The organism is Nocardia sp. NBC_01327 (assembly GCF_035958815.1).
Taxonomy (GTDB): domain Bacteria; phylum Actinomycetota; class Actinomycetes; order Mycobacteriales; family Mycobacteriaceae; genus Nocardia.
Window position 1 is genome coordinate 3,513,625 of record NZ_CP108383.1, and the last position, 55,368, is coordinate 3,568,992.

60 protein-coding genes, 7 tRNA genes and 1 pseudogene (2 of these 68 cut by a window edge) are annotated in these 55,368 nt (G+C 63.9%); 26 read left to right on the plus strand and 42 right to left on the minus strand.

The window, feature by feature from the left end; translation table 11 throughout:
• A protein-coding gene (locus tag OG326_RS15620) for a GtrA family protein (protein ID WP_327146497.1) crosses the window boundary here: on the plus strand, positions 1-132 show its end. It extends 297 nt beyond the left edge of the window; 132 of the gene's 429 nt are visible here — the last part of the coding sequence; its start codon lies off the left edge, out of view; it ends in the stop codon at positions 130-132.
• A gap of 98 nt (positions 133-230) precedes the next feature.
• Here OG326_RS15620 and OG326_RS15625 read toward each other — a convergent pair whose 3' ends face one another.
• The 8 genes from OG326_RS15625 to OG326_RS15660 all read right to left on the minus strand — a co-directional run bounded on the left by OG326_RS15625 (position 231) and on the right by OG326_RS15660 (position 6,858).
• Positions 231-530: a hypothetical protein gene (locus tag OG326_RS15625; RefSeq protein WP_327146498.1), complete on the minus strand. Its 300-nt coding sequence runs from the start codon at positions 528-530 to the stop codon at positions 231-233.
• Between the two features lie 187 nt (positions 531-717).
• A tRNA-Gly gene (locus OG326_RS15630) sits at positions 718-789 on the minus strand.
• 110 nt (positions 790-899) lie between these two features.
• Complete coding sequence (locus OG326_RS15635; protein WP_327145357.1) at positions 900-1,730, minus strand: hypothetical protein; 831 nt, start codon at positions 1,728-1,730, stop codon at positions 900-902.
• A complete protein-coding gene (locus OG326_RS15640) occupies positions 1,727-3,409 on the minus strand; it encodes a cutinase family protein (protein WP_327145358.1) in 1,683 nt (560 codons plus the stop codon). The genes OG326_RS15635 and OG326_RS15640 overlap by 4 nt, the downstream gene beginning before the upstream one ends.
• Before the next feature lie 17 nt (positions 3,410-3,426).
• Positions 3,427-4,056 (minus strand): hypothetical protein, encoded by a 630-nt coding sequence (locus tag OG326_RS15645; protein WP_327145359.1) that lies wholly within the window; start codon positions 4,054-4,056, stop codon positions 3,427-3,429.
• Positions 4,053-4,913 carry a hypothetical protein gene (locus OG326_RS15650; RefSeq protein ID WP_327145360.1) on the minus strand — a complete coding sequence of 287 codons (861 nt, stop codon included), beginning with the start codon at positions 4,911-4,913 and terminating at the stop codon, positions 4,053-4,055. Before OG326_RS15650 ends, OG326_RS15645 begins: the two co-directional genes overlap by 4 nt.
• A gap of 3 nt (positions 4,914-4,916) precedes the next feature.
• Positions 4,917-5,738, minus strand: coding sequence for a hypothetical protein (locus tag OG326_RS15655; protein WP_327145361.1), 822 nt, complete (start codon positions 5,736-5,738; stop codon positions 4,917-4,919).
• 10 nt (positions 5,739-5,748) lie between these two features.
• Positions 5,749-6,858, minus strand: a complete 1,110-nt coding sequence (locus tag OG326_RS15660) for a hypothetical protein (protein ID WP_327145362.1) — start codon at positions 6,856-6,858, stop codon at positions 5,749-5,751.
• A 331-nt stretch (positions 6,859-7,189) separates the two neighbouring features.
• On the opposite strand from OG326_RS15660, the gene OG326_RS15665 reads away from it, so the two are divergent.
• Positions 7,190-7,828, plus strand: a complete 639-nt coding sequence (locus OG326_RS15665; protein WP_327145363.1) for a hypothetical protein — start codon at positions 7,190-7,192, stop codon at positions 7,826-7,828.
• Between the two features lie 772 nt (positions 7,829-8,600).
• Here OG326_RS15665 and OG326_RS15670 read toward each other — a convergent pair.
• Both OG326_RS15670 and OG326_RS15675 read right to left on the minus strand, forming a co-directional pair.
• Positions 8,601-8,795 carry a DUF397 domain-containing protein gene (locus OG326_RS15670; RefSeq protein WP_327145364.1) on the minus strand — a complete coding sequence of 65 codons (195 nt, stop codon included), beginning with the start codon at positions 8,793-8,795 and terminating at the stop codon, positions 8,601-8,603.
• The gene (locus OG326_RS15675; protein ID WP_327145365.1) at positions 8,792-9,691 is read right to left on the minus strand and encodes a helix-turn-helix domain-containing protein; all 900 of its coding nucleotides are present in this window, start codon (positions 9,689-9,691) and stop codon (positions 8,792-8,794) included. The genes OG326_RS15670 and OG326_RS15675 overlap by 4 nt, the downstream gene beginning before the upstream one ends.
• Before the next feature lie 196 nt (positions 9,692-9,887).
• Here OG326_RS15675 and OG326_RS15680 point away from each other — a divergent pair, with 196 nt between their 5' ends.
• From OG326_RS15680 to OG326_RS15695, 4 genes are all read left to right on the plus strand, one after another.
• Entirely contained in the window at positions 9,888-10,115 is a 228-nt protein-coding gene (locus OG326_RS15680; RefSeq protein WP_327145366.1) for a hypothetical protein, read from the plus strand.
• The gene (locus OG326_RS15685) at positions 10,112-10,327 is read left to right on the plus strand and encodes a winged helix-turn-helix domain-containing protein (protein ID WP_327145367.1); all 216 of its coding nucleotides are present in this window, start codon (positions 10,112-10,114) and stop codon (positions 10,325-10,327) included. Before OG326_RS15680 ends, OG326_RS15685 begins: the two co-directional genes overlap by 4 nt.
• 65 nt (positions 10,328-10,392) lie before the next feature.
• Complete coding sequence (locus tag OG326_RS15690) at positions 10,393-10,863, plus strand: nuclear transport factor 2 family protein (protein ID WP_327145368.1); 471 nt, start codon at positions 10,393-10,395, stop codon at positions 10,861-10,863.
• Between the two features lie 17 nt (positions 10,864-10,880).
• Complete coding sequence (locus tag OG326_RS15695; RefSeq protein ID WP_327145369.1) at positions 10,881-11,489, plus strand: MerR family transcriptional regulator; 609 nt, start codon at positions 10,881-10,883, stop codon at positions 11,487-11,489.
• Positions 11,490-11,593: 104 nt separating this feature from the next.
• Here the strand turns inward: OG326_RS15695 and OG326_RS15700 are convergent, their stop codons facing one another.
• Positions 11,594-12,838 (minus strand): alpha/beta hydrolase family protein, encoded by a 1,245-nt coding sequence (locus OG326_RS15700; protein WP_327145370.1) that lies wholly within the window; start codon positions 12,836-12,838, stop codon positions 11,594-11,596.
• A gap of 478 nt (positions 12,839-13,316) precedes the next feature.
• On the minus strand, positions 13,317-14,159 hold the full coding sequence (locus tag OG326_RS15705; RefSeq protein WP_327145371.1) for a hypothetical protein: 843 nt from the start codon (positions 14,157-14,159) through the stop codon (positions 13,317-13,319).
• Between the two features lie 432 nt (positions 14,160-14,591).
• Between OG326_RS15705 and OG326_RS15710 the strand changes: the two genes are divergently transcribed.
• Both OG326_RS15710 and OG326_RS15715 read left to right on the plus strand, forming a co-directional pair.
• Positions 14,592-14,837: a hypothetical protein gene (locus OG326_RS15710; protein WP_327145372.1), complete on the plus strand. Its 246-nt coding sequence runs from the start codon at positions 14,592-14,594 to the stop codon at positions 14,835-14,837.
• Positions 14,838-14,974: 137 nt separating this feature from the next.
• Positions 14,975-15,748, plus strand: coding sequence for an enoyl-CoA hydratase (locus OG326_RS15715; RefSeq protein WP_327145373.1), 774 nt, complete (start codon positions 14,975-14,977; stop codon positions 15,746-15,748).
• A 139-nt stretch (positions 15,749-15,887) separates the two neighbouring features.
• Here OG326_RS15715 and OG326_RS15720 read toward each other — a convergent pair.
• Both OG326_RS15720 and OG326_RS15725 read right to left on the minus strand, forming a co-directional pair.
• A tRNA-Val gene (locus OG326_RS15720) sits at positions 15,888-15,962 on the minus strand.
• A 14-nt stretch (positions 15,963-15,976) separates the two neighbouring features.
• Positions 15,977-16,048 (minus strand) — tRNA-Gly (locus tag OG326_RS15725).
• A 257-nt stretch (positions 16,049-16,305) separates the two neighbouring features.
• On the opposite strand from OG326_RS15725, the gene OG326_RS15730 reads away from it, so the two are divergent.
• Positions 16,306-17,493: a glycosyltransferase gene (locus OG326_RS15730; RefSeq protein ID WP_327145374.1), complete on the plus strand. Its 1,188-nt coding sequence runs from the start codon at positions 16,306-16,308 to the stop codon at positions 17,491-17,493.
• On the opposite strand, the gene OG326_RS15735 is transcribed toward OG326_RS15730, so the two are convergent.
• From OG326_RS15735 to OG326_RS15755, 5 genes are all read right to left on the minus strand, one after another.
• Complete coding sequence (locus tag OG326_RS15735) at positions 17,494-18,189, minus strand: hypothetical protein (protein ID WP_327145375.1); 696 nt, start codon at positions 18,187-18,189, stop codon at positions 17,494-17,496.
• A gap of 86 nt (positions 18,190-18,275) precedes the next feature.
• The gene (locus OG326_RS15740) at positions 18,276-19,037 is read right to left on the minus strand and encodes an isocitrate lyase/PEP mutase family protein (protein WP_327145376.1); all 762 of its coding nucleotides are present in this window, start codon (positions 19,035-19,037) and stop codon (positions 18,276-18,278) included.
• Between the two features lie 48 nt (positions 19,038-19,085).
• On the minus strand, positions 19,086-20,522 hold the full coding sequence (locus tag OG326_RS15745; RefSeq protein WP_327145377.1) for an MFS transporter: 1,437 nt from the start codon (positions 20,520-20,522) through the stop codon (positions 19,086-19,088).
• A 46-nt stretch (positions 20,523-20,568) separates the two neighbouring features.
• On the minus strand, positions 20,569-21,627 hold the full coding sequence (locus OG326_RS15750; RefSeq protein WP_327145378.1) for a sigma-70 family RNA polymerase sigma factor: 1,059 nt from the start codon (positions 21,625-21,627) through the stop codon (positions 20,569-20,571).
• A 93-nt stretch (positions 21,628-21,720) separates the two neighbouring features.
• Positions 21,721-22,842 carry a serine hydrolase domain-containing protein gene (locus OG326_RS15755; RefSeq protein ID WP_327145379.1) on the minus strand — a complete coding sequence of 374 codons (1,122 nt, stop codon included), beginning with the start codon at positions 22,840-22,842 and terminating at the stop codon, positions 21,721-21,723.
• A gap of 164 nt (positions 22,843-23,006) precedes the next feature.
• Here OG326_RS15755 and OG326_RS15760 point away from each other — a divergent pair, with 164 nt between their 5' ends.
• Positions 23,007-24,227, plus strand: coding sequence for a sensor histidine kinase (locus OG326_RS15760; RefSeq protein ID WP_327145380.1), 1,221 nt, complete (start codon positions 23,007-23,009; stop codon positions 24,225-24,227).
• Complete coding sequence (locus OG326_RS15765; RefSeq protein ID WP_327145381.1) at positions 24,224-24,904, plus strand: response regulator transcription factor; 681 nt, start codon at positions 24,224-24,226, stop codon at positions 24,902-24,904. The genes OG326_RS15760 and OG326_RS15765 overlap by 4 nt, the downstream gene beginning before the upstream one ends.
• Positions 24,905-24,918: 14 nt before the next feature.
• Here OG326_RS15765 and OG326_RS15770 read toward each other — a convergent pair whose 3' ends face one another.
• The 9 genes from OG326_RS15770 to OG326_RS15810 form a co-directional block, all read right to left on the minus strand.
• Positions 24,919-25,224, minus strand: coding sequence for a hypothetical protein (locus tag OG326_RS15770; protein WP_327145382.1), 306 nt, complete (start codon positions 25,222-25,224; stop codon positions 24,919-24,921).
• 113 nt (positions 25,225-25,337) lie between these two features.
• A complete protein-coding gene (locus OG326_RS15775; protein ID WP_327145383.1) occupies positions 25,338-25,937 on the minus strand; it encodes a chorismate mutase in 600 nt (199 codons plus the stop codon).
• 80 nt (positions 25,938-26,017) lie between these two features.
• The gene (locus OG326_RS15780; RefSeq protein ID WP_327145384.1) at positions 26,018-26,521 is read right to left on the minus strand and encodes a carboxymuconolactone decarboxylase family protein; all 504 of its coding nucleotides are present in this window, start codon (positions 26,519-26,521) and stop codon (positions 26,018-26,020) included.
• A gap of 33 nt (positions 26,522-26,554) precedes the next feature.
• Entirely contained in the window at positions 26,555-27,091 is a 537-nt protein-coding gene (locus OG326_RS15785; RefSeq protein ID WP_327145385.1) for a VOC family protein, read from the minus strand.
• Positions 27,088-27,741, minus strand: a complete 654-nt coding sequence (locus OG326_RS15790; protein WP_327145386.1) for a TetR/AcrR family transcriptional regulator — start codon at positions 27,739-27,741, stop codon at positions 27,088-27,090. Before OG326_RS15790 ends, OG326_RS15785 begins: the two co-directional genes overlap by 4 nt.
• 37 nt (positions 27,742-27,778) lie before the next feature.
• On the minus strand, positions 27,779-28,567 hold the full coding sequence (locus OG326_RS15795; protein ID WP_327145387.1) for an MBL fold metallo-hydrolase: 789 nt from the start codon (positions 28,565-28,567) through the stop codon (positions 27,779-27,781).
• A gap of 151 nt (positions 28,568-28,718) precedes the next feature.
• Positions 28,719-28,793: transfer RNA gene (locus OG326_RS15800), tRNA-Val, on the minus strand.
• Between the two features lie 21 nt (positions 28,794-28,814).
• Positions 28,815-28,885, minus strand: a tRNA-Cys gene (locus tag OG326_RS15805).
• A 23-nt stretch (positions 28,886-28,908) separates the two neighbouring features.
• Positions 28,909-28,980: transfer RNA gene (locus OG326_RS15810), tRNA-Gly, on the minus strand.
• A 411-nt stretch (positions 28,981-29,391) separates the two neighbouring features.
• On the opposite strand from OG326_RS15810, the gene OG326_RS15815 reads away from it, so the two are divergent.
• Positions 29,392-29,463: transfer RNA gene (locus OG326_RS15815), tRNA-Val, on the plus strand.
• A gap of 190 nt (positions 29,464-29,653) precedes the next feature.
• Here the strand turns inward: OG326_RS15815 and OG326_RS15820 are convergent.
• The gene (locus tag OG326_RS15820; RefSeq protein ID WP_327145388.1) at positions 29,654-30,232 is read right to left on the minus strand and encodes a GNAT family N-acetyltransferase; all 579 of its coding nucleotides are present in this window, start codon (positions 30,230-30,232) and stop codon (positions 29,654-29,656) included.
• Positions 30,229-31,566 carry a helix-turn-helix domain-containing protein gene (locus OG326_RS15825; protein WP_327145389.1) on the minus strand — a complete coding sequence of 446 codons (1,338 nt, stop codon included), beginning with the start codon at positions 31,564-31,566 and terminating at the stop codon, positions 30,229-30,231. Before OG326_RS15825 ends, OG326_RS15820 begins: the two co-directional genes overlap by 4 nt.
• A 181-nt stretch (positions 31,567-31,747) precedes the next feature.
• On the opposite strand from OG326_RS15825, the gene OG326_RS15830 reads away from it, so the two are divergent.
• Both OG326_RS15830 and OG326_RS15835 read left to right on the plus strand, forming a co-directional pair.
• Entirely contained in the window at positions 31,748-32,059 is a 312-nt protein-coding gene (locus OG326_RS15830; RefSeq protein WP_327145390.1) for a hypothetical protein, read from the plus strand.
• 11 nt (positions 32,060-32,070) lie between these two features.
• Positions 32,071-32,319, plus strand: a complete 249-nt coding sequence (locus OG326_RS15835) for a hypothetical protein (RefSeq protein ID WP_327145391.1) — start codon at positions 32,071-32,073, stop codon at positions 32,317-32,319.
• Between the two features lie 718 nt (positions 32,320-33,037).
• On the opposite strand, the gene OG326_RS15840 is transcribed toward OG326_RS15835, so the two are convergent.
• The 3 genes from OG326_RS15840 to OG326_RS15850 all read right to left on the minus strand — a co-directional run bounded on the left by OG326_RS15840 (position 33,038) and on the right by OG326_RS15850 (position 36,866).
• On the minus strand, positions 33,038-35,152 hold the full coding sequence (locus OG326_RS15840) for an AarF/UbiB family protein (RefSeq protein ID WP_327145392.1): 2,115 nt from the start codon (positions 35,150-35,152) through the stop codon (positions 33,038-33,040).
• A 6-nt stretch (positions 35,153-35,158) separates the two neighbouring features.
• Positions 35,159-35,821, minus strand: a complete 663-nt coding sequence (locus OG326_RS15845) for a hypothetical protein (RefSeq protein WP_327145393.1) — start codon at positions 35,819-35,821, stop codon at positions 35,159-35,161.
• A 208-nt stretch (positions 35,822-36,029) separates the two neighbouring features.
• Complete coding sequence (locus OG326_RS15850; RefSeq protein ID WP_327145394.1) at positions 36,030-36,866, minus strand: vWA domain-containing protein; 837 nt, start codon at positions 36,864-36,866, stop codon at positions 36,030-36,032.
• A gap of 122 nt (positions 36,867-36,988) precedes the next feature.
• On the opposite strand from OG326_RS15850, the gene OG326_RS15855 reads away from it, so the two are divergent.
• Together OG326_RS15855 and OG326_RS15860 are read left to right on the plus strand one after the other, a co-directional pair.
• Positions 36,989-37,864: a DUF4231 domain-containing protein gene (locus OG326_RS15855; RefSeq protein WP_327145395.1), complete on the plus strand. Its 876-nt coding sequence runs from the start codon at positions 36,989-36,991 to the stop codon at positions 37,862-37,864.
• A gap of 340 nt (positions 37,865-38,204) precedes the next feature.
• A complete protein-coding gene (locus OG326_RS15860) occupies positions 38,205-38,894 on the plus strand; it encodes an IS3 family transposase (RefSeq protein ID WP_442790965.1) in 690 nt (229 codons plus the stop codon).
• Between the two features lie 677 nt (positions 38,895-39,571).
• Here OG326_RS15860 and OG326_RS15865 read toward each other — a convergent pair.
• Positions 39,572-40,459, minus strand: a complete 888-nt coding sequence (locus OG326_RS15865; RefSeq protein WP_327145396.1) for an NmrA/HSCARG family protein — start codon at positions 40,457-40,459, stop codon at positions 39,572-39,574.
• A gap of 61 nt (positions 40,460-40,520) precedes the next feature.
• On the opposite strand from OG326_RS15865, the gene OG326_RS15870 reads away from it, so the two are divergent.
• Positions 40,521-41,399 (plus strand): helix-turn-helix transcriptional regulator, encoded by an 879-nt coding sequence (locus OG326_RS15870; protein ID WP_327145397.1) that lies wholly within the window; start codon positions 40,521-40,523, stop codon positions 41,397-41,399.
• A gap of 224 nt (positions 41,400-41,623) precedes the next feature.
• Positions 41,624-42,193, plus strand: coding sequence for a universal stress protein (locus OG326_RS15875; RefSeq protein ID WP_327145398.1), 570 nt, complete (start codon positions 41,624-41,626; stop codon positions 42,191-42,193).
• Between the two features lie 159 nt (positions 42,194-42,352).
• On the opposite strand, the gene OG326_RS15880 is transcribed toward OG326_RS15875, so the two are convergent.
• The 5 genes and pseudogenes from OG326_RS15880 to OG326_RS15895 all read right to left on the minus strand — a co-directional run bounded on the left by OG326_RS15880 (position 42,353) and on the right by OG326_RS15895 (position 47,860).
• A complete protein-coding gene (locus OG326_RS15880; protein WP_327145399.1) occupies positions 42,353-43,171 on the minus strand; it encodes a DUF4333 domain-containing protein in 819 nt (272 codons plus the stop codon).
• Positions 43,172-43,225: 54 nt separating this feature from the next.
• Entirely contained in the window at positions 43,226-43,669 is a 444-nt protein-coding gene (locus OG326_RS15885) for a DoxX family protein (RefSeq protein ID WP_327145400.1), read from the minus strand.
• A gap of 36 nt (positions 43,670-43,705) precedes the next feature.
• Positions 43,706-44,689, minus strand: a complete 984-nt coding sequence (locus OG326_RS43035) for an MSCRAMM family protein (protein ID WP_442791035.1) — start codon at positions 44,687-44,689, stop codon at positions 43,706-43,708.
• A pseudogene (locus tag OG326_RS15890) lies at positions 44,684-46,960 on the minus strand (MMPL family transporter); the annotation flags it as partial. The gene OG326_RS43035 and the pseudogene OG326_RS15890, both read right to left, overlap by 6 nt.
• A gap of 219 nt (positions 46,961-47,179) precedes the next feature.
• Positions 47,180-47,860 carry a hypothetical protein gene (locus OG326_RS15895; protein WP_327145402.1) on the minus strand — a complete coding sequence of 227 codons (681 nt, stop codon included), beginning with the start codon at positions 47,858-47,860 and terminating at the stop codon, positions 47,180-47,182.
• Positions 47,861-47,956: 96 nt separating this feature from the next.
• Here OG326_RS15895 and OG326_RS15900 point away from each other — a divergent pair, with 96 nt between their 5' ends.
• The 4 genes from OG326_RS15900 (at position 47,957) to OG326_RS15915 (ending at position 51,273) form a co-directional block, all read left to right on the plus strand.
• Positions 47,957-48,412, plus strand: coding sequence for a YybH family protein (locus tag OG326_RS15900; RefSeq protein WP_327145403.1), 456 nt, complete (start codon positions 47,957-47,959; stop codon positions 48,410-48,412).
• A gap of 25 nt (positions 48,413-48,437) precedes the next feature.
• On the plus strand, positions 48,438-49,376 hold the full coding sequence (locus OG326_RS15905) for a hypothetical protein (RefSeq protein ID WP_327145404.1): 939 nt from the start codon (positions 48,438-48,440) through the stop codon (positions 49,374-49,376).
• Positions 49,377-49,763: 387 nt separating this feature from the next.
• The gene (locus tag OG326_RS15910) at positions 49,764-50,582 is read left to right on the plus strand and encodes an SDR family NAD(P)-dependent oxidoreductase (RefSeq protein WP_327145405.1); all 819 of its coding nucleotides are present in this window, start codon (positions 49,764-49,766) and stop codon (positions 50,580-50,582) included.
• Positions 50,583-50,850: 268 nt separating this feature from the next.
• Positions 50,851-51,273, plus strand: a complete 423-nt coding sequence (locus OG326_RS15915) for a hypothetical protein (RefSeq protein WP_327145406.1) — start codon at positions 50,851-50,853, stop codon at positions 51,271-51,273.
• 243 nt (positions 51,274-51,516) lie between these two features.
• Here OG326_RS15915 and OG326_RS15920 read toward each other — a convergent pair whose 3' ends face one another.
• On the minus strand, positions 51,517-51,747 hold the full coding sequence (locus OG326_RS15920; RefSeq protein ID WP_327145407.1) for a hypothetical protein: 231 nt from the start codon (positions 51,745-51,747) through the stop codon (positions 51,517-51,519).
• A gap of 207 nt (positions 51,748-51,954) precedes the next feature.
• Here OG326_RS15920 and OG326_RS15925 point away from each other — a divergent pair, with 207 nt between their 5' ends.
• The 4 genes from OG326_RS15925 to OG326_RS15940 are packed head-to-tail and all read left to right on the plus strand — an operon-like array spanning position 51,955 to position 53,840.
• Positions 51,955-52,905, plus strand: a complete 951-nt coding sequence (locus OG326_RS15925; RefSeq protein WP_327145408.1) for a hypothetical protein — start codon at positions 51,955-51,957, stop codon at positions 52,903-52,905.
• Between the two features lies 1 nt (position 52,906).
• Positions 52,907-53,137, plus strand: coding sequence for a hypothetical protein (locus OG326_RS15930; protein WP_327145409.1), 231 nt, complete (start codon positions 52,907-52,909; stop codon positions 53,135-53,137).
• 2 nt (positions 53,138-53,139) lie between these two features.
• Positions 53,140-53,442: a hypothetical protein gene (locus OG326_RS15935; RefSeq protein ID WP_327145410.1), complete on the plus strand. Its 303-nt coding sequence runs from the start codon at positions 53,140-53,142 to the stop codon at positions 53,440-53,442.
• A 26-nt stretch (positions 53,443-53,468) separates the two neighbouring features.
• Positions 53,469-53,840, plus strand: coding sequence for a YbaB/EbfC family nucleoid-associated protein (locus tag OG326_RS15940; RefSeq protein ID WP_327145411.1), 372 nt, complete (start codon positions 53,469-53,471; stop codon positions 53,838-53,840).
• Positions 53,841-53,869: 29 nt separating this feature from the next.
• Here OG326_RS15940 and OG326_RS15945 read toward each other — a convergent pair whose 3' ends face one another.
• Both OG326_RS15945 and OG326_RS15950 read right to left on the minus strand, forming a co-directional pair.
• Positions 53,870-55,108, minus strand: coding sequence for a thiolase family protein (locus tag OG326_RS15945; protein ID WP_327145412.1), 1,239 nt, complete (start codon positions 55,106-55,108; stop codon positions 53,870-53,872).
• A gap of 101 nt (positions 55,109-55,209) precedes the next feature.
• Positions 55,210-55,368, minus strand: the end of a protein-coding gene (locus OG326_RS15950) for an MFS transporter (protein WP_327145413.1). 1,062 nt of this gene lie beyond the right edge of the window; 159 of the gene's 1,221 nt are visible here — the last part of the coding sequence; its start codon lies beyond the right edge, outside the window; it ends in the stop codon at positions 55,210-55,212.

The following is a 55,368-nucleotide window of genomic DNA, read 5'->3' on the forward strand; positions in this document are numbered from 1 at the left end:
ACGGCCGCGCTGGCCGGTCTCGAATTCTGGGCCCCGGGCCTGGGCGAGATGGCACAGGCGACCGCCATGATCGTCGTCATGGCGGTGGTCGGCGGCCTGCGCTTCCTGGCACTGCGCGGCTTCGTCTTCTGACCCGGCGTCGTCCGACGTGGTCGGCGCCGAGTCAGCATTCCGCGAAAGCTGTTCCAGCCGAGAACAGTTGGACAGCTCGAGCGGTGAGTGTCAGAAACTCAGCCGATGGCCGCGTTCATAATGGTGCCGGCACTGGTGGCGATAATGCCGCCGATCATGGCGCCCGCAACCATCTTCGGCGAGGCGAGCCCGCTGCCGGACCACTTCTCCCAGGCGAAGCGACCGCCCGCGTAGGTGATGCCCATAACGCCGGAGAGCAGCACGAACCAGGTGAAATACCGGACGAGCTTCATGAGCTTGTCGGCCACCGGCGGTGTCTCGGGCGTCGGATTGCTGATCTGAGCCAGCACGGGACTGCTCAGATGAACGAGCACAGTGTCGTGGAAGGCGCTGAGCATGGGAGTCACCCGCACAACGTTACCCCGAAAACCGGGCGACATGCGCGGGAATGTGCGTGAGATCTACTGCGCGGGAGGGACTTTCGTCTGGTATACGAGGAATCTTCGCGCCGGAGGCGAGTGCGGATCATCGAATTGATGCAGACAGAACTTGCGTCCCGGGAGAGACGAACTTTCGTTCGTATTGAGCGGATGACGAGATTCGAACTCGCGACCCTCACCTTGGCAAGGTGATGCGCTACCACTGCGCTACATCCGCTTGCGCGTCCTTCGGAGCCTTGCGGCGCTGTCCGGCGTGCGAGAAAAGACATTAGCCGACGCGCTGCCCAACCACCAAACCGCCCCCTTTCCGTGCTCCGAACCGCGGTCCTACCGCGGTGTGGTGTTCTCCGGCAGCGGCACGATCGACGACACGAGCGTGCGATCCCCGGTGGTGGATGTGAGCACCAATTGCGGTGGCCAGACCTTGCGCGAGCTGTCCGGATGCGTCTCGCTGACCACCATGATCTGCTGCCCGGCGAACGGCCCGGGCATGATCTGCACGCAGTAGGTGGTCCCGGCCGGAATCGAGTCGATGCCCGCCTGGATATCGGCCACCGAGGGCGCGGTGGCATCGGGAGCGAACATCTCGTGCACCCGTTGGCCATTGCGTTCCACATAGTAGCGATTCTGCAGCGCCAGGATGACATCGGGTGCGGTGCGGGTACTGCCGGGACCGTTGCCGCGGATGGTGGTGCCGTTCATCTCGTTCGGGCACAGCGCGGGATTGTCGGCTGCCGCGGGCGCGGTCGCCGATGAGGTGGTCGTCACCGGGGGAGCGGCGAGGGTCGGCATCGGCCGTTTGTCGTCGGCCGGACTCACCTTGGCGATCTGCACCGCCACGGCGGCGGTCACCACGAGCACCGCCAGCACCCCCAATAGTGGTACCGCCCAAGCGGGATACGCTCTCGGCCGCGGTTTGGACGGCAGCATCGCGCGCCGATGCCGGGCCCCCAGATGCGGCCGCAAGCCGGGTTCGTAACCCTCCGGCTCGTCCTCGTCGTAGTAGTCGTCGTACCCCGAATCCTCCTCGTACCGGGCAGGTTCCGGTGCGGGCGCGCTGGCGATCCAGTCCGCCCAATTGCCGGTGTGCTCGTCCTCGTCCTCGGCCGGCCCCAGCGGTCCGTCGGTGCGTCCGGTCGAGGTGTCGTAGGTGGTCATGGCGTCCCCTGCGGTGAGAGGTTCGGAATGAGTGGAGCGGCACTGGTCGGAACGACCGAGCTGATCAGTGGCGCATCACCACTGGTGGTCGGCGCACCGGAATCGCCTCCGCCGAGCGGGAATTGGCCCCCGTTCGGCGCCGTGGTGGCGACCGTGCTGGACGGCGCGAAATCGAATCCGGAACTGGGCTTGTCACTGCCGCCGCGCGGTGTGGCCCCGGGCGCCGCCACACCGGAGAGATCATGCGCCAGCGCCGCGAACCAGGTCCCCACGAATTGTGTTGGACTGTCGCCGAATCCGCCGCCCTGCGCATGCGTGTAGTCATGCTTGGCCGCGGTGTTCCAGTACCGCACCCAGGTGGTGACGTCCAGCAGATCCTTGTTGTCGGTGACGTTCTGCACCAGCGCGGTGAACGCCGACGTGGTCAGATTGCTGATGGTGGTCGGCGGCACCAGATCGGCCACCGCCCCGACCAGCTTGGTGCCGAGCACCGCGAGTCCGGCAATGGGATTGGCCAGTCCGGCGGCCGCGATCTCGGCGATATTGGTCGCGGTGAGCACGCTCTTCGCCACGGCCACCACGGAATTGAAGGCAATGGTGCCGACCTTGACCAGCGCCTGCATGGCGCCGGGCAGATCCACCGCATTATTCGGATCGGAGGCCTCGGCGATCCGCTGCGACAGCGACTTCTGCGGCTGGATCGACAGATCGGTGAGCGAGGTCCCGGAGATATCGTTGTTCACCACATTGGTGACGGTCTTGATGGACGTGTAGGCCAGCGCCTCGGCAATGGATTTCAGCGAGGCGATCGGATCGCCGCCCGAAATCTCCACCTGCCCGGCGATATTGGCCACCGCCCGCAGCAGCGGCGCATTGGCCGGTGCGTCACAGGCGAGATCCCCGTCGGCACAGAAGCTCGCGACCCGCCCGCTGAGACTGCCGAAATTGGCCGTGCCCGCACCCGTGCCGCCATCGGTCCCGAGCGTGCTGGAAATCGTGCTGATGGAGCTGTTGCTGATCGCGGTCCCCATCCCCGATCCGGCGGGGGGCTGATCGGACTGCGGCGGCGGCGGAAGTTTCGCCACCGCTTCACCATTGGTGCCCGGTGCGGCATCGGGCTGCTTCTGCCCCGGTTTGCCGGGGAACATCGCCGCCCCGGCGGCGCGCGTGGGATCCCCGAACAGCGCGACCGCGGCGATCCGATCGGCCGTCACCACGCCCGTGCCCCCGGCGACCTCCTGCGCGAACAGCGAGGCCACATGCGCGCCTTGCGAATACCCGGCGATAGCCAGCCGGGTATTGGGGCAGCGATCGGCGACCTGTTTCGCCATGGACCGCAAGGTGCTCAGACCGTCGCCGATGGACTTCGAGTACGTCGTCTTATCGGTGGACACCGCCCCGCCGAACGATGCCTCGTAGGGCACATACGCCCGGTCGACCAGTCCGGCATCGCTGGCCTCGGACATCATGGGCCGGAACACCGTCGAGAGCATCCCGGTATCGGTGGTGACGGCCGCATCGGGTGAGGATTCACCCGTGCCCTGGATGCCGAGCGCGTACAGCGCCGGACAGGTGTCGATGGCCAGGCTGGTATCGGGTGGGCCCGCGTCGGCCACACTGAGGGTCGCTGCCGTGAACAGGCAGACGCTCGTAGTGATGAGCAGCAGTTTCCGGACCACGCCGCACCTCGTTCAGATCATGGACTCGGGTTCTGCGCGCCTGGGTGCGCGCGGGCGGTGATCCGCGCGGCGGCCGTACGGGCCGACGTGAGGATCTGCTCGGCCAGCAGCCGAACCGGTTGTGGCGGTGTGCGCGTGGGGTCGCCGTCGTCCAGCGGGGAGCTGTTGACATCGGGTATCCACGCGGCCATATCGTGCGGTTCGAGGGCGCGCCACTGTTCCAGCCAGCCCAGCCGCCAGGTCTGCGCACCGAGCTCGTGCGCGAGGTTCTCGGCGTCGTGCCGGCGTTCGTCGGCGGGAATGGGCAGCGGCCGTGCGGAATCGGCGACGGTGATGATGCCGACGACTTCGCTGCCCGCCGGCGTCGCCTGCTGCTCGTGCGAGACCAGCGCCCGGTGCAGCGTGTTCAGCCCGTGCATATGGGTGCGCGCCACCAGGACCACCAGCGGCGAATCCATATCCGCGCCGATGCCGATACGCGCGGGCCAGCGCTGCCCGGCATCACCGGCCCAGCTCAGGCTGGCGGCCAGACTGCTCACGCCCGCACCGCCGTGCGCGCCGACCAGCCACAGCAGCGGCGGCCGGTCGGGCCGATTCGGCACGGCGCGATGCCACATCGGCACCGGCGGCAGGCTGAGAGTGGTCATCGCAACTCCCCGAGGAGCGCGAGATAGGCGTCGCGGGTCTCGGCCGCGAGCCGGTGCCACGAGATGAGCCCGCCCCCGGCGAGGTGAATATCGAAGGGCACCAGCATGACCGCGCGCACCCATGAGCCGAGATGGGCGCTGACATGCTCGAGAATTGCCGCGCCGGAGTCCGGCACCTGTTCGGTCAGCACGATCACCGCATCGCCGACGACGAATTCGCTGAAGTGCTCGTCCAGCCAGCTCAGCGAGGGTTGCAGCCGATTGATCGCATCCGGCCGCGCGGCGACGGTGATCACCAGTCCCACGCGCGGATCCGACAGCAGGGGAGCGGCGAGCCGGCTGGTCACCGGTGCGCCCGCATCGAAAACGGCCAGCAGCCCGGCGGTTTCGAGGTGCCGCGCGACCGATACCAGAGTCTCCCGGCGCGGCAGCGGATCCGGGCTGCGGCTGAGCACCCGCACCCCCGTGGTGGTCTGACCTGAGCACGCGCCGACGGTGGAGGGCAGTTCGGGATGTTCGGCGGAGAGCCAGTTCTGGACGGTGCTCACCGCCGGCATGGCATCACAGCCGCGCAGCCCGAGATCACCGCCGCCGAGCGTGGCGTCCACCGCTACCGGCCAGATCTCACCCTCACCGTCCACGGCCGCCGCGGCGGCCAATCCCAGTGTGGTGGTCGACGATCCGGCGGATCCGGACCCGCCCAGCACCAGCACCGACGGCAGCACGGCGCGCACCAGGCGGCCCTGACCGCCGTGCAGCGGGACCGGATCGGTCGGTGATCCGGTGGGGGTGCGCGGTTCGGGTTCCGGTGCGGGCGGCTGGGTCACGCGCCGGATGAGATCGTCGATATCGACCATCGCTCACCCGCCTGACGAGATGATCGAGCTGATCAGCACCCGGCCGTCGCCGCCGGTCGTGGTGGTGAAGGTCTGCTGCCAGGTGTTCTTGGTGCCGTCCGGGCGGCGCTCGTCGATATTCACATCCCAGTGATCGGCGGGCAGCCGGGAGATGGTGACGCAGTGCTGGGTTCCGGCCGGGACGGCCGAAATCGCGTCCCGGGTGGCCTGTTCCGGCGCGACCTTGGCGTCCGGGGTGAGCAGGCTGCGCACGGCGGCGGCATCACGCAGCACGTACCAGGCGTATTCCAGATGCATGATGACGCCCGGCGCGGTGTTGAGATTGCCTGAGCTGGAACCACTCACCCGATCGGCGGATTCCACGGCCTGGCACCACGCGCCCGGCCCGCCGGGCTGGCTCGGATTCGCCACCGCCGGAACCAGTGTCGGCGAGGGTCCGGCCTGCGGCGCGGAATCGTCTCCGGGCGCGACCTTCACCCAGACGATCCCCGCGATCACGGCGAGCACCGCCGCCACGATGGCGGCCAGCGCCGCACGCTCGCGCACCTCGCGCCGCCGCCGCGTCTGCGCCGCGCGTTCCCGCGCCGCCAGCACCAGCGGAGCCATCGGATCATCCGACAGCAGATCGGCTTCCGCGGAGGTGATCCGTCGGATGCGGGTGGTGGCCTCGCTATCGGGCGAGTGGTCCTCATCGAGCCACTGCGCCCAGGCGGGAGCGGGATCGGGCTCGTCCGCTCGATGGCGGCCCGGATTGGTCGGCGGCAACGCGGGCATAGCGGGGCGTTGCGCCGTGAGGTCTTCCTGTTCGATCACGGCGTCACCCATGTCTTTTCCGTCAGGCACCTGGAGCTGGCGCTAGCGCCGCCAGGAAGGTTTCGGGGGTTAGTGGAGGCATCTGGGCGACCGCGGAGCGCAGCGAATCGACGGCGGTGCCGACCTGCTGATTGACCTGATCGACCGTTTGATTGACCTGTTTGACCGTCTGGTCCACCACGGTGTTGACCTGCTGGACAACCGGTGCGACCGCCTCGGCGATGGGTTGCGGCGCAACGATCGGGGCGACGGCGGGAATGACCGGCGCGGGAGCGGGGGCCGAAACCGGAGCTGCCACAGGCTGATCGATCAGAGGCGCGGGAGCGGGTGGTGCGGGCTGGTTCGCATTGCCATTGCCCAGCGCGCCACCGGCGAGTGCGGCGAGTGCGCCACCGCCGATCACGAATGGCCCGCTTGCGACCGCGCCGAGGCCGCCGCCGATGACGCAACCCGCGATGCCACCGACAATCGCGCCAGCAGGGGCCCCGACACCGGCTGTAGGAACGCCGCCGATCAGTCCACCGGCCACAGCTCCGACTACTGCGCCGACTCCGCAACCGACCGGGACCAACGCCGCAGGCGCGACAACGCCGACCGCGCCCGCCCCGAGCAGTGCGCCGATGGAGCTGGTGGCGGCCATGCGATCCGAGTCCTGGGTGGAGAAACCCAAGTGGTCGTAACCGGCGGCAATCTGCCATTCCGCGTAATCGAGGTAGGACTGTGCCTTGTCCCGCGTCTTCTCATCGACGAAATCGGGCAGCTCGACCGTGGAGGTGCCCACCCGCAGTTTGTGCGGGTCTACCGGAATCACCGCCGGTGCATCCTCGGCAGGTGCTTGCGGCTGAACGGATTCGGGTTGTGGCGACGCCTCCGGCTGCACCAGCGTATTGGCCGGCGGCTGGGTCTGCTGTTTAGGACGCGGCCGGGCGGGCGGGGCAGGGGGATCCGGAATGAAATCCGCAGGGCTGGGTGCAGTCGCAGCGGGAGGCTGCGGGGTGGTGCTCAATCCCGGCTGGCCTTCGCCGGGTACTGCCAGACCCGGCTGTCCGGGTGAGGCCGAAGCGACTCCCTGGCTGGCCACCAGCATTATCGGCAATACCGATAATGCGAGCGAAGTGCGTCTGGAATTCATTGCCCATTCCCCTCATCAGAACGGTCGGCAGCGGGGCGACCCGCCCGAAACCCCCTACCGACCAGCGCTTTCCGCGCTTCCGGCCGCATGAACCGCAGCTGACCCATGACGAAACCCCACCACCGTGCGATGATCATGTTGCTGAATCGATCGTACCCGTAACCGTGCCGCTCACAACCTGATACGGGACAGTCGGGACGAATTCTTGTATAAATCAGTCGGAACGAATTCTGCTGTTGTGCACAGACGCACCGTAAGATCACTTCCGCCCCGCAAGAACCGTGTGCCGCACTATCTCTCGTGCGTCCGCCGGTTCTCGGAAGGAAGCTCCATGCGTCTCCATGCAGCACACTTTTCGCTATCGCTGCTCACTCTCGTGGCAGCCCTGACTCTCACCGCGTGCGGCGGCGGCCTCACCTCCTCTCCCTCGACGACGACCATTGCGCCCCCCGATCCGGCGCGCCCACCCGTCGATATCCATTGGGAGGCATACCAGGGCTTCCAGTTACCGATCGGCGCACACGACGGACCCACCAGGCAGAGCCCCGCCGCCTCCGGCTACTCGCATACTCCGCAGGGCGCGGCCCTCGCCGCCATCAATCAGAACGTTCGTCTCACCCTGGCCCCCGACGGCGCGTGGCCGGACATCGCATCCGAATCCCTCATGCCCGGCCCCGCCAAGGACTCCTGGGTCCTGGCCCGCGCCCAGATCTCCATCACCGCCCCCGCGAATCCCGCCGCCACCGCTCACATCGCCGGATACAAAATCAACACCTACACCGCAGCCCGCACCGACCTCACCGTCTACAGCACCCTCTCCGACAACAGCATCCTGGCCACCCTCCTGACCGTCGTCTGGTCCGCCGACGACTGGCGCTTCCAACTCCCCGACCTCAACTCCAAAACCAACAGAAACCAATCCCCGGCAGCCTTTCCCACCGACATGGTGAAACTGGAAGCCCCGAAGTAGCTGTCAGCCCCAGACAGGCAATGGGCCCGATCGCCGCCCCCGATTCCAACCCGGGTCCGGCCCCGTCAATCTGTCTCTGCGCTGCACAGTATGTGGGGGGTGTCCGGCGGAATGGTCGCCGCACCCGAGCCCGCGACCTTCAGTTCATCGACAGGCCGGATCCGGCGATACACATCACGCAGGCCCGAGTGTGCGGGGAACTGACGTTCACGACTGTGCGGTCCTGAATTAGGTTGTCAGGGTTCTGGCGGTGGCTGTTCGATCCTGTCGCGGTCGTTTGGTGCCGGAACGGGCTTTCGCGCAACGTCTCTCGGCACTACGCAGCACGAGTGGGGGCTGTGGGACCTCGGCGCGGGCTGCGCGATCCCGGGGCGGCGGTCTCGGCCCGGTATGCGGTTGGGGGAGGCGTCGATCGCTTCTGGCTTCGTTGCGACGTCTCGGCGGCGCAGAGTTCGGCCGAAACTTGTGCGGGCTGGCGGACTTTGCCGATCTGCGCGCTAACTGGGCAATTCGCGCTGCGGCCACTGTGGTGGCGTGAATCTGCGAACCCGGATCACCGGAATGCCTGCGTCCGGATCAGTCGCGGCGTGGTCTGTGCTGTCTGCGGGGTAGATGACTCCCGCACCCAGCCCGAGGCTGCCGAACTAGGCTGAAGTGACGGCAAATCGTCGCGTTGATAATCAAGCTCGCGACCGGCTACCCGACCGGATAGTGACTGAGGCCGAGCCTGTTTCAGGCTCGGCCTGGTGTTCGTCCTGTCGGTGTAGCTCGTTCAGTGATTCCAGATTTCGCTGGCCAGGAAGCGGTCCCAGTGCTCGCCGGGGAACACGAGCACCGGCCCGCTCGGGTTCTTGGAATCACGCACCCCAACTGTGTTCGCCCCGAGGAATGCGATTTCGACGCACTCATTGGCACTGGGGGACTTGGAGGATTTGAACCACTGGGCGTCGGCCGGATCGTTGATCATGGCGCGTACTCCTTCGCGATGCTCGACACCAGATCGTGGGTGTCGTTCTCGCTCAACGCTACCCGCTTCATGGATACGACCGCTTGCCTGAACCGGGCGATCACCTCGGCATGCTCGAGGTAGAGCGCTCCCTCGGACCCTTCGACATAGACAACCGGAGGTTCAACCAAACGGCTGGCAAGAGGAGGGAATTCGAGCATGCTGAATGAGTCGACCGAGTATCCGGAGTGTGTGCCCGCGTTGAACGGCACGACCCTGATCGAGATGTTGTCTTGTGCTCCAGCCTCTTGCAGGCGCTGCAATTGCTCCCGCGTAACCGCAGGCCCTCCGATTCGATGGCGTAGCACCGCCTCCGACAGGAGTGCATCCACTCGAAAAGTATTGTCGGCTAGCCGCTCCTGCCGCCGGGCGGCCAGTTCGAGCCGACTCGACACATCGATTTCGGGCAGGTTGGGGAGTGCGTTCTCGATGAGGCTGCGTCGATATGCGGGCGTCTGGAGTATGCCGGGTATGAACACGAGCTGATGCGATGTCAGGTGGTCGGCCACTGCTTCGAGTCGCAGGTAGTGATTGAAGTACGGGGCGTACTGGCGGGAGTACGCCTGCCACCATCCTGTCGAGACTCCTTGCAGCTTGGCGACTTTGGCCTGTTGCTTGAGTTCTTCCCACAGCTCGAGCACCTCCGCTCGAACCGCAGGGGTGACGCTGTACATGTCGAGTAGCGACTTCAACTGTGGCGTAGACACTTTGGTCGGCAGACCGTCCTCGAGTCGGAGGATGGTTTGCTTCGACGTATCTATCTCCAATCCGGCAGTCAATAGGGTGGCGCCGGCTTGTTCTCGTATGGAGCGAAGAAAGCGACCGAATGCTCTACGCGGGATAGTGGATCCGACCATTTCGTTAGCCTCGCTATCTGGGGAAGCGTTTCGTGAAGCGGTCCGTGCTGGACTTCCAGCGGATTCCCTTCGACACCTTTCATCAGAAGTTCTGCGGGATCACAGTTGTATACCGAGTATAAGTGAGAACTTGCGACCTACTGCTCGGTACTGAATGCGATTCCCGTACAGAACTTCTGATGAAAGGTGGACCGAAATGACCTGGGACATCTGGGCGCTGCTGTCGATCATCGTGCTGTGCGGCACCGTCATCGTCTGGTCCGGCTGGGGTTATTGCCGCGAACTCCATCCGGAGGAAGTCAACTCCCTACGCCTGCACCTCACGGGCGGTGGTCACCTCGACGTCCCGCTCGCACCCGATCACCCCACCGGCCGTCACCGCGCGCCCCACTTCACCCGTCTCCACCTGGAGTCGACCCCATGACCCCCGCCGAAATAGCGGTCCTCACCGCCCTCCGCCCCAATCTCCCGCTCAACTCCACCCAAATCCAGCAGGCCGCCCGCCTGACCGCCGCGCGCACCCGAAATGCCCTGTCCCAATTGGAATCCCGAGGTCTGATCATGTCCAGCCGCCCCCGCGGCCGCTACCGCATCACCCCTCGCGGCCGAGCCGCCCTGATAACAAAGTCCCGCTGACCCTTGAAACTGACGTAACGTGAGGTTTTAGCGTGGGTGGTGCACATCGACCCGAGGAGAACCAGATGAGCACCGACCTGCAGAAACTGTCCGACCGCACGGAGATCGTCGAGCTGCTGAGCGCCTACCTGGCAGCGGTCGACGACAAGCGGCTCGATCGTACCGTGATGACCACAACCTTCGCGGTCGACGGCCGTATCGTCCGCCCCAACGGTGCCGCCCTTATCGGACACGACAGTATTCTCGAGAGCCAGTCGGCGAGTTTCGCCCGTTTTCGAGCGACACACCACGTCACTGCCGACCATCTTGTCGAAATCGACGGTGGCACAGCAAGAATGCGCGCCAATCTGACCGCCATGCATCTCTGGTCGCCGGAGGAGTCCGATTCCCACTCGCTGGAAACCCATTTCCTCGCCGGCGGCGTCTTCGACGTCCGTGCCACGCGGACCGGCGAGGGCTGGAAACTGACCGAAATGGCGCTGCGCAACACCTGGCGCAGCGGCACGGGTATGGCCGCAATGCTCGCCACCCGCTGATTCGAAAGGAAGGCGCCGTGGCCGAACAGGTATGGCGTGTCGGAGATCTGGCCCGCGAAACCGGCGTCACCGTCCGGGCCCTGCACCACTACGACCAGCTCGGCCTGCTGGTGCCCTCCTCGCGCACCTCCGGCGGGCACCGCAGCTACACCGAGTCGGACGTGCACCGCCTGCACCGCATTGTGGCCTTGCGGGGCTTCGGATTTCCGCTCGAGGACATCGCGGCCCTCCTGCACGCCGACCCCGACCAGGACCCCCGCGACCTGATCCGGCAACAGCTGACGCTGGTCGAAGACCGCATCGCCCGAGCCGGCGCCCTGCGAACCCGCCTGCTCGAGGTGCTCGACGGCCTCGAACACACGGTGGAGCCGTCGACCTCGGAGTTCCTACGACTTATTGAGGAGACCGTCACCATGAATCAACCACTGACCCCGGACGAATTCGCCCGGCTGATCCGTCAGCGCGAGGAATTCGCGCGGAGCCTGAGCGCGGAAGAGTTTGCGGCACTGCTGAAACGCCGTGAAGACGCCTTCGCCGCACTGACCCCGGCCGACCGAGAACGGTTGGAGGCCAACCGCGCTCGAATGATCCCGCCCGGAACGGGGCTCGACCCCGCAGACGGGTAACCGGGTCGCGAGCTATCCGGCCTAATCGTGCACTACCGAGCCTCGAATGGCGGTTTCCCGCCGAATCCGCCTCGATAGTGCACGAAAAGGCCGACCGGTGATCGTCAAGGGATGAATCTCGTATTCGGGTAGGCCGGGTTGTCCCCATCGAACAGGTGACTGTCGCTGTGCTTCAGGTGCAGATCGAAAAACGCTGTGACATAGGCACGTTGGGTGCTCACCGACTGACCAGGATCGATCCGCCCGATCTCCCGTTGCTGCGCACCCCGCTTCAGCACCTGTGCGAGTTGCGGAACCACGACCTGTAGGTCGGTGAATCCATTGTGTGCGGCGCCGTCGAAGTGTAGATCGCGTTTCCACGCGCGCTGATTGGTCCAGAACTCCCTCCACGACGGATCTATATCGGTGCTCATGTGGGAATGCTGGAGGGTGTCACCTGTCGCCGGGTACACGAAATCGGAGCCCACCAGCAGGAACGGCCGATCCAGCCCGTGCTGCACGCTTTCCCCGACGTCACCCGGCGACATCGCGCCGTCGAAGTTGATCCCGGCGGCGATCCGCCGGTCGTAGTACATGCTCTCCGCCGTCGTGCACCCGCCCAGCGAGTGGCCGAACATGCCCACCGCCGAAAGATCCAGCGCCCCAACCAGGCCCGTGGGCAGCGGGCGCTTCTCGGCGTCCGGATTATCGCCCTGATCCATGCGGGTCAGCTCATCCAGCACGAATCGGGTATCGGCAATGCGGGCACCCATCGTCCGCCGCAGGAATTCCACGCTCGACTCGGCACTGCCGGTGACGACCTGCCCGCCGGGGAATTCGATCGCCGTCGAATCATGCGGATGGGAAAGGGAGACAACGATATAGCCGTGACTCGCCAAATCATCGGTGAGCACCGAACCGAGCTCCCGCAGCATGCCGAGGCCGTGCGAGAACAACACCACCGGCCACCGCTGTGTGCCATCCACCGCCGCCGACGCGACTGCGGGCCGCTCGGTCCCGCTCCAATCGACCACGCCCGCGGGCATATCCAGAAAAGCCGGATCGGGCACACTCTGATCGAACACGCTCGCCACCCGCGGCGACATCCAGTCGGCGAGTTCCCCGCCGCCCTGCGCGGGGTAGGTCACGGTGACCATCAACTCCCGCCGCGCGCTCGCCTGCCACGGGTCCGTCCGCGCATCCACCAGATGCAGATCCACCGTGCCCACCGGATACCGCCCACTGAGCCCCGGCAGCATCAGGCGCACCTGCCGCCTGATCGTGATCGGCGTCGCGGCAGCCAGCAACCCGAGCCCCGCAACCAGCCCCACCGCCCCCGCGAAGACCCGCCTATCGAACACCTCAGTCACTTAACCACTTGCGTCTCCAGTGGGTGGAAGGTGCAGCGTATTCCCATGACCGACGACCTCCACACGATCGGCGAACTCGCCCACCGCACCAGCCTCCCGGTCCGCCTGGCTCGACACCGTGTCCGAACCGAAGGTGGAGCGCTACTGGGAGTTGCTGACCTTGATCAACGGGTACCAGCCCGCTCCGCCCGCAGTCCCTGCCTTCGCCTGGCTATCCGCAGCCCTGCGTGCACACCGATAGCTCTCCTCCCCGGAATTCCATACCTATGCCGCAACGGTTTCGGCTGTTTGCAGCTGGGGAATCCGCCCGCGCGCGGACCGTCCGGGGGGCACCGGGGTCACCCTTTACGCCGATATGAATATCGACCAGGAACTGGTGGCGGTGCCTACTCGGCGTTTGCCACAACCAGTTCCTGGTCGATGTCATTTCACGTGTGCGAAGGGAGGATTCGGTCGAAGGTGGGGGAGGTGGGGTGGGTTACAGCCACTTCATCAGGGTCATGCTCGAGAGCTGCGCGTTGGTGATGGTCGGCAGGTCGACCTTTTTCGGGGGACTACTGCCGTCCACCGTGACGACATAGACGGAGGTTTGGCCGGTGCCTTGGGTATCGAGGTACTTGAAGGCAATCTGAGTGCCGTCGTGATTGCTGACGGGGTTCGATATACCCGCCGTATTCGTGGTGGGTAGCAGCGGCGTCCTGTTGCTGGCGGTGAAGCAATTGGTCGCCGGGTCTTTGACGACGTCGGACCGATATACCTGAGTGTCCTTGGCATCTATCACTTTGGTAGGGCCACCCAGCCAGATCAGTGTTCCGCAGTCGGCGGTGGGGAACACGATGGTCCCGTCATAGTTGAGGTAGGGACCGCCTAGGTGTCCGTGCCCCACAGCCTGCGGATTACTCGTAGACCCAGCCGGTATCTCGTAGTAGTTGTCCACCGGTGTCGCGGGCTGCCGGTAATAGAAGTTGCCCGCGCCATCGAACCCGATGGATTCGAAATCCGGCTGCGTACCCCCGAACGGCCCGAGCGCGGCCGCAGGCGTCACATTGGTGAATGTCCCACCGGCATCTATCCATCCCGCACTGTCATGCCCATCGACCTTCTTGGTGAACGCGAATCTCTTGAGATCCGGTGACGCCGAGAGAACATTGCCGGAATCACAGGTATTCGAGCATGCGGAAACATCGAAAGAGGCCACCTGCGAATACTTTCCGGAGCTCGGATCGATGAACCCATAGTTCATATGCCCCACAGATCCGGTGCCGACAAATATCTGCGTAAGTATCCCCGACGTCGCCTGCGGCGCAGCAGCACTGGTCACCGACGCTGGATTGGTCGAGGTCGCAGCCGCCGCGGGCGGACTGCTCGATGCGGTAGCCGATGGCTTGGTAGTCGAGTTATTCGCCGAGCATCCGGCTGTAAACGCGAGTAACACTGTCGAAATAGCAAGAATTGCTGACAAACGTCCATGGGATTCTGCATTCATGCGGACTCTCCGGCCAAGCGGTGCAACACTGTCGCGTCATTATGCGCTCCGCAGACAGGTTGCGGGTCCCGATCCGGCGGGGCCCCAGGGCATCCGCCCGCGTCGCGCCGTCCGCTCGTGCCGGGTGAGCAGCGGGAGGTGCACCGGCTGCCCCTATTTCTGGGTCTTCCAAAACGATCATCTGAACCAACATTATTTCATATGCTCTCACCGGCAGAGCGGCAGAACACCGCACCTGCCTCGGCAAACAGATTTGAGGACAACTTCATGAAACGAACGATTCTCGTCGGCGCCGCCGCCTTCGCCCTTCTCGGTGGTGCCGTGGGCACGGCTGCCGCAGAAGGGATTCCGCTCACCGCCCAGAACGTCGACATCACCCCCGGCTCCGCCGCGGACCTCGGCAATGCCATCGGCACCGGCTCGGTCGACACCGGCAGCACCGCCGCCGCCCTCGGCAGCGCCTTCGGCGGCGGCTACGCCGGCGGCGTACTCGGCAGCCTCTCCGCACACTGATCCGGGCGGAACAACAGAAGGGCCCGGCCGACACCGGGCCTGCTCTGGTCTCCGTTCGGGCGCAGGGGACCGCATGAGCATCACCGAGACTGCGTCAGTCTGTTGACCCGTGGTGGTCACTCACTTACCATCCAGCGATGCTCCTCGTCGACAAGAACGATTCCGTCCTGACTTTGACGCTCAGTCGGCCCGAATCGCGAAATGCATTGTCGCCGCAGCTGATTGAGGAGCTACAGACTCAGATCGCCGCCGCGGACTCGGACCCCGATGTCGCCGTCGTGATCCTCACCGGCGCTGATCCGGCCTTCTGCGCGGGAGTCGATCTTCGAGTGATAGGCGCCGAAGGCGGCTGGGACAATATGGGTGGAGCCGCCGCCGGCGATGTTCCGGCCGGGCACCCGTGGACGCCGATCGGCAAGCCGATCATCGGCGCGATCAACGGAGCCGCGGTGACCGGCGGTCTCGAACTCGCATTGGCCTGCGACATCCTCATCGCCTCGGACCGGGCTCGATTCGCCGACACGCATGCCCGCGTCGGCGTGATGCCGCTGTGGGGCCTGACCGCCCGCCTGCCGGAAGCAGTCGGGTTCGGGTTCGCGCGCCGAATGAGCCTGTCGGGCAACTTCATCGATGCCCACACCGCCCTCGCGCGCGGCCTGGTCACCGAAGTCGTGCCGCACGACGACCTGCTCCCGGCCGCCCGCCGCCTCGCCTCGGACATCGCGTCCAACAACCAGACCGCCGTCACCACACTTCTCGACTCCTACCGCCGGGTCCAAGACCACGTACTCGCCCCGCAGGCCCAGATCGAAGCCGCGACCGGCGCGCGCTGGCTCGCGGGCGACGCCGCGCGAGACATCGCCAAGGACGCGCGCGCGGTCATAGACCGCGGCCGTTCTCAGCTGCACTGACCGGCCACCGCCCGTTTTCGCACGCCGATTCGCCGAGATGCATGATGCTGCGGCTGTATCGGTGGATGCCGCACACCGCCCCCGCGAGTTGAGCGAGACTCGGAAATCTGCCCGGCGCAGGGCAGATCCGATCGAACTATGGTGCGCGATACTGGGATTGAACCAGTGACCTCTTCCGTGTCAGGGAAGCGCTCTCCCGCTGAGCTAATCGCGCGTGTTCCCCCTCTGAGCGGATGACGAGATTCGAACTCGCGACCCTCACCTTGGCAAGGTGATGCGCTACCACTGCGCTACATCCGCTTGCTTGCCGGGGCTCGGGAGCCGATCGGCTTGCGGGACAGAACTTTAGGGACAAACCGCCGCAGATTGCAAATCGCCACCATAACGGGGGTGCGCAAGGCGCTGGGGGAGGAGTGGCACGGTAGAAGCGGCCGGGGAAGAACGGCGGCTGCCGGACCTTCTTCCCACTTCAATGTATAGCGCACACCCCCTCTTGCCGCAAGGCCCCGTCGGACCTCCATAATCGCTGGTCGTAAGCCATTTCGAGAGGAGTTCACGTGCGCATACTGCTGTCGACGATCGGGTCCCGCGGTGAGGTGCAGCCGGTGCTGGCGCTGGCTCTGCGGCTGCGATCGCTCGGGCAGGAGGTTCGGCTCTGCGCGCCACCGGACTTCCGGGAGCTGATCGCGGGCTATGACCTTCCGTTCGTCCCGATCGGTCCCGAGGTCCGCCACTTCGGCCGCGGCGGGGCGAAACCCACGCCCGAGGAACTGCGCCGCCAGATCCCGGACACGGTCGCCACCCAGTTCGAGTTCATCGCCCCGGCCGTCGACGGCTGCGACATCGTATTGGGTTGCGGCGCATTGCAAATCGCCGCGCACAGCCTTGCCGAGCAACGCGGCATCCCGTACGTCTACGCGGCCTACAGTCCCAACACCCTCCCCAATCCGCACCTGGCCCCGCCGCCCATGCCGGGCCCGCCACCCACGACCACCGACGTCCCGACCCTCTGGGAGCAGGACGCCCAGCGCTGGAACCAGATCTGGTCCGATCCGCTCAACTCCCAGCGTGCGGCCCTGAGCCTGCCGCCGGTGGCCGACGTCCGCGGCTACATTTTCACCGAAAACCCGTGGCTCGCCGCCGACCCGATCCTGGGCCCCTGGCCGCAACCCGCCGCCCTGCCTGTCCTGCAAACCGGCGCATGGCTGGTCCCCGACGACCGCCCGCTCTCCGCCGAACTGGAAGCCTTCCTGGACGCCGGAGCACCGCCGATCTACTTCGGCTTCGGCAGCATGCACGTGGCGCCGGAGTTCAGCCGGATCCTGATCGAGACGGCGCGCAAACTCGGCTATCGCGCAGTGGTCCAACGCGGTTGGACCGACCTGTCTCCGATCGACGAGGCCCCCGACTGCCTGGCGATAGGCGAGGTCAACCAGCAGGCGCTGTTCCCCCGGATGGCCGCCGTCGTCCATCACGGCGGCGCCGGAACCACTACGGCAATCGCGAAATCCGGTGTGCCGCAGGTAGTGCTGCCGCAGCGCTACGACCAGCCCTACTGGGCCTCCCGAGTGGAGGCGCTCGGCATCGGCACAGCACTGCCCCTCGGCGAACCCGCCACCGATCCCCTTGTCGCAGCACTGGATCGAGCACTGACTGCCGATACGGTGGCCCGGGCACGCTCCCTCGCCACCGAAATACGCACCGAGGGAACAGCAATCGCCGCACGGCAGCTACTCGGATGCTGATCAGGAGCCGACGAATTCCCTGTCACCGTATTGCAGCCCGGCCGAATCCCACTGCCCGCCAAGACCGCTGACAAAATCCCGGGTCAATTCGAGATCGGCACGATCGATCACCAGAATCAACGCCCCGGAATCGGTGACCGATCCGCCGCCGATCCGATCCCGCACCGCCGGATCAGCCACCAGCGCATCGTGAAAACGCGTCCGATCCACCCCGGTGACGGTAATGCTGACGGCATTCGCCCGCGCATCATCGGCGGGCAGCAATTCGAATGTCAGCACCGATTCCTGGTGGTACCGCACACGCACATCATCGGCGATCCAGAACAGATTGCGACTGTCCGTACACGCCAGATGGAAATCCCGCGACCGCTCATAGGTCGCCGTACCGCTCTGCTCGGACCAGAAGACACCCTCCAGCAGATCGGACCACACCGGCAGCGCGAGCTCGGTCACCGCGGTCGCATCCACCCTGATCTCGAACGACCCCAGCTGATCGTTCAACCTGGGGTCATTCGGATCGGTAATCGTGTCGGTATTATCGGTCGCGAACAGTTCGGCGGTGGGCTGCAACGGATTTCCCGGTACACACGACGCCGGTCCGTACGCCTGCGCCGGACCGGCGGGCCCGGTGACCACACCGGCCCCGGAAATCGCGAGGACACAGGCCACGACGGCGATCATGCGTGCGGTGGTCATGCGGCGCTGCCTTTCGCTCGGGGCGACTGCATTCCCGCACCGCGGCTCGAACCCACCGCACTGCGGGACCTGAGCAGCATCGTAAATCAGCTGAGCAGGTGCTCGACAGCGACTTTCAGATCGGCCAGGGCGGCCCGGTAGAACCGGGGGCCGTACGACACGCGTGCCACGCCCAGCTCCCGCAGCGTCGCCAGATCCAGGAACTCTCCGGTATTGCCATTGACCGGGCCGGGCAGTTCGCTCACAAGCGTGGCGATATCGCGTTTGTCCCGTACGCCGATCGGATAGACGCAGTCGACTCCGGCGTCCAGATAGCGCCGCCCGCGCCGGACGGCCTCCGCGACCCGTTCCGCCTCGGCAATCCCCGCGACCGGCAGGAAGGCATCCACGCGCGCATTGATGACAATCGGGACTCCGGCATCATCGGCGGCGGAACGGACGCCGGCGAGCCACTGAGCGTGCGTCTCGGCGTCGACCAGACCGCCCGCCCGATGATCGGTGTCCTCCAGGTTGCAGCCGACCGCTCCGATATCGAGCAGCCGATCCACCAGCTCGCGCGGCCGCATGCCGTACCCCGCCTCTGCATCCACCGTCACCGGGACCGATACCGCCCGCGCGATACGACCGGCCGCGGCGAACATCTCCTGCCACGGCGCACCCTCGCCATCGGGATAGCCGAGCATCGCCGAGATCGCCGCACTGGCGGTGGCGACGACGGGAAACCCCGCCTCGGCCACGATCGCCGCGCTGGCCGCGTCCCACGCATTGGGGAGTACGAGCATCTCTCCGCGATGGAGATCCCGCAGCAACTCGGCACGCACCTTCAGCACTGTCACATCTGTACTCATCGATATCCTCCAAATCAGTAGCATGACTGCATATTTCGAATGACGGGGTCAGAGCGGCGAGGGCACACTCTCCGGCTCGGCACTTGCCGCCCGCAGTGGTTCGACCGCACGCTTCCCCGGCATTCCGAGCGCGATGAGCATCCCGGCGAACGCGAATACGGCCACCGCACCCATCGCCGCCGAGAATCCCTTGCTGAACTGCTCCGGCGACGAATACCCTCCGACGCTCGAGAACACCGCGACCGACACCGCGACACCGAATACACAACCGAAGGTGCGCAGCATCATGAACGCGCCGGACGCCTGGCCGATCTCGTGTGGTTGCACGGCGCCGACCACCGACTTCTGCGCCGCCGGCATGGCCATGGTGAGTCCGACCCCGCCGATGATCAGTGCGGGCAGCAGCGTCAGATAATTCGTATTCGTCCCCACGGCAAGGGCGATCCAGCCCGCGCCGAGCGTCTGCAGCAGCAGTCCGCCGACCACGAATTTCCGCTCGCCGACCTTATCGGTCAACTTTCCGGCGATCGGCGCGCACACCAATAGTGTTGCCGTCCAAGGCATCAGCCGCAGGCCGGCGCCCAGCGGCCCGTCACCCCGCACGACCTGAAAGTACTGCGCGAGAAAGAACAATGTGCCGTACAGCGAGGCGAATACCAGCGTATTGGCCGGATTCGCCGTGGCGAACGCCCGCAGCCGGAAGAACCGCATGGGCAGCATCGGCGCCTTCGAGCGCTGCTCCCACAGCACGAAGGAAATCACCAGTGCCACACCGATTATCAGCGTGCTCAGCACCTCCGCACTGCGCCACCCGGCCGTATTTCCGCGCACCAGACCCCAGATGATGCCGAACCCGCCCGCGGTCACCAGCGCGACCCCCGGCAGATCGAAACGCGTATTCGGGCCGAAACTTTCGTCGATTCGCCGTGCCGTCAGCGCAATGGTGATCAACCCGATCGGCAGGTTCAGCCAGAAGATCCACTGCCACGCCAGCCCTTCGGCGATAGCGCCGCCGATGAACGGTCCACTGAACGTCGCCAGCCCCGTAATGCCCATGTACAGCCCCATCGCCCGGCCCCGGTGCTGTGGCGGGAAAGCCGCGGTGAGCAGGGTGAGCGAGAGCGGCAGCACCATGGCGGCGCCGACACCCTGCAGTGCCCGGAACATGATCAGCGTGCCGATATTCGGCGACAGCGCGCACGCCACCGAGGCGAGGGTGAATACCGCCAGCCCGGTGCTGAACATGCGGCGGCGTCCGTATCGATCGCCCAGTGCGGCGCCGGTCAGCAGCAGTACCGCGAACGTCAAATTGTATGCGTTGACAGTCCATTCGAGTGATTCGACCGAGGCCGTCAGATCCTTCCGGATCGTGGACAGCGCGGTGGTCACCACCAAACTGTCCAGGGCCATCATGAATGACGCCACCGAGGCAAGCCCCAGTACCCACGCTTGCTTGGACGTCATTCGTCCTTCGTCGGTAGTCACCGATACTCCTTAGTGCAAGACCGAATGTGTTGGTAGCAGCCGTCGATCAGTACCGCAGTGAGCGCGGGAGACCGAATATCGGCAGCAGCGAGTTGTCGTGGAATCGCGTCATCGCGGCAATTCGATTGCCGCTCAACGTCAAGACGAGTACTCCGTGCGCGTGCAGAATCGGCGTCCGCGGATCACGCAGGTAGTAGCCGAAGGCCGGCTGGCCGTTCGCCCGTGTCGGGATCAGCACATGCCGGGGGCCGTTGCGCATCACCACGGTGCTGAAGAAGTGCCGGATCGCCTCCACGCCTTGGTATTCCAGCGGGACCGGCGGCATGGTCAGCCAGGCGTCGTCCGTCAGCACGGCCACGATCGCCTCGACATCCCCGGCATCGAACGCGCGAATGAAATCCGCCACCACCCGGCGCTCCTGTGGTGAATTCGGCAGGGGAGCGCTCTCCCTGTCGAGACCGGAGGCTGGATCGGCCAGGGCGGTGCGTGCGCGCTTCAGCGCATTGGTCACCGAACTCTCGGTCGTATCGAGAATGTTCGCCACCTCGGCCGCCCGGAATCCCAGCACATCGCGCAGCACCAGCACAGCGCGCTGCCTCGGCGGAAGTTGTTGCAGCGCAGCCAGAAATGCCAGCGACACCGACTCTCTGGCCTCGTAGCGCGCCTCCGGCCCCGGCAGATCGTCGGCAATCCGGTCGAGCAGCAGATCCGGATACGGTTCCAGCCAGCTCGGTTCCGGACGGCGACGTGATGGCTCGGGCAACGGAACCTCCGTCTCGTAGACCGCGAGATCATGCGGACGCCGGGTCCCGGCCCGTAGGGCATTGAGGCAGCGATTGGTCGCGATCCGGTACAGCCAGGTCCGCACCGACGCCCGCTCCTCATAGCCGCCGAGCCCGCGCCAAGCCGCCAGCAATGTCTCCTGCAGCAGATCCTCGGCGTCCTGTACCGAGCCGAGGATGCGATAGCAGTGCACCTGCAACTCGCGGCGATACGGCTCGACGAGCCCGCGGAACGCCTCACCGTCGCCGCCCCGAGCCAGCTCCAGCAGCTCCAGCGCCCGAGCCTCGCTCCCGGTTCCCCTGCTCGGCGGAATCCCTCGCATAGTGGCTCCTACTCTCCGAAAGATGGTCCTTTCATAGAGATGGACACCACGAGCGACCGAAAATGGTCGGTGCCGAGCCGGCGAGGCACAACGTCAGTGCTGGGCGTAGGTGTCGGTCAGCGCGGTGACCGCCTTGCCGATGCCTGCCGTCGCGCGCTCGTCGGCACGATTGGCGACCACGGTGAGCACCAGGTTCTTCTCCGGCGCGATCCACGCCGACGCGTACCAGAAGGTATTGCTGCCATCGTGCGCCAGCACGCGCCCGCCCGCCCACGGCTGGTCGACCACCATCCAGCCCCCGGCGTAATCGCCACCGCTCGGCGGCTGATGCAGCCTGTCCATGGTGGCCGTCGTCAGCATTGTGGTCTCGCCGCGCGCGCCCGCGAGATGCACCGCGAGGAACCTGCCCCAATCGGTGAGCGAACAGTGCACCGTCCCGGCCGGACCGAGCGCGGGCGGATTGTCCGAGGCCGGATCCCCGGGCGCCATGGGCACCGGCTTGTCCTCGACCACGGTGTGCCCCCACGGCTGATCCACCGTGTCGCGAGTTCCCGGCGGGCCGAAGCCGCACGAATCCATTCCTAGCTTCCCGAACAGCTCGGACCGCATCAGGTCCTCCCAGGACTTGCCCGTAATCCGTTCCAGCACAACGCCTAACGTCACATAGCCCATATTCGAATAGGCGTATGTCCCGACCGGCCGCGCCGGGGGAGCGGCCAGGACGGCGCGCGCAGCTCGGGTCCGGATCTCCGAGGGCGTGCCGTGCAGGTAATCGTCGGAATCGCTGTCCGGCGGCCCGTCGGCTATGCCGCTGCGGTGCTGCATCAACTGCTCGAGGGTGACATTCGCATTGACGGGGTCGAGGGGATCACCGGCGAAAATCGTGCCGAGCCGATCATCGAAATGCAGCGTGCCGCGATCGATGTACAGGCCGATCAGCGTCGCGGTCATCGCCTTGGTATCGGATCCCAGATGCCATTGGTCGGCAATGGTGACAGGCGTGGGATCGCCGGACTTCCGCACACCCGTCGCGCCGAGAGCGACGAGCCTGCCGTCCTTCCACACCGCCGCCGCCATGCCCGGGATCGCGGCCTCGCTCCGGATCGGCTCGAGGGTGCCCGCGAGATCAGCGGCCGGCGTCGCATGGCTATCGGTACCGCACGCCGCGAGCCCGACCGTGAGCACGCCCAAAATGATTCGCCGAGAGATCCGCACGACACTCCTCAGGTTCGCGGTCCGGTTGCCCGCTGCGGTTCCATCCTGACGGCCCCCGGCCGCGGCGACATCGATCGCGGGTCGGGACAACGTCATACTTCGGGCGATCGAGTCGTAGACCACAGGCGGATGCGCGAGAGCCTCCCACCGGCAATGCTGGCTCGATGACCGCTAGCATCGCACCCCTGCGCCCAGGTCCGGCGCCACTACAGCGGTGGCAGCAGACTTGGCGACTGCTGCTGGTGCTGGCATTCAGCGTGTTGACGTGGATTCTCACCGTCAATGAGCTGCCCTCGGACGTCCATCGACTGCTGCGGGTCTGGTTGTTCACCGCGGACCCGATCATCGGGGTGTGCAGCATCGTGCTGGTCCTGTTCCGGCGACGCTATCCGGTTGCTGTCGCCGCCATCACGACCGCCGCCTCAGCGGTATCGACCACCGCCAGCGGAGCCGGGCTGCTGGCCATGTGCTCACTGGCGACGCGACGCCGCTATGCGGAAACGCTGTCGGTAGCGGTGGGCTTCGTGGTGGCGGGCGTGGTGATCAGCGTGCTCTATCCGACTCTCGATGTGCAGAGCGACGGACCGGGACAGTACTGGTTCACCGCGGGTTTCATGGTCGTCGCCGTCATGGCGATCGTCGCGGTTGGCTTCGCGGTCGGGGCGCGGCGGGAAGAACTGTGGTCGCTGCAGCAGCGCACCGAAATAGCCGAACGCGAACAGGTCGCGCGTGCCGCCGAAGCCAGAATTCTCGAACGGCACCGCATCGCGCGCGAAATGCACGATGTACTCGCACACCGGATTTCACTGGTCGCCATGCAGGCCGGAGCGCTCAGCTACCGTCCCGACCTGTCCGCCGAGCAGGTCGGCGCCATTGCGAAAACCATTGCCGACAACTCCCGCCAGGCCCTGGAGGAACTGCGCGATGTGCTCGGTGTCCTGCGCGCCGATGAACTCCATGCCACCGATCCACCCGAACCACCGCAACCCTCGCTCGCGGCGCTGCCCACCCTGGTGGCCGATGCGCGCATCTCCGGGCTGAACGTCACACTCACCGACAGCACCGCCAGCGAGCCGCCGACGAAGAGCGCCCGCACGGCGTATCGCATTGTGCAGGAAGGGCTTACCAATGTCGGTAAACACGCTCCCGGAGCGACGGTCTGGGTCGGCATCGAAGGCGCGGAAGGACAGGAATTGACCGTGACCGTACTGGACTCCGGCACCACCGGGTCCGCGGCGCCCGCGCCGGTCTCCGGATACGGTCTCCTCGGCCTCACCGAGCGAGCCGAATTGCTGGGCGGCACCATATCGTTCGGTCATCAGCCCGAGGGCGGCTTCCGGCTGCGCGCCATTCTGCCCTGGCCCGCCTCGGTGCAGGTCTCATGAATTCCGCTGTCGCACCACCGATTCGCATAGTGCTCGTCGACGACGATCAACTCGTGCGGGCTGCCCTGTCACTGATCATCGGGGGCGACGCCGCGCTGCTGGTCGTAGGCGAGGCCTCCGACGGTGCCCAAGCCATCGATGTGGTCCGCGAACAACATCCCGATGTGGTGCTCATGGACATCCGCATGCCGGTCCGCGACGGCCTCAGCGCCACCGCCGAACTCCTCACCTGGCGCACACCGCCGCGCATCGTCGTCCTGACCACCTTCGACTCCGACGATATGGTGCTGCGCGCCCTGCGCCTGGGCAGCCACGGCTTCCTCCTGAAGGACACCCCGCCGCCGGACCTGATCGCCGCCATCAAAGGCGCCGCAGCCGGTCGCCCGATGCTTTCCCCCAGCGTCACAACACAACTCATCACCGCCGCCACCGCACACCTACCCACCGACGCTCATCACGCGGCCCGCGCCACCGCCCGCCGCGCCCTCGATCAACTCACCGCCCGAGAGCTCGACATTGCCCGCGCGATCTCCCGCGGCCTGTCCAACGCCGAAATCGCCACCGAGCTCTACCTCAGTGTTGCCACCGTAAAGACCCACACCGGAAGGCTTTTCGCCAAACTTGCCGTAGAGAACCGAGTCCAGCTCGCCCTCATCGTCCGCGACGCCGAGGACTGATCACCCGAATTCCCCTACCGCTGTTGCTCGGAACCCTGGTACTCGCGCCACGCCTTCTGCGTCTCGGTGAGTTTCGGACGCGGGGTGCGGTTGCGGAAGAAGTTCACCACCATCATCACCGGCAGCAGGAACGCCTGGAAGAAGATCAGATACGAGCCACCGTCGAAAAGGAACGCGAGATACCCCGCATAGCCCAGGAATCCGGCCCCGAAGATGGCATTCATACTGCGCGACCCGGCGCTCTGCCCGTTCCTCACCGCCGCCATCGCGAGCATGACAACACCACTGACGGCCAGCAAACCGACATACCAATTGAACACGGGAACCCCCCCGATGCAGTTCGGCCGTACCGGTCGGTCCGGCCGCGCCGAACGTTAGCACCCGCTGTGGTGCGCGCACCACCGACTATCGAGGTGACCCTGCGCCCGGATTTCTAACGCAGGCCCGGCGCCGCACACAGTGAGGTAGATGCCCGCACCAGCGCTGCCTCGTGCAGAGGATCTGCCCGCCGTGCGCCGGCGGTCGCCAGCACGGTGCTCGTCAACCGGGCCGCGCAATCGGCGCTCGCCAGTTCGGTTCGCCGAGCGGCCAATTCGGCGATGATCGCGGTATCGACCCGGTCGATCACCGGGCGAACCGCCGCGAGATCCATTGTCGGCGTGGGGGCCGCTGTGAGCCCGGAGCGCCACTGCAGCACCAGCCCACGCTGCACGAGCTTGCTCGCCTCGATCTGCCCCAGGAAAACCTCGCGCACCCACGACTCCGGCAGGTTCCGCTGCGCTCCCAGTTGCGCCATCGCGTCGTAGATCGCCGCCTCCCGCACCGGATCGTCGATGACCGGCTCCTGTCCGTTGCGGCTCGCGACGGCCCACTTCGCCGCGGCCACCGTGTCAGCGGTATCGATGCGATCGGCCAGCAGTCCGACCAGATAGTCCAGCGATCCGGAACTCTGCGCCGCGGCCGCGCCCTCGGTTCCGAACTGCCCTGCGAGCAGAAGTATCGACGACACAGCCACCAGTGCCAGAGTCTTCATCCCTCGACCTACCTCTCCTCGAATCAGGACGGGTAACAGTCGTGCAGCATGACAGATTCCGGAAGCTGTCGCGCGCTGCGTCAAAACGGCTCGCCGTCGGTGGTGACATCGAAGGCATTGAGGAAGTTGCAGACCAGCTGGTAGAAGCCGACGGTCAGCACGAAGTCGGCCAGCTGGGTGACGGTGAGAAACTCCAGTGCGGTCTTGCGGTCGCCGTCATCGAGGGTGTGGCTGAGCAGCAGCCGATCGGTGAGCGTGAGAATCGCCGCCTCCTCGGAGCTGAGGCCGTCGGCGGATCCGGTGGCGGCGGCCGCGATCGCGATATCGCCGAGGCCGACGACGCGCGCGAATCGCTCGTGGTGATGGATTTCGTATGGCGCGGAATAGATATGGCCGACGCGCAGGATCGCCAGCTCCCGCAATGGCAGGGGGAGCGAGTTGGCCTGCAGCATGGCATCGGCCATCGACAGGAAACTCGCCGCCATGCCGGGGGAGTGCGCCACCATCCGGTAGATATTGGCGCTGTGGGTGCTCAGCGCCTCCTGCAGCTCGCTCGGCAAGTGCGCGGTCTCGGGGTAATCCATGGTCAAATCCTTTGCGAGGCAGGACGAATAGAGTCAGGCGAGCTTGTCGACCTCGCCGCGAATGGGTTCGTCGCCGTCCCAGGTGGCCGCGACCTCCCGGATGTATTCGAAGAACTGGCCTTTGGGGCCGCTGATATCGGAGATCTCGATAATGTGCCCGAGGGACTTCTCGGTATCGAGGTAGGCGAATCGCCCGAGTTCGCCGCCGATGCAGCCCTCGTGCCCGACGGTGTAGCCCAGGGCCAGCGCCTTGTCGTACAGTCCCTGAAAATCCTTGGTCCAGTACGCAATATGCTGCAGACCCTCGCGGCCGGAGTCGAGGAACTCCTTGTACAGCGACGGCGCGTCATTGCGAGGCTGGATCAGCTCGATCTGCAAGTCACCCGAGTTCGCCAGTGCCACACTCATTTTCATCGGCGAAGGTGCGCCTCGGTAGGTGAAGTTATCGGTCTGCACGTCGTGGACGTAGAACCAGGGGCCGACACCCTGATCGATCCAGCGCTGCATCTCGGTCTTGATATCGCGGACGACGTACCCGAGCTGGGTGATACTGCCGAAGATCCGGCTCATCGCTGCTGCCCTTCATTGTGGGGATCCGAAATATGTTGCGGGGCAAGCCGTGCGAAGAGCATCTGCTCGAGTTCGCGACGGCCCGCGGCGAGGTCCAATTCGGGGTCGAGCATCGATTGCAGTGCGATACCGCGCAATACGCCGACCACCGTGATGGCCAGTCCCCGTGGATCGACCTCGGCGGCGAATTCCCCGGCCCGCTGGCCCTGCGTGATGCGTTCGGTCAACTCCTCGCGGAACTCGCGATCGGAGGCCAGCACGATCGCCCGCCGCTCCGAGGGTGTCGCCACCGCATCGGCCCACAGCACCAGCCGGGCGCGATTGATCGGCGGGAGATCGGCGACCACCGTGAAATAGATATCCAGGAATCCGCGCAGCGCCTCGATTCCCGATCCGGTCTTGCCTAGAATCTCCTCGCGGAACTGCTCGGAGACAGTGCCCACGAGCCGCTCCATCATCGCGCCCTTCGACCCGAAATGGTGCGTGACCAGCCCGCGGCTGTACCCCGCCCGCTCACCGACAGTCGCCAGCGTGATCTGCGAGGGCCCGAGTTCCGCGACCGCCTCGGCCGCCGCCTCGAGCAACCGCCGCTCCGCCTCGCCGCGGCGTTCCTCCTGCGAGCGGCGTTCGGAGGCACTACCTCGGCTCATCATCGTCTCCTGTCACCAATGTGCTGCTGCCGGTCGGCTATTCGGTCGCCCTGGCGTGTTCGAGCAGGGCGGGATCGTGTGCACAGACCAGCAGCAGGTCCGGGTCATTGCGCCGGTAGAGCTCGGCGAGGCGCGCGTGATTGTCGCGGACCTGCTTCACGTTCCAGGCAATAGCGGTCTCCATCCCGCTGAGCACGGCCGGCACGTGGGAATGACCGTCGAGGGTGCCGGAGTGGTAGAAAGCGTCTCCGGCGTGCAGAACCCAGCGATGACCGGCATCAACAGCCACGGCAGCGTGACCGCGAGTGTGCCCCGGCAGCGCGAGCAGCACGATTCCCGGAGCGATCTCGGTGAGCTCCTTCGCCGCGGCGAAACCACGCCACTTCTCACCCTCCGGTTCGTGCTGAACGATCGCCGGCTCATGGGCCCACTGGGAGGTGCGAAACCGAATTCTCTCCCTCATCGACGGATTCGCCACCGCGCCAAGATATTCGGCCGCCGTGGTGTGCACGGTGGCGTGCGGGAAGTCGGACAGCCCGCCGATATGGTCGGCATCGAAGTGGGTGGTGATGATGTGCCGCACATCCGCCCGCCGGAACCCGAGATACTCGACCTGCCGAGCGGCCGTCTCATCGGGATCGAGCACCGGCCGCAGCAACCGCCGCGACGCCCCGATCCGCCGCCCAGGCTCCGCGATGTCCTCGAGCCCGAACCCACTGTCGACGAGCACCAGCCCACTGTCGGTCTCGATCAGCAGCACATGGCAGACCACCTCGACCCCGGTCGGCAAACGCATCGTCCCGCAGTTCAAATGCCGAACCTTCACGAGGCGACCCCTTCAACCCTGGCGAACCCCTCGGCCCACTTACTTACTAGTCAACCAACAAGTTATTGACCCCCAGGACCGCTGTCAATGCCCGGTTTGCCCCGGAAACAGCAGAAGGGCCCGGCATCCCTGCCGGGCCCTTCTGCCACTCTGGTGCGCGATACTGGGATTGAACCAGTGACCTCTTCCGTGTCAGGGAAGCGCTCTCCCGCTGAGCTAATCGCGCGAGATTTCATTTGCCTCTAAGAGGCGGCGACGGGAATCGAACCCGTGTGCACGGCTTTGCAGGCCGTTGCCTCACCACTCGGCCACACCGCCAACCAAGGCCGGGTTGGCCTTCGAGCGGATGACGGGATTTGAACCCGCGACCCTCACCTTGGCAAGGTGATGCGCTACCACTGCGCTACATCCGCATTCTGTCCCCCGGTGCCTCGCGGCTGTCCGGCTGACGAGAGAGAACATTAGCCGACTATCTGCGCAAGCAACAAATCGCCTGGTAGATGGGGGTAAAAGTGAACTACAGCCCTGTGATTCGAGAACAGCTCAGTGAACGTTCGGCAGCGTACGACCCGGATTATGTCTCCAGCGCGCCGGCATCACCGAAAGCGCAGCCAAGGTGTGTCCACGCCCTCCGGCGCGTCGCCCAGCCACCGCCCGCACCCCACTGAGGCCGCCTCTCCGCCACGCGGACCCACCACCCCCATCCCCACGGTCGCACCGCGTTTTTACGCCGTTGTCCACGCGATTTGGTATGTCCCCGGTAGTGCGTGTTAATGTTCTTTCTCGTTCGACCAGCACAACAACGCAGGGCCGAACACCCGTAAGGTCTCATAGCTCAGCGGGAGAGCATTCGCCTCACACGCGAAGGGTCGCTGGTTCAATCCCAGCTGGGACCACAACAAAAAAGCAGGTCAGAGCCCTAAAAGGCTCTGACCTGCTTTTTTCGTGCCAGATACGTGCCAGATAGCGCTGCGAAAACGGGGTCGCTTGGCCCTAATGCTGGCGCCCGGGGAGCGGACAGCCACATCGGCCGCCGACTTGGCCACACATACGACGATCGATTCCTCACCCTGCGCGATAGTCCACTCACATGAGACTGCGAACCAAGACATCGAAGGTCGGCGCATCGGGCCAGTCCGGTCGCATCGTTCCGACTCTCCGCCAGCCCCACCGTGAGTATCGGTTGTATGCGCGGGAATTCTGCGGGTCGACCAGCAGTGTGGCGCGTTGTTCTCTACGGCCGTTGAGTAGCTCGTCTTGAAGGGCGCGTGCGATCCCTCGCCCGGCGTACTCGTTGCACACCATGATCTCGCTCAATGCGAAGGTGCGGTTGCCCGTCTCGTGTGTGAAGGCAGCCAGGTCGGTGTCCGCGATGTCGAGGCGAGATATCTGCCACCAGATGGTATCCGGCAGCAGCGGCCAGCCCCAGGTTTGACCGACCGGTTTGCCGTCGAGGTAGGCGAAGACCAGCTCGAAGTCACCCGCGCGAGTGGGGCTGGTGTATGCACCGAATCGGTGCATGAATTCCGCGGGTGCTTCGAAGAGGTCACCGGCGTCGATCGCTTCCACGTACGAGCGGCGAAACACATCCTCTACAGTCTCGCGCTGTTCGCGGGCTTGCGAAGCTGTCAGGCGCTGGAAACTCAGACCGGCGGGCGGCGTCATGCGGTGATCACTTTCCGTGCCAGGGTGTCGAATTGATGGCGGAAGTCCCCGCCGATTGCCAGCTGGTCGACCGCTTGTCTGACTGGTTCGAGGACTCGCAGCGTTCGAGGGGAAGAGAGTTCGGCGAACTCGGTGACTACGGGCATGGCGTGATTCACAGCCTCGGTGAGGTCGCCACGGCGGGCATGGGTGTTGGCTGTCCAAGCGCGCAAGTTCGCGTCATTGCGATCGTTGCCTTGTCCCGCGGCAACTGTCTCGAACAGTGCGAATGCGCGGTCGAAGTCGCCGAGGTCTGCCGAGCCACGGGCTTCGTGCCCGAGGATCTCCTGGCGATCGACGAACCTGAGCCATTGTGGACACGCGTCGATTGGTTCATGAGCAATCGCGTACTCGAGTTCGCGCCACGCGGTTCCGATTGCACGCTCGAATGCAGGCCGATCCAGCAGCACGGCGTACGCCTGGGCATCACGTACGGCGATCAGGGCATGGACACGGCCTGGTGGCCCGCCGCGCAACAGGTTCCGGGCGCGATCGATCAGTTTGAGGGCGTGATACGGACTACCGGCACCGCTTCGCGACAAGGTGATCATTTGCGTGGCGGAGGAGAGACACGCGTGCGTGAGGACGTTGGCATCGTTCGCTTCCGCGCCCAGCGCGAGGGCGTCGGAATAGCAGCGGCGCGCGACCGCATGTCGGTCGGCGTCGTAGGCGAGCCAGCCGGCTTGTGCGGCGAGTTCCCCGACCGCACTGGTGTACGCATTGCCCGTGGCGATGTCGTAGGACCCGGTATCGAGCAGGTGTTTGGTCTTGCTTAGCTGTTCCACGGCGAAGTCGACCAGTTGTCCGCCGCCGATGCGTTGGTCCTCTTGGGTGAGGGCGGCAACGGCGTCCATCAGCCGCTGCACATCGGATCGGCCAATGTGGTTGGTACCGCTTCCGATCAATGTCGTGGCGGCTCCGGCCGCGGCCAGCTTTCCGAATTCGCGTCGCTTCACCGCGTCCCCGTCCTCCGAATGGTAGAGATCGAGTTCATCGCCCTGTGGGTCCTCGGCTATGAGGTTGCCATCGATCGGGCTGGATGGTGTTCGCACTTCCTGCGGGAGCGACAACGCCGCGGCGAACCGAGCGAGCTGGTCTGGGTCGAGTCTGGCCAGGAGCGTGTCCAGCGCTTCGGCGGATCTGCCTGCCACTGGGCGCTTTTCGGTTGTACGCTCCCACTTCTTCACCGTGGGCGCGACGTACCCGACGGTGTCGGCGAACTCTTCCTGCGTTTGCCGCAGAGCTGCCTTGCGCAAGGCGCGGACTTCGGTCCGGGTCCATTTGTGCACGATCATCGCCACTCCCGCCTCGTGGCCGCAATGGTGTGTATGCGAAGCGTATTCCCTCTGTAGACCTGTCATGGCTGGGATAGCGATCTCAGGTTCGAGAACCTTGATTCAGGTTCGCTGCCGGACGGCCACGATTACTTCGCCCGTGAAATTCCCAGCAGCGTGATTTGGCGGGAGGTCGTAAGTCATGAGGCGGGAACCTACAGCCCTCGGTTATGTGAACGATGACGTAAGTGCTGCAGCCAGCTGGGATTTGGCGCAGTGCCGCCGCCTTGCTCGCAGACTCGGTTACCGGTTGATCTGGCCCTCGAGTGAATGTGTGCTGGGGCTGGTCGATCAGGTGCGGTCGGCGGACGTGGACGCGGTCATCGTGCCGTCCGCCGCGCACCTGGACGAGCCCACTCTCGACAGGCTGATGCACAGCTGCGACGTCGAGACGGTGAGCCCTCCACAGACCTATGCGCGTTACTTCGGTGGGAGGCAGGGATGTCCGGCGTAACACCTCTGGAGATGCCCGACTACGCGGTGCTCGGCGCGCTGAATCTGGCAGGCCGTGCGCTGAGCATCGCTTGTGTCGCGACGGAGGTCGCTGCCCCTGAATCCGGACCCGGCCTGTCGCTGAGCCACGACTCAGTGCGCCGCATCCTGACACGACTGCAAGCACGGGGCCTGGTCGAGGAAGGTCAGAACAGAGGCTGGCAACCGACCCAGCGTGGGCGCGTGCTTTGGGCATCTAAGGGAAAGCGCTTCACCTTGTGACGGGGCCCGGACCGCAACGAACCGAAGCATCCAACCAAGGGAGACCGTGTAATGCCTTTGGACACAGGGTTATTGCTCGCAGTCATGCTCGCCTGCATAGCCGTTGTGGTCACCGTCAGGTGGAGTTTGGCCGACGGCTTTCAAGCGCCCACGACTGAGGACGTACACCGCGTCGCGGGCGGCTTCCGCACAGTTCCACTACAGAATCGACACCGTATTCATGGTCGGCATCGGGCCACCTGAAGACTGTGATTCGCTCGAAATCCCACTGTGCATACGCTATTAGATGGGAGGCGATCGGCACAGGGGGGCTTGCTTGTTATTGTCGGAGACAGTGGGCGCAGGTTGGTATGCATCCGGGAGTGTTGGTCAAGCGCCGGTGCGGGGCAGTGGGCGAGTATCGGGTGGCGTGCCGATTCGTTAGGTCTCGACCCGTTACAACAGACGCGATGCTCCGTGGAAATGTGGCGGAGTCAGTTCAAATTCGAAGGGATAGTGGGACTTTCGGATTGTCTGCGGCCGCACCGCAGTCCGAGCCCTACAACTTGTACCGCGGGACCCGTCATCGGGTCCGCTCCGACACCCATGGCCAATCCTTCACGTCATCACAGTCGTCTTGTGCGCATCCTGACGGTCGGCTGGGAAGTGCTCGCTTCTCACTGTCCGCAGCGTCGTCCGAGGCGATTTCTCCATCCCGCCCACCCGCTGATCCGGCGTGTTAATCCCCGAGATGTATGAACCTCACATAGTGAGGGAATGACAACCGAGACCGGCTAAGAAGTAGTGCCTTGTGAGCATTGGTGAGATGTTTCAGCTCCTCAACGGAACCTCGTTTCTCCGCCAGATTCCTGCCAATTTCATGTAATTCGGGTCGAAGTATTTCCAACTTGGATCGATTGTCAGCAATGTGATTTGTGCGCCACTGTTTCGCTTCAGAGTTTACCGCGTTCTGTCTTCTAGACGCGTCCTCATCCAGTTTCTGTTCTAAAGCCTTTATTTCGTCTTCTAGGGGCTTAAACTCATTGGCAATCTTTTTGGTATCAGTTGCCGAAAGAGTTCCGGAGTACCGGGATTGGGCGTGTGATTCACACCGTCGGCGCCACGCGATGAGTTCCTCGGCTTTCTTAGGGCCTATTCCTGGTATTCTTACCCTTCGGCCGTCTGGAAGTATGAGCAGCGCTGAAGAGCGACTGATATGAACGTCGGCGAAGTCTGCCGCAGTGTGAATACCATTGCATTTCAGCGCCTTCTTATCTCCAGGGTTGAGCCCCGCCACTGAGTTCCCGCTCAGTTCATAAAAGCCTAGTTGGCTACGGGCCCAAAGCTCCCTCTGTTCACGTAGTAGCTTCTCGCAGGCATTTCGTTTCGATAGGTTTAAGTTATTCAATCTGTCGTTGATCGCAGATTTTCGTGCATTCTTATCAATCTCGATTCTTGCATACTCTTTCTGGGCTCTCATTCTCGTAGGTCCCCGGGCGTTGGCTAATTCTGACATCAGGGCACTTTCGTTCGCTATCAACTGTGCGTAGTTTCTCTCCATTTCATCGATACCAACGGCCGCAATGCTCCTGCTTGAGAGATCTAGTTGTTGTGTTTTGAGAGATGCGTCTATCCGATTGAGTTCCTCTCGTCGGCTTCGAAGAAGTAGCGTGATCGCTGTGATCAGGAAAAATAGAGCTAGAAAATATGAAACGGCCATGTAAAACGATATTACTCCAGCCGCGCTAAGTGAGAATAGTGCGACAAATGACAGCGGGCTCGATACCGCAGCCAGAATCTCTAGAGTAGTCCTGCCATGAAAGGCATTCAGATCTGTGCTGGCTGACGTCTTCGCAGACGTCAAAGGCTCGCTGTGCATTGGATTTGTCTGCCGCAAGTCAGGCGCAATGTCATCCGGTATAACTGGCAGTGGCAAGATATTAGTCGACTCGGTGACTAGATGCACAAACAGTTCTGAAAGGGCGCTAACAGCAGGATCTCTGTGGCAACGAAGAACTGAGAAGGATAACGACGTATCTAGATCATCGAAGTCCTCCGCCGCGAGGAGAAGGTATTCGCCGCCTTGATCGTGAAGCAACTTCCACAATAGTGGATCAGACGCGATAGAAAAGAGGGAAATAACTATTATCCAGATCGAAAATCGATCGAAATCAGTTGGTGGCCCCTCCCATCTCGTTACGGGCTGATAGTTGCGGTGTCCGGTCTCGCTGTTAGTAGAGCCGTCGCAAGATGGAACGTGCATTGCATCATAGTCAACCAGCCGCAGGGTGCGGTCGGGCGCTACCAATATATTGCCGTGCTGAAGATCGCCATGAACTATTCCCGCAAGAGCTAGGTCTTTTGCCAGAGACAAAAAATTCTCCGCTACCAGACGTACTGATTCACTGTCCGTATGATTGGATTCGATCCAGCGGAGGAGATCTACGCCCTCGATCCATTCCATCTTGACTATCGGGTACCAGATACCGGCGACGCATATGCCGACTGAAAGGTACTCGAAGTTCATCTTCCACGGCTGAGATTGGGTTGTCGAATCAATGGATGCAAGCTTTTGCGCAATCTTTAAGTAGCGTGATGCCCGCTCATCGGTGTGGAAGGTGAAACACTTGATCGCTACACGTTTTCCACGTGGACTAGTGAGTATGAAAACGGTTGCAAAATTCCCCGAAATGGCACGGGGCATTCCATTTGAGTTAAGGTCTGGCGTCGCGTACGCCAGTTCTGGGTGTCTGAAGCACAATGCAGGGTTTTGCACTGCTAGCGCATACTGACTTCCTGACGGATAATTCCGTAGAGGGTTGACCTGTGATTTGTCAGCGCGTTCATCAATCATTTCGGTCTATCGTGAGAGGCTGATGTGTACGAGTGCGATATCATCGTTCCTTAGATCGGTGCTAGCTCGATTCTCCTCTATCCAGGATCTGAATAACGTCAAGTTGCCGCTACTTGTTAAAGCTATCAGGTTTGCCACCGTCCGTTCGAACTCCTCTGAGTCGGAACTATCTTGCAGAGTGAGAAGCCAATTCGCCATTGCATCTGTCATTAGAAAGAAATCGTCACCCGCTTCAGCGGTACCGCTGTCGAAATGAGTCCGCTTGTAGACCAAGGCCGAATTTTCGGTTCTGCTTCCCAGGAGTGCAGTCTTGTGGCTAAATTCAGAGGCGTTGGAAATGGGGGTTTGCTTTATGATTCGGCCTTCACGAATCTGAAATAGGCACGAATCTCCGAGCGCTGCGGACTGCCACACCACGGTGTCAAAGACTCGTTCGGAATCAGTGCTGTGCGGCATAATATATGAAGGGTCTAAACGAACGGCCAAGAATGTGGCGAATTCTCCTGCTGCCAACTTTGGTTCCTCATACCACTGCACAGGCCGTTCATCTTTGTTTCGACTGGATAAATAGTCAGCCTTTTGTCGCTGCCAGCCTTTCAGTAACGCCATCACAAAGACGCTGAATTCTTCTCCGGTTCCAACTAGGATGGAAGGATCATCTAGAATCATTCGAGCAGTCGTAATTGCGATCCAGCTCGCCCATTCCCTCGCGAGCAGGCTTTCCGTGGCGCCATCGGATATCACAGCAACGATCGGCGAGCGAAGCTCGCTTCCCGGCGTAATCTCATCCGGAAGTATTCGTATTGCGTCTTCGCACTCTGGCTCCGTGTGACCGCGCTTAGGTACCAGGAATCTGGTGATTTCGGTGCGAATTGGTTCACCGCAGATCGGTCGCACGGGTGCCTATCTCCAGGAACTTGGCCAGCGCGTTAATCGTCGCGTTGTAAACAAATCCGCGAGTGCGGTCCGACACGCGAAGCCCTTCCTGCTCGGCGTAGATGCGCATAGGGCTGGGAAGGATGCTTGACGTTCTAAATAGCAGCCGAGAATGCTCATTGGGCAGACTTTCGATGTCGTCCGGAAACATGGCGGGCGCATCTTTCGATGCCGACATGTGGAGGTTAAAGAGCAGTGCCATGCCGTCAGCCGTGGCGTGACTTACTATTGCGGAAGCGGCGGATACTGGGTCTCCGTCGGTCGATTCACCGTCGGTGAGGTTCAATACAATTGGGGGGAAACTGCCCGGATAAGAATCAACCCACTGGGCGACCAGGTATTCGGCGTGTTTGAGCGCCCGATTCATTGGGGTACCACCGTCAGCCGCCGGCTTTAACCAGCTAGGCAGGCTGACCGGACGTTGTGTTACATCGCCCGATGTTGTGGTTTCGCTTATCGTCATCTTCCTCTTTTCGAGAAAGTTTTCCGCAAGCTCCGAGAGTGGAACTAGGTCACGGCCAGCGAGAGCGCCACCGTACGCAGACCCCACCGTGCGGCCGTAGCCGATCAGGGCGACATGAAAATAGTTGTCCACGAAGCCTGGCTTCGCGCATCGGACTGACAGGTCGTACAGCAGATCGTTGACGGCATCGGCAACTGCGACGGCCTTGGTGCGGGAAGGTCCGGTGCCGACCGTCTGCGCCATCGATTCTGACTGGTCAACCAGCAAGATGATGCACGCTGGGTTGGTGCGGCTGATCTCTGCCGAATACGCCATGCGGAAGACTCCTCAACTCACAGGGAACTTTGGTCGGTCAGTCGTACCCTAGTGTGACCACCACAGGCGCCCAATTATACTGAGCCGCACCGTGACTGGACGGTCAACCGGAAGAGGCGGGGATGAGCGGACCTGAGGGAGGGCGCAGGTCAGGTAACGAGGAGGGGGCTCGTCGGTCCTTCGCGAAGCCTGAGCAGCGCGAGGCGCGCATGTTGGAGATGCAACTAGAAAAGCGCCAGCTGATCAACCGGGCCTACCAGGTCCTGACAACGTCGGCCGCATTATTGTCCATCGTTGCCGTAGTCATCTTCACAATCGACCTCAAGAACGTACATGCTCGGCAAGGTGGGGTTCTATGCATCATCTTCGCGGTCGCCATCTGCGGTGCGCTCCTTGCGATCAAGTGGCGGGAGCGACGTGGGTTGCTGCCCACTCGAGTGGAGCTCGAAGCAAATCTAGAGGAGATTCGTGATCAGATTCAATGGGATGAGGCGAGTAAAAGCCTGGATAGAGGTCTAAGTCAACGACTTTATATGGCCGATGTCCCTTCCTTCATACGTCACTTTCAGAAGGACAGTGAAAAGTACCGAAAGAGACACAATCGGCTTCAGTCTCTCGTCATCACAGGATCTCTCATTACTACGACTGTCGCTGCTCTCGGCGATGCGATTCCTCAAAATCGCTGGCTTACAATCTTTTTCAGCCTCACAGTAGGCGTGGCGACAGGGTTCATGGGCTACTTCAAATTCCGAGAACGGAGCTTCTACCTGCAACAGTCCGCCGATCTTATCGAGTTTGAACTGAACTCCATGACGCTTCGAATAGGCGACTACCGCGATAAAGAGAGGGAGGAGCAAGCCCTACCTTATTTCGTGAGCAGAGTCGAAGCGATCAGAGATGAGCAACGCCGACGGCAGCAACAACTCGACCAACCAGCCGAAGCAAGTGTGAGTGGTCCAGCTGGAAGCGAGCAGCTGGGACTGGGATCGTCAGCGTGACATTGTCATCAGCGCTTGAGGTCGTTCAACCCTGATCGAGTTTCTGTAGGGTTTTTCCGCCTGCCTACACCGGGCAGTGCCGTCAGTATCTCTCTGTTCGCTCGGGGCGGCCGCTTGAGGCGCAGACATTATTGAAAGTTTGCGAGAGATCTACTCGCGCATGGTCGTACCAGTGTCGGGGCGGGGAACCGTGGCGAATTCGGAGTCGGACCCACGTGCGGCTTGAGGTGCCAACGGAGCGCGGCAAGGACGAGACTGGGGTTTATGCCTTCTCTGGTCGGTCCCCGTCCCGTGGCGGTAGATAACGAGCTCGTGCTACCAGTGGGTCGGGCGTACGTCGGTGTCCGTACGGAACAGTCCGCATGAGCTCAGGCCGCACCATGAGGCTGTGGGCACCGAGGCAGACGAACTGCTGATGCGCCGCGCCGGCTTGTCTGGACTTCCCCTGCGCCGCAAGGCAAAACGGGTCCCACCGGCCGATACTGTCACCGATCTGGTCCGCCGCGACTTCACCCGCCACGCCCCGAACCAGTTGTGGGTTACTGACATCACCGAACACCCCACCCGCGAGAGAAAACTCTACTGCTGCGTGGTGCTGGACGTGTTCTCCCGCCGCGTGGTCGGCTGGGCCATCGATTCGAGGCAACGCTCGGACCTGGCCACCAACGCGCTCGGCATGGCCATCGACTCCCGCAGCCCCGCCGAGGGCACCATCATCCACGGCGACCACGGCACCCAGTTCACGTCCTGGACCTTCACCCACCGCGCCCGCACCGCGGGATTGCTGCCCTCGCTGGGCACCGTCGGCGACCCCTACGACAATGCTGTCGTCGAATCATTCTGGGCGAGAATGCAAGTCGAGCTACTCAACCGCCAGCGCTGGAACACTCGCATCGAACTGGCGAACGCGATCTTCGAATACATCGAAGGCCTCCACAACCGTCGTCGCCGACACTCCGCCCTGGGCTGGCGCACACCTCTAGAATTCGAAACCACCTACCTCCATCAGCTCACATCACCTCAGCGCTGATGCCGGAAAACTGGGGAATGACCAACCCGTCCGGGAAACCGTCGGAACCTCAGGTCAGAACCGAGGCTGGCAACCGACCCAGCGTGGGCGCGTGCTTGGGGGCATCTAAGGAAAGCGCTTCACCTCGTGACGGGGCCCGGACCGCAACGAGCCGAAGCATCCATCCGAGGGGGACAGTGTAATACCTTTAGACACAGGGTTATTGCTCGCCATCATGCTCGCCTGCATAGCCGTTGTGGTCACGTGAGGTCGAGTTTGGCCGACAGGTTTCAAGCGCCCACGACTGGGGACGTACAGCGCGTCGCCGGTCTTCGGACGTGACATCTGCATCCTGGGGGGCGTCCGGCCACGACGACTCGGCCCTGGTGCACCGACAGCACCCCGGCATCGAGATTCATTGACGGCCAGCGGATTCCGCAGATCTCCGCGCGCTGCAGCTCGGCGGTCAATTCCAGCCGGAAAAGCGCGTAGAAGCGGTCGAAACAGATGCTGTCCGTGAACTGGGGTGCAGCTGGGACTCGATGGCCTTGACCGTGAAACTGCGGCGCATACCCATCGACGCGAAATACGCCACTGAGATCGAGGCGCTCTATGCCTGATCGGCAGAATGCCCTCCGGCTCAGCGATAACGCTGGGCGGGAGGGCATTTTGTGGAGCTTCGTGGGTCCGTAGGGGAGTCACGGCTTCCAGGCGACTGAGCGGAGCCAGGCATTCAGGTCCATTAGGTCGGGGTGCTCGGTGCGGAGTGCTGGGATGTCGAGTGGGCCGTCGGGGTTCTCGTTGAAGTGTGTGAACATCTGGGCGACGTGCTTGTCGAAGGCGCGTACCTGTTCCAGGGGGACCTCGTTGCTGTGGGTGGGCAGGCCGGCGTGGCGTCCGATGATCTCGGCGATCTGGGGTGGGGTCAGGTAGTCGCCGGCGAGGGGGATGGTGCGGCCGAGGAACTCCTCGGGACGGTCGAATGCGAGGGCGGCGAAGGCGCCGATATCTTGTGTCGAGATCAGTGAGATCGGGATGTCGCTGCGTACCGGGAGATTCACCACCAGTTCGCCGGTCTCGTTCAGGACCGGGCGGTTGAAGGCGTTGAGGTTGTCCATGAAGAAGGTGGGTCGCAGGACGGTCGCCGGTAGTTCGAGTTGGCTGATGTGCGCTTCGATCGCTTCCTTGGCTGCGTAGTACTCGACGCCGGTGTTTCCTTCTGCGCCGCGCAGCGAGCTGTAGACGAGATGTGCGACTCCCAGCTCCTTCGCGATGTCCGCTACTCGCTTGCCCCAACGCTGTTCTGCCGCAATACCTTCGGCCGTGATATGGATCCCGGTCATCATCGTCAGCATCATGAAGACGCCGTACGCGCCTTCCATCGCCGCACTGATCGATCCGGCATCGTCCAGATCGCCCTCGATCAGATTGGCCCCCTGGGTCTGCAGTGCCATCGCGGCGGGCGCGTTCAGGTTTCGCACGAAAGCGTGTACTTCCCAGCCGCGCTTCAGCAGCTGCTCGGTTGTTGCCCGGCCCTGCTGGCCCGTCGCGCCGATGACAAGTATCGGTCCCTTGTTGTTCGTCATGTCATGCTCTCTTCAGTGGCCGGTGATGTCTGTCGATCACCTGATGACTACAACGCTAGGGATGATCGATCGCCCGGTCCTGGTAGTGATAGTGCTTGCCAGAGAGGCGAATTCAATGTCCAACGAGCACCGGGCCGAACTGGCGGAATTCCTGAAGGCGCAGCGCGCGCGACTGACCCCGAAACAGGTCGGCCTGCTCGAGGACATGGAGCCGGGTAGACGCCGCACTCCTGGATTGCGGCGGGAGGAAGTCGCCGAGCTGGCCGGGATGAGTCTGACTTGGTACACCTGGCTGGAACAGGGGCGCAAGATCGCGACCAGCCCGCAGGTGATCGACGCGTTGGCGCGGGCACTGCAGCTGGAACCGGTCGAGCATCGACACCTTCGTCGCCTTGCCGGGCTGGCAGATCCGGTGGAGCACATGGATACTGAGGACTTCCGGCTACAGCGGCTCGTCGACTCGATGATGCCCAACCTCGCGGTCGTCCATAACGGATTCTTTGATTTCGTGGTCTGGAACATCGCATTCGCGCGCGTTCGCGTCGACCCCGCCGATCTCCCCGAGGACCGGCGGAACCTTATGTGGTGGATGTTCACCGACGAGCGCAACCGCGCCATGATGCTGCGCTGGGAGCCTGCCGCCCGCGCCATCCTCGGCCAGTTCCGTGTCGTCGTCGGCCGGACGCCCGATCATCCCTACCTGACCTCCATCGTCGCCGGTCTCAACGATGCCAGCCAGGAGTTCCGCACCTGGTGGCGGGAGTACCCGGTGCAGGACTTCCGTGCCGCTACGATCGGCATCGACCACCCCACGGCAGGTGTATTGAACCTGGACCTCTACCAGCTGCGGCTGGTGGAGAACCCCGATCTGGTGTTGGTCGAGCAACTGCCCGCGACCGAACACGACCGTCTCCGCATTGCCGAACTCCTGAGCGACTAGGTCAGGGGGTCGGCTGGGTGGGGTGGCGGATCGGTTTGCCGCGTGGATTGTTGCGACTTCTGCACCGGTCCGGACAACGGGCCGCATCGAATGTACTGCTAGTTACCGCAAGGCAACCGGGGAGGGGCACTGCCCGCCTTTCGATGTCAACGGCGCGATGGGCCGATGAAAAGACTCGACGGGGACCGACGGATTGATGAAGCAACATAATCGAGGGAGTTCTGATGCAGGTCATGGATTGCTGCCCACCAGTGCACACTCTGGGCGGTTATCGTTCGATCGTGGTGGGCATCGCTGACACGCCACGATCGGAGCCGGCGATCGCGGCCGCAACGCGATTAGCCAAGGATGCGCGCGCCACGCTCACCATCGTGGGCGCCTACCGCAGAGTGCGAACGCGCGATCAGGCGCGCGTCAACGACCTGTTGGGTCGCGACGCATACAGTTCCATGCCGGTCTCGGCGATGGACGAGTTGCTTGCTGCTGCGGTGGACAACGCCCGGGCGGCGGGGGTGGCAGAAGCGGTGGGGCGCAGTATGCCCGGTACTCCGATCGAGGTGTTGCTCGCCGCGGCGGCAACCTGCCGCGCAGACCTGGTCGTCGTCGGCGAGCGTGTCTTCGACGCCTCATGGCGGCGATTGTTCGGCTCGTTTCACACCGAGGTGGCTCGGCGCTCGGCGGCTCATGTGCTGATCGTCCCCCGCACGCGAAGCGAACGCGAACAACTGTCCGGGACATCGGTTCTGCGGACCGATTCCAGCGCTGCGGCCTCGATCAGCAGCTATTCGCGCTGACCTCGCCCGGTATGAGTGAGGGTGGCGACTGGACCGTGAATTGATCGCGCTGCACACGACCGGCAATCGAATCCCTGCTCGCCGCAGTCGCTTTGGGTACGGCTCTGACCCAGTAGGTCCTCAGATATCCGCCGGACCAATATGAGTGGCGTAGCTGGATCAGCTGGGGTCGGCTATTTGCCATCCGCTCATGCTGAGGTCGGGGGCGTTGTTGGGGAAGAGTTCGAAGTAGATTTTGCTGTCTTCCAATTTGGTGGTGCGAACGGTGACGTCGGTGCTGCTCTTGTCCGCGAGGATGGCTTTGCACTGGATGGAGTCGCCGGGATTGCCGCGCAGCATGTTCGCGCAGCTGGCACTGCTGGCGAGGAAGCTGCTGAGGTTCTGGTTCGAGGCGAGGCCGTAGTGCTGAGACAGGTTGCGGGCCAACCCTGAAACGATGGATTCGACTGATTTCGCGTACAGCAGTGTGTCTTTCAGTGTTACCGATGACGCACCGTCGAGGTTTGTGAGGTAGTGCTCGACTTCCCAACGGGCACCGTTGGATTCGATGGCGGTGCAGGTGCGGGTGGCATTGATCGCGAGCTTCTGGATGCCGGTGCACTCCACGGCCTGGACATCGCGGCCGGTCTTGTTCTTGAGAGCGAGGGCGATGGACTTCTGCGTCTGGCCGTTGTCCGCGAGCTTGTCGTCGAAGGTGGTGTCGTACGTGAGCCGACCGCCGTCAACGGTTTTCACGACGGCGGTCATCAGCCATTTCTCGTCATTGCGGTCGATGGCGGTGCAGGTGGTCTTGGCGCCGGACTCGGCTTTGACAGCAGCGCATTTCAGGCTTTTCGCATCGGCTCCGGCGGCCGTCCGGAAGAACTTGCCGATCTCCTTCGCCACATCGCTGCCACTGACTTCGTCGGGCCCGAACAGGCTGCATCCCGATACGGCGAGTACCGAGAGCACCACAATCAATCTGCGCATTTCGGACATACTACGAGAGGCTGGGCGACTCGGTATGCGCCCCGGAGTAGTTCCGCGGACCGCCTAGGAGGTCGCCACTGCCCGGCTGCGGCGCCACACGCCGACCGCGTCGGTGGCCAGCAACGCCCATGCGACAAGGCCCGGCTGGAACACCAGACGCGCAGCGCGTTTGGCATCGGAGTCGAGTCCGAACGCGTCGCGGTGCTCGACCAGTTGCGCGATATTCCCGGGAAAGATGACGACGAAGAACGCGGCGACGATCGCACCGACGAGGGCGCGGCGCGGCTGCTTCCATGTTCGGAGAAGAGCTGCGCCGAGCGTGATCTCGACGACTCCGGAGGCCAGTACGACGAAGTCGGTGTCGAGTGGGAACCACGACGGCACCTGGGCGCGGAAATCGTTGCGGGCGAAGGTCAGGTGGCTTGTGCCTGCGGACATGAGCATCACGCCGAGGAAGGCCTGTGCTGCTAGTCGAACCCTGGACGAACTTTCATCGTGGATCACCATGCGGAAAGCATCGCACACGATGTATCAGTTGACGCTTCACTGAACCTGCGCGTATTCGTCGAAGCCGAGCCTGAGGTTGTGATCGGCGCCGCCGGTGATGGTGACCTGGTCGGTCACCATCGAATATCCGCGAACCGCGACGGTGTATTCGCCGGCGGGCAGGCCCGTCACCGTGTAGCGGCCGTACTCGTCGGTGCGAGCGGTTCCGACAGTGTCGCCGGACAGGTTGAGCACCGTGACCCTGGCGTCGCGCACCGTCCGGCCGTCGGCGCGCACCGTGCCCGACAACACCGCCATCGGTGCGAGTGTGATGTCGAAACGGAGTCGGCCGCTGTCGGGGACCGTCAATGTTGTTGCCGTGGGCCGCATCCGGGCGGCGACCGCCACCAGTGTGTAGGTTCCGGCGGGCATACCGTGACAGGTGTACGTGCCGTCCGCTGCCGTGACGGCGGTACCCGCTACGTCACCGTGCAGGTCGGTCACGCTGACGGTGGCATCCGGCACCGGTTCGTGTGTGGTGGTGCGCACCACGCCGGACACTTCGCTGGAACCCGACAGCGTGACGTCGAGTTGGTGCGCGCCGTCATTCCTGACCGTGACGTTCACCGCGGTCGGTTGATGTCCGTCCGCTGAGACAATCAAGACATAGCTGCCGGGTGCGGGCGGCTCGAGGGTGTAGCTGCCGCTGCCGTCTGCGGTAGTCCGCGAAACCTGTTGTCCGCGTTGGCTGATCAGGGTCAACATTGCCGCGGGCACGGGGTGCTGGTCATCCCGGCGAATGTGGCCACCGATCGTCCGTCTGTCGACGGGGGCAAGTGGTTCGGAGAGGCGCGCAATGGCGGCCTCCCGGCTGCGCGCGGCGACATGATCGGCTCGAGCCTGCTCGTCCCCGGCCTGCTCGTCTTCGATCTGCTTGCCATCGATCTGCTCGGCCCAGTCCGGGGCCGAGACCTGCTCTGGCGCAGGGTGTTCCGCATCGACAGGCGCAGGCAGATCCAAATGAACCAGAGGCCGCCGCAACTCACGCAGTTTCGCGCCCTCGACGTCGATATCCGGCAGAATGCCGTTGAGCCACTGCGGAATCCACCAGGATCGGTGTCCCATGATCACCAGCAGAGCCGGAACCACAACCATGCGCACCACAAAAGCATCGATCGCGACACCGCAGGCCAGGGCGAAGCCCATGGATTTGGCGGTGACATCGGATTCCAGCAGGAAGGAGCCGAACACCGAGATCATGATGATCGCCGCCGAGGTGACGACGCGGGCTCCGTGGTGGTAACCGGAGATCATGGCGTCCAGCGGTGACCTACCGTGTACGTATTCCTCGCGCATGCGCGTCACCAGGAACACCTGATAGTCCATGGCGAGCCCGAACACCAAGCCGATCAACATGATTGGCAGGAAGCTGATGATCGGCTGCGGATCGGAGATCAGGCCGAAGGTGCCTTCCTGAAAAATCAGGACCGTAGCGCCGAAGGTGGCGGCCATCGACAGGAGAAAACCCAGAGCCGCGGTGAACGGCACCAGGATCGACCGGAAAACCAGGATCAACAGCACAAAGGCCGCGCCGGCCACGATCGCCAGATAGGGCACGATCTTGCCGAGCAGGACGTGGTCCATATCGGCGTAGATGGCGGTGGTTCCGGTGATTCCGTACTCGATGCCGTACCGCTCGGTCAGGCCGCCTTCGGCATCGCGCGCCGCGCGGACCAAATCCTTGGTCGCCTGGTTGTTGGGCCCCAATTTCGGGACGCCGCTGAGCATTACGCCGAGCTTGTTCGCACTGAGCTGCGGCGCGGTGACGTAATCCATCGCCGCGAACCCGGCAAGCCGATCGCGCAGCGCGGCGACCGCGGCATCGCGCTCGCCCGCCGGGACCTTCTCCAGATCGGCGACGACGGTCAGCACGCCGTTGCTGCCTTCGCCGAAGCCCGCCGTCCTGATGTCGTAGGCCTGCCGGACCGTGGAATCGGCCGGGAAGCTGTTCTCACCCGGCAGCCCCAACTGCAACCCGAGTGCCGGAGTGGCCAATGCGCCCAGGGCCGCCACGGCAATGATCAATGCGGCCCACGGTCGTTTGCCGATCAGGCGGGCCACCCGGGTACCGAGGGTGACCGAGGTGTCGTCCTCCGGGTCGTGCCGAGCGACCATCGGCAGCTTCGGTGTGAACAGGAAACGGCCGAAAGCGCCGAGCAGAGCGGGCATCAGGGTGATGGCGGTGAGCACCGCGAAGAAGGCTGCGACGGCGCCGCCGAGGCCCATGAACGTCAGGAAGTTCACCCCGACGATGCTCAGCGCGCCCAGGGCGACAATGACGGTGAGTCCGGCGAACACCACCGCGGAACCGGCGGTGCCGACCGAGATGCCCGCGGCCTCTTCGGCGCTTTCCGCGACCCGCAGTTCATGCTTGTAGCGGGAGACGATGAACAGCGCGTAGTCGATGGATAGCGCGATACCGATCATCGACGCCAGAAACGTTGTGAAGCTGGGGATCTCGATGATCGAGGTACTCAGCGAAATCACCATCATGGCGGCGCCGAGCCCGACGATGGCGGTGACGATCGGTACGAAGGCCGCCACGATGGCTCCGAAGGCGATCACCATCACGACCAGCGCCACACCCATGCCGATCATTTCGGAGTGACCGCTCGGCTGCTTCTGCTTCTGCTCGATCGCCCCGCCGATCTCGACAGTCAACCCGTGCGCGCGAGCGGGGGCGGCCACATCGTAGGCAGCCCGGCGCTCCGCATCGGAAATGTCCGCTGCCGAGGCGATATCGAAGTGCACCGTGAGCACCGCGACAGTGGCCGGCGCATCCTTGTTCAGCACATTCAGCGGCGCACCGGCGCACACCGCCGGGTTGGCATCGGTCAGACATCCCATCGCCTTGGTCACCGCGATCGGGTTCTTCAGTGCCGCAGAGTCTTTTTCGGTGACGAGTCGTTTGTGGCCGTCCTCGACCGAAAGGTTCCCGAGATCGGTGATCAGCGCATCGATGGCGGCAGTGTTGTCCTTATCGGTCAGCTTCGTACCCGCAGGCGCCTTGATGACATACGTTCCGCTGACGGCATCGATGCCGAACTGTCCTGACATGCCGGGGAACTGCTTGTCCAAGATGTCGGTAGCGCGTTCGGACGGTAGCGACGGCATGCTGAATTTGTCGCTCATCGGCTTGCTCAGCAGGCTGCCCCCGACGCCGAGCGTCACGAGCAGCAGGAGCCACACCGGAAGCACGATCCATTTACGTCTGAACGCGAATTTGCCCCAGCGATAAAGGTATACGGACACGAAGGGTTCTCCTAGGTGGTATCCGGGTGTGCCGATTTCGGGGCCCGTGTACAACACTTTCGCGGCCCGCCACGCATGCGAACAGTTCCCCCGGCCTGCTCTACCGATCTACCGCACCGCAAGACTGGTCGATCGATAGAAAGCCGTAAATGGAGGAGTAACCTCAAGTTTCGCGAGTTTACCGCACGGACAACATCATCCAGCACAGCCCGGTCAGGGTCAGTCCGACCGGCGTCGGGTTCTCCGCGCCGCGAGCGCCTCGCCCCACGCCAGCGCGGCCGGCCAATCCGGACCGTTGATCACCGGAACGTGGGGCGCATGCCGCTGCACAGCCGCGACCAGGTTCCGTCGAGACACCGTCCAACCGTCCATCCGGCGATAGGCCCACCGGATCGTGCCGTCGGCCCCCGGGATGAGATCGGCGCGCCCCGCACTTCGCAGGTATTGCTCGCTGACCTGCGGCAGGGGCGCGGCAGCGGGACCACCGCTGCGTCTGGTCTGCACCATGCCGCGGGCCCGCACGCCCACACAGCGGTGCGCGGACTGCCCGTGCCCGTGTTGCCTCCGTTCGGTGAACAGTTCGACCGCGCAGATCTTCGCCCACCGAACGGACTCCGACATGCCCTCCGCGCCGGGCCCCGCTCCGAAGTAGACCCCCTCGCCGGACACCGCGAGCACAACTTCCCGACGCCACGCCCGGCCGAATTCCCTCAGCCACACCAGCGCCACCGCCAAACCCACCACCGCCAGCACGGTGTATCCGACCGCCGAATAGCTGCGGATGACGAGGGCGGCGACCCAGGTGAGCACTAGCGCCGTGGGCATCAGCATGCCCCGCAAACCGGCGCGCACCACATAGGCGTCGCGACTGAAACGCACGTCATCGCCCATCGTTGTCATCCCCGCACCACGCAATAGTCACCTGCACCGAGTCGCCGCCCACATTCGCGATACTTGTTGCAATCCGGATCGAACCACACGAGGAGCGAGTCAGCCATGAACACCTCGGAAACCGTCAACTCCCGCATCGTCGACCCGGCCCGCCTCCCGTTCGCGTACGCCGATGCGCTCAACGCCGGAGACGCCGACGCCGTCCTCGCACTGTTCCACCAGGACGCGACGATGCGCACCTTCAGCGGCGATATCCTCACCGACCGCGAGGCCCTGCGCGCTGAGGCAATCCAGACGATCGCGGCTCGGGCGCATCTGACCAACAACCCCAGGTTCACCCAGATCGGGGCCGACACGGCCCTGACCATCGTCGATTGGAACCTCGAGGCGACCTCACCGGACGGCACCCGCATCTCGCCGACCGGAACCACAACGGCCGTCGCCCGCCGTTCGCCCGACGGGTCATGGCGATTCGCCATTCTCAACTGTCAAGGGGCAGTTGAGAATGGCGCACTTTCAGCGATCGAGCCGTCCGCCACCGAGAAGAACGCATCGACGTAGCAGGTCGAAGTTGGCCCGTCCGTGCATGATTCGATTGATCAGCCGGTATCGCGCATCGCAAGGATACGGTGAATCACCCTGCCGCCCGCTGAAGCTGTGTCATGAATTCGTCGTGATGCTGCCGAAATGGGTTCCTGGAGAACGCTTCACCCACCCTGTCTCGAGCGGCAGGGCATCTGAAATGTTCAGCGCGAGATACGATCGCCGGGTGAAAGCGAACTACGCGGGGGGCGTGTCTGATGTGGAGCCGATCACCGTCGGGGCGTCTACGTCTTTATTGCTGACCGCCGACTACGGCATCCGGCCATCGCTCAAAATTGTTGCCGCCCATCAGGCGAGGATCCGCGAGTTCGTGCTGACGGTCGCTCGCTATGAAGTGACAATCGCAGGCGTGAACCCGTTTATATCCTCGGTACTCGCCCCACAGGAATCCAAGGTGCGAGAGAATCTCAACGGGATGCTGGAGAACGATCATTTCAGCACGCCGCTCCTTCAGTCGTGGCATCTGTACCCGGTCGACCCCTCGGATGACATGCTGTCGATCAGTAGCAGTCTTACCGTCAACCCCTGGCAAGAGATCATCACACCGATGCTCGGAACAGGGGGGATTGCCAGTGCCGGAGCCCTTGCGGTCAAGAACGCCAACTCGATTTTGAACTTCGCCGTGCGGCTGTCCACCCTCCGGGAAGAACGTCTTGCTCGGATCTCGAGTTTGCGGCACGACGCCGTAACCATGCAGTGCGATACCGTCGTCAAAGTTCTGGGCGAGCTCGACAATGAGGGCAATCAGGTTTTCAAACGGCTCGCGGCAGGGGCACTGCTCAAGGCCACACTCGATCTGCACAATGCGTCGTGGGATCAGTTCGTCCGCTTCGAAAGCCGGGAGGTCAGCGTCGAAGAGGCCGAGGAGCGGCGGCGCGCCCTGCTGCACCTCGTGAGCTCGAGCGAATCCGATGAGAGTTAGCAGCCAGACCCGCTGATCGTGTTCTGTGCGGCGATTGTCAAAGAATCGTCAAACCGGGGTTGGGGGTCTTGCCCGGGGGTGCTTGATGGGGTGATATCCGAGGTGTGACCTCAACTGTCGGCTCTCGGGGCGCTATGTGCGCTGTGGTCGGGGTTGTCCGGCATCGGGTCGAGCAGGTGCCGTCTGCGTTGGAGCTGTTCGGGTTCCAGAGTGAGGACGAGCCACCGAGTCCGGTGTAGTCGGTCGTCATTTTTATTGCCGCGCAGTGTATTCGCGCTGCGATGTCGCCGTTCGTGCGACGTTCCACCTTTTCTCGCGAGTGTCATCGCGAACCTCTCGTGTGCTTCCGCGCTTCGGCGCGGCCACACCCTTCGCTATCGGAGAGCTATGTCCGTACCTGTGTCCAGTGCCCGCACCGTTCTTGTCACCGGGGCCGATACGCGCCTCGGCTTCGCGACGGCGCAGCGGGTGATCGCCGACGGTGACACCGTTATCGCGCACATTCTGGATAAGAACCATGCTGACGAGACGATGCAGCGGTTGCAGTCTGCTGCCCAGCCCGGCCAGATCCACTTGGTGCAGGCCGATTTCGCTAGCTCGAGCGAGGTCGATGAACTCGGCCGCACGCTGGCGGCGGGGATCACCCGCCTGGACGCACTGATCAATACTGCGGCGATCGCGGCGCCCGAAGCGCGAACCCACACCCGTGACGGGCACGAATTGACGTTCCAGGTCAACTATCTCGCACCGCGCAGCCTGACGATGGCGCTGCTTCCCGCGCTCGCGGCGGCGCAGGGGCGGATGATCGCCGTCACGTCGAAACTGCATACCGCCGGGAACATCGATTACTCGGATCTTGACCGCAAGCGCGGCATCTACACCCCGCTCGCGATCTACGCGCAGTCCAAGCTGGCGCTCACCATGTTCAGCCGTTCCCTGGCCGAAACGGGACCGGATGGACTGACCTCGCTCAGCGTGCATCCGGCCGATTTCGAGATCGACCTGCCGCGACTGCGCAGCCACCGCACCGCACCACTCGACAGCGTCGCAGCCCTGCTGGTCCAGCTCTCCCAGCCCGGCACACCGGTCACGAACGGCGCCTACTACGAGGGCGCCGAGCCCGCGAACGCCGCAGCGCTGGTCCGCAATTCGCGTGCCCGCGCCCGGCTCGCGGCATGGAGCACCCAGCTCGCGCACACTGCCTGACCTCTTCAGCGATCCACGGCCACCGCTCCTGCCAGGTCTGACTGACCTTCGGCACAGCCGGCGCGGGCAGGGCGAGGTCTGGGTGTGCCGAGGACCGGAGCCGCTGCGAATCCGGAAGGATCCGCGGCGGCTTCGTCATTTCGTATAGATCTTGCAAATATGCAGGTCGGCAGCGCCAAGAGTGTGTCAAGGAAGGTGTTGCCGCCGCTCGGACGCGCCTAACCTGCAGTTCCCGGAGGTTTTTCCGGGTAGCAAGGAGATGGTTCGAATGGCCGGCGATGACGATGACGCGGTGATGTTGGAGGAGCTGGCAGACCAGCGCCATGTTGTCGAGATCCTCGACCTGCTGTCCGAATCTGGGTGCAATGTCTCGCTGCTGACGAGATTCGTGCCGGCCCGGAATTCAGAGTTGGCAACGGCTCTTCGCATGATGGCTGCGCATGGCCTCCTGGCGGATGACCGCGGTGGGTCGGACGAGCCTTTGACGATTCCCGGGACACTCCGACTGACCGCCCGTGGTGAGGCGGCCGCACAAGCGCTGTCGAATCGCGCGAACGCTGACAACCGTGGACAGCACAGCTCGGCCCTGGGACGAGCGACCGGCCGAGTGCTGACCATGCGCCGGGCGTGGCATCTAAAGGGCCATGCTGGGCATCCGTCACTGGATCGCTGGGGCCACGGCGTCAGCTAGTGCCCACTCGCCTCAAGGGCCGAAATGGCCTAGGCCCCAATATTTCCGGTGGCCGGTAGCCGTGAGCACCGATACCGGCGCCGTGAGCGCGGCTGTGAACGGCGCGGCACATCGAACAGATCCGATTGCTCGGTCAGCGATTCCCTGGCGGAGCGTTCGATCATCGCAGCCTGCTCTATCAGCGCCCGCCGGAGGTCCGAATCATTTGTGTGCGAGGCGATTTCCGTCAACGCACTGTGTAATTCACGCGGCGGGCCGCCCCGACCAATCATCGTGCTGTCCACGGTGTTCGATCACATCGATCAGGCTGTCGATCGCGGCGAGCGAAGACCACTCATCGCGGGCGATGAGGCCGGGGTGCCGATCGGAGCGTGCGATATACGCCCCCTCGGCCGGCGACCACTGCACCCGGAACGATGCCAGGCAGACCTCCGTGCCGAAGATGTCCATACCCTCTGCCTCCCGTTTCGACATGGCCAGGGCTTCATTGGATATCGCTCCGGAAGACGTCCTTCGGTTCTTGACGGATCCGCTATCGCTCCGGTCGTGAAATTTCCGAATCCCTGACGGCAGAGGAACATTCGGTCGTCGGGCAGGGTGTATGGAAACCGCTAGGGGATATAGCGGAACCGCGAGACTCGCGGGTAATTTTTTCGCTTTACCACCAGTCAAAGGGGGGTCGTGGGAACGCCAACGGTAAGTCAGGTCAAGGCTCTCGATGTGAGTCCGCTACTCAGCCTCGCCGACGAATGGCGAGAGGGTCATCAGGCGGCGAGCGGCCACCAGAGCACCGTCGCATCGAATGTCGCTGATTCACAGGACTTCTGGCGCAGCGCCGGCGGCGACACCATGCGAGAGCGGCACGGCAGGACCGACGAGTTCCTGACACATACGATCGACGCGCTCATGGCGGGCGACAGCGCCGCGCGCGAGGGTCATGCGGCGATCACGGCCAGTCATCAGCAGGCGCAGAACAAGATTCAGGATGCCGAGGACGCCGGATATCGCGTCGACGAGGACGGATCGGTGCATCTGTCCACCGCGCAGCAGCTCTTCTCGGCGGCACTGAGTCCGGTGGCCGGGCTGCTGAGTCTGGGATCCATGTCGCGAGGCGCCTCGCAGCACAGCAATATGATCATGTCCGCGCTGGGATCGCTGGGGGACACCCTGGACAGCTCCGCGCACAGCATTACGGGCGCGTTCCAGGGCTTGGCCTCGCTGACGGGCATCGGCGGAGGACGCCGGCCCGACTACTACACCATCGACTTCGGTGCGTTCTCACCGTGGGGGATCGGCGGCGGTGGCGTGGTCACGATCACGCGCCAGGGGCATGTCTACGTCGGCCCGCAGATCGGCATCGGGACACCCGGCGATATCGAACTGCCCATGGCGCGGGCGGGCTGGATCGACGAGGGCACGACTCCTTCGGCCGGTGATATCGACAGCTATGTGCACGGCTGGGGTGTAACCGCGACCGGTCAAGCCGGTCCCGGTGTGCAGGGATCCCTCGGCGAAACCTGGGGTGGCGTACCGGATGTCAGCCACGGCAAGGATTTCTCCACGGAGATAGGCGGCGGCGTCGGAACCCCCGGGGCCGCCCTGACCGGCAGCTACATGTTCAGGATCTGGTGAGATGAAATACGTCGGGTACACGGTCTTGATCGTGGTGGGGCTGAGTGTGTCGACGCTCGGGTTGATGCTCGTACTGAACTTTCGCGATCTGGCCACCCGGCTGGTCGCCTACGGCCGCACGCATTCGCCTTCGAGCCGGGGGTTTTCCACTCTGCCGGGAGGTTTCGCACTGATCCTGATCGGCCTGCTGATCGTCGTACTGACGTTCGCGAAGATAGTTCAAGGGAGATGACAATGGGCGATCGATCAGTCGAGGTGCACCCCGAATCGGTACTGAAACTCGGCGGCACCTTCGCTGCCGCCGGTAGCGGCATCGGCGACATCACCACGCACACAACGCTGCCCGGCGTCGAGAGCGGCCTGAACGGGACCACCGTCCCCGGCGCCTGCCATTTCGGCGCGGGCCTGGGTGCGCTGGCCCTGCAGATCCTCGCGGATCATCTCGGCGAGCTGGGTGAACACTCCGCATCAGGCGCGGTCGAGTATGTGGAGAACGACTCGCGCAGCGCACAGGATTTCTGCAATCTCCGAGAATGAATTCGCCAGTCGCACAGGAGGATCGGGTGACCGAATCACTGTCCACCCGAATGGACCGTCTCGCCGAAGCGGTGACGAACAGCCATGTTTCACTGAAATACGAGGGTATCGCCGTCGACGTCCGGGCGAACGGCCACATCCTCGCCCTCGATATCGAGGACGAGGCAATTGCCCAAGATCGACGGCTCGGTCCGCTGATCGCCCGGCTGATCAACGAGGCTCGTGACCGCGCGCAGGCGCAGGTCGAAGACCTGGTGGCAGAGGTCCACGCCGACCCGCGCGTCACGACAATCGTTGAGCAACTGAGTGATACGCCCGCGCACACTCTGTCGCCCGCCACCCAGGAGCAATGGGACGAGGACTACCCGCATCGCCCCAAGTCGCTGTTCTTCGACTAGTGGATCCCGGCTACTGGTCTTGCATTTTCTCAGGCGGCGGAGGGGTTTTCGAGGACGATCGCGACTCCCTGACCGGATCCGATGCAGACTCCGATCGCACCGTAGCGCGCATTGCGCTCCCGCAGTTCGGTGGCCAAGGTCAGGACGTAACGGGCGCCGGTGGCGCCGAACGGATGACCGATCGCCACCGCGCCGCCGTTCGGTGTCAGCTTCTCGTCGGGGATGACGAAACCGTCCAGCTGATTGGGCAGTTCACGCAGCACGCCCAGGGCTTGGGCGCTGAATGCCTCGTGCACCTCCCACACGTCGATCTGCTCGGGTGTCAGGCCCGCGCGCCGGATTGCCAGCGGCAGCGCCCACGCCGGGGCCAGACCCATGTACAGCGGATCGATCCCGTACACGGCGGACGACACCACCCGGGCCAGCGGTTCGACGCCGAGTTCGGCTGCCCGTTCACCCGAGGCCAGCACCAGTGCGCTGGCTCCGTCGGTCAGCGGAGTCGAGTTCGCGGCGGTCATCTGCGTCGTCCCCGGCTGCGCGGGCAGCGCCGCCAGCTTTTCGGCGGTGGTGTCGTCGCGAATGAATTCGTCGTGTTCGAACAGACGGGCGGGCGTCTTCCGCGTCCCGGCGATCTGCACCGGCATGATTTCCTTGGCGAGCCGCCCGGAATCCCTGGCCGCCTTGGCATTTCGCTGCGTCCTGAGCGCGAAAGCGTCGATTTCCTCCCGGGTCAGCCCGTAGCGGTCGGCGACATTCTGCGCGGTCTCGATCATTCCGATGTACGCATTGCGCGCCAGCAGCGCCGGATTGGCCGGACCGCCCGCCCCCGCCCACATGGTGTCGAGCAGGATGACCGGGCCGCGGGGGCCGAACGGGCTGTCGCCCTTCATATACGCCCAGCCCGACCGCGACATCGACTCGACGCCACAGGCGATCCCGACGCCCAGGTCTCCCGCCTTGATCGCGTGCGCGATATTGACGGTCGCACTCAGGGACGACCCGCAGAACCGGTTGATCGTCGCCCCGGCCACCGAGTCGGGGAATCCCGCCGCCAGCGCCGCCCACCGCGCGACATCACCCATACCTTCGTGAGCCGGATTGACGCAGCCCGCCACAATGTCCTCGATCTGATCGAGACCCACCCCGACGCGCTCGCACGCACCCTTCATGGTCATCCCCAGCAGGTCGTCGGCCCGAATATGCGACAGCGAACCACCGTATCGGGCGAAGGGAGTCCGAACACCACCGAGCACAAACGCTTCCGCCATCACGATCTCCTTCGACAGGGTCCTCAGGGTCTCAACGAGCGAGCCGCCGTTGCCACTTCCGATCTTGCCCCGATTCCGCGGAAATCCGTGGTTATCGACCTTCAGTCGTGGCGAAGCGGCTGGATCAGCGACAGCACCGCAGCGGCGAGCAGGGCGGGAATGATCAGGGCGAAGAACCCGACCCCCGAGCCGGCGAACAGCGCCGTCGCCGCACTGACGAATCCGGGACCGGCGATCGCGCCGATGCGTCCCACACCGGC

Bases quoted from the DNA above. Each gene is read 5' to 3' on its own strand.
- OG326_RS15655 (WP_327145361.1), bottom strand. From the start codon at position 5,738: ATGGGTGACGCCGTGATCGAACAGGAAGACCTCACGGCGCAACGCCCC.
- OG326_RS15790 (WP_327145386.1), bottom strand. From the start codon at position 27,741: ATGAGCCGAGGTAGTGCCTCCGAACGCCGCTCGCAGGAGGAACGCCGC.
- OG326_RS15880 (WP_327145399.1), bottom strand. From the start codon at position 43,171: ATGTCCGAAATGCGCAGATTGATTGTGGTGCTCTCGGTACTCGCCGTA.
- OG326_RS15735 (WP_327145375.1), bottom strand. From the start codon at position 18,189: ATGACCACCGCACGCATGATCGCCGTCGTGGCCTGTGTCCTCGCGATT.
- OG326_RS15845 (WP_327145393.1), bottom strand. From the start codon at position 35,821: ATGATTCTAGATGATCCTTCCATCCTAGTTGGAACCGGAGAAGAATTC.
- OG326_RS15645 (WP_327145359.1), bottom strand. From the start codon at position 4,056: ATGACCACTCTCAGCCTGCCGCCGGTGCCGATGTGGCATCGCGCCGTG.
- OG326_RS15865 (WP_327145396.1), bottom strand. From the start codon at position 40,459: ATGACGAACAACAAGGGACCGATACTTGTCATCGGCGCGACGGGCCAG.
- OG326_RS15750 (WP_327145378.1), bottom strand. From the start codon at position 21,627: ATGCGAGGGATTCCGCCGAGCAGGGGAACCGGGAGCGAGGCTCGGGCG.
- OG326_RS15650 (WP_327145360.1), bottom strand. From the start codon at position 4,913: ATGGTCGATATCGACGATCTCATCCGGCGCGTGACCCAGCCGCCCGCA.
- OG326_RS15785 (WP_327145385.1), bottom strand. From the start codon at position 27,091: ATGAGCCGGATCTTCGGCAGTATCACCCAGCTCGGGTACGTCGTCCGC.
- OG326_RS15830 (WP_327145390.1), top strand. From the start codon at position 31,748: ATGAGGCGGGAACCTACAGCCCTCGGTTATGTGAACGATGACGTAAGT.
- OG326_RS15670 (WP_327145364.1), bottom strand. From the start codon at position 8,795: ATGATCAACGATCCGGCCGACGCCCAGTGGTTCAAATCCTCCAAGTCC.
- OG326_RS15625 (WP_327146498.1), bottom strand. From the start codon at position 530: ATGCTCAGCGCCTTCCACGACACTGTGCTCGTTCATCTGAGCAGTCCC.
- OG326_RS15825 (WP_327145389.1), bottom strand. From the start codon at position 31,566: ATGATCGTGCACAAATGGACCCGGACCGAAGTCCGCGCCTTGCGCAAG.
- OG326_RS15920 (WP_327145407.1), bottom strand. From the start codon at position 51,747: ATGTCGAAACGGGAGGCAGAGGGTATGGACATCTTCGGCACGGAGGTC.
- OG326_RS15675 (WP_327145365.1), bottom strand. From the start codon at position 9,691: ATGGTCGGATCCACTATCCCGCGTAGAGCATTCGGTCGCTTTCTTCGC.
- OG326_RS15840 (WP_327145392.1), bottom strand. From the start codon at position 35,152: ATGATTGATGAACGCGCTGACAAATCACAGGTCAACCCTCTACGGAAT.
- OG326_RS15850 (WP_327145394.1), bottom strand. From the start codon at position 36,866: ATGGCGTATTCGGCAGAGATCAGCCGCACCAACCCAGCGTGCATCATC.
- OG326_RS15895 (WP_327145402.1), bottom strand. From the start codon at position 47,860: ATGACAACGATGGGCGATGACGTGCGTTTCAGTCGCGACGCCTATGTG.
- OG326_RS15855 (WP_327145395.1), top strand. From the start codon at position 36,989: ATGAGCGGACCTGAGGGAGGGCGCAGGTCAGGTAACGAGGAGGGGGCT.
- OG326_RS15635 (WP_327145357.1), bottom strand. From the start codon at position 1,730: ATGACCACCTACGACACCTCGACCGGACGCACCGACGGACCGCTGGGG.
- OG326_RS15870 (WP_327145397.1), top strand. From the start codon at position 40,521: ATGATCGATCGCCCGGTCCTGGTAGTGATAGTGCTTGCCAGAGAGGCG.
- OG326_RS15875 (WP_327145398.1), top strand. From the start codon at position 41,624: ATGCAGGTCATGGATTGCTGCCCACCAGTGCACACTCTGGGCGGTTAT.
- OG326_RS15760 (WP_327145380.1), top strand. From the start codon at position 23,007: ATGACCGCTAGCATCGCACCCCTGCGCCCAGGTCCGGCGCCACTACAG.
- OG326_RS15680 (WP_327145366.1), top strand. From the start codon at position 9,888: ATGACCTGGGACATCTGGGCGCTGCTGTCGATCATCGTGCTGTGCGGC.
- OG326_RS15690 (WP_327145368.1), top strand. From the start codon at position 10,393: ATGAGCACCGACCTGCAGAAACTGTCCGACCGCACGGAGATCGTCGAG.
- OG326_RS15665 (WP_327145363.1), top strand. From the start codon at position 7,190: ATGCGTCTCCATGCAGCACACTTTTCGCTATCGCTGCTCACTCTCGTG.
- OG326_RS15780 (WP_327145384.1), bottom strand. From the start codon at position 26,521: ATGGATTACCCCGAGACCGCGCACTTGCCGAGCGAGCTGCAGGAGGCG.
- OG326_RS15915 (WP_327145406.1), top strand. From the start codon at position 50,851: ATGGCCGGCGATGACGATGACGCGGTGATGTTGGAGGAGCTGGCAGAC.
- OG326_RS15685 (WP_327145367.1), top strand. From the start codon at position 10,112: ATGACCCCCGCCGAAATAGCGGTCCTCACCGCCCTCCGCCCCAATCTC.
- OG326_RS15715 (WP_327145373.1), top strand. From the start codon at position 14,975: ATGCTCCTCGTCGACAAGAACGATTCCGTCCTGACTTTGACGCTCAGT.
- OG326_RS15930 (WP_327145409.1), top strand. From the start codon at position 52,907: ATGAAATACGTCGGGTACACGGTCTTGATCGTGGTGGGGCTGAGTGTG.
- OG326_RS15765 (WP_327145381.1), top strand. From the start codon at position 24,224: ATGAATTCCGCTGTCGCACCACCGATTCGCATAGTGCTCGTCGACGAC.
- OG326_RS15710 (WP_327145372.1), top strand. From the start codon at position 14,592: ATGAAACGAACGATTCTCGTCGGCGCCGCCGCCTTCGCCCTTCTCGGT.
- OG326_RS15820 (WP_327145388.1), bottom strand. From the start codon at position 30,232: ATGACGCCGCCCGCCGGTCTGAGTTTCCAGCGCCTGACAGCTTCGCAA.
- OG326_RS15905 (WP_327145404.1), top strand. From the start codon at position 48,438: ATGATTCGATTGATCAGCCGGTATCGCGCATCGCAAGGATACGGTGAA.
- OG326_RS15900 (WP_327145403.1), top strand. From the start codon at position 47,957: ATGAACACCTCGGAAACCGTCAACTCCCGCATCGTCGACCCGGCCCGC.
- OG326_RS15775 (WP_327145383.1), bottom strand. From the start codon at position 25,937: ATGAAGACTCTGGCACTGGTGGCTGTGTCGTCGATACTTCTGCTCGCA.
- OG326_RS15935 (WP_327145410.1), top strand. From the start codon at position 53,140: ATGGGCGATCGATCAGTCGAGGTGCACCCCGAATCGGTACTGAAACTC.
- OG326_RS15885 (WP_327145400.1), bottom strand. From the start codon at position 43,669: ATGGTGATCCACGATGAAAGTTCGTCCAGGGTTCGACTAGCAGCACAG.
- OG326_RS15740 (WP_327145376.1), bottom strand. From the start codon at position 19,037: ATGAGTACAGATGTGACAGTGCTGAAGGTGCGTGCCGAGTTGCTGCGG.
- OG326_RS15910 (WP_327145405.1), top strand. From the start codon at position 49,764: ATGTCCGTACCTGTGTCCAGTGCCCGCACCGTTCTTGTCACCGGGGCC.
- OG326_RS15835 (WP_327145391.1), top strand. From the start codon at position 32,071: ATGCCCGACTACGCGGTGCTCGGCGCGCTGAATCTGGCAGGCCGTGCG.
- OG326_RS15945 (WP_327145412.1), bottom strand. From the start codon at position 55,108: ATGGCGGAAGCGTTTGTGCTCGGTGGTGTTCGGACTCCCTTCGCCCGA.
- OG326_RS15660 (WP_327145362.1), bottom strand. From the start codon at position 6,858: ATGAATTCCAGACGCACTTCGCTCGCATTATCGGTATTGCCGATAATG.